General features: G+C 43.8%; 37 protein-coding genes, 1 other RNA gene, 1 riboswitch and 1 other annotated feature (1 of these 40 running past the window's edge). Of the genes, 4 read left to right on the plus strand and 34 right to left on the minus strand.

What is annotated here, in order from left to right; translation table 11 throughout:
* A protein-coding gene (gene pheA / locus PGZ10_RS01110; protein WP_270540509.1) for a prephenate dehydratase crosses the window boundary here: on the minus strand, window positions 1-662 show its 5' portion. It extends 469 nt beyond the left edge of the window; 662 of the gene's 1,131 nt are visible here — the first part of the coding sequence; it begins with the start codon at window positions 660-662; the stop codon falls past the left edge of the window.
* Between the two features lie 217 nt (window positions 663-879).
* Here pheA and pyrB point away from each other — a divergent pair, with 217 nt between their 5' ends.
* A complete protein-coding gene (gene pyrB / locus PGZ10_RS01115; protein ID WP_117823146.1) occupies window positions 880-1,800 on the plus strand; it encodes an aspartate carbamoyltransferase in 921 nt (306 codons plus the stop codon).
* A gap of 14 nt (window positions 1,801-1,814) precedes the next feature.
* Window positions 1,815-2,258 carry an aspartate carbamoyltransferase regulatory subunit gene (locus tag PGZ10_RS01120; protein WP_117556128.1) on the plus strand — a complete coding sequence of 148 codons (444 nt, stop codon included), beginning with the start codon at window positions 1,815-1,817 and terminating at the stop codon, window positions 2,256-2,258.
* 299 nt (window positions 2,259-2,557) lie between these two features.
* On the opposite strand, the gene PGZ10_RS01125 is transcribed toward PGZ10_RS01120, so the two are convergent.
* From PGZ10_RS01125 to spoIVA, 13 genes are all read right to left on the minus strand, one after another.
* Entirely contained in the window at window positions 2,558-3,148 is a 591-nt protein-coding gene (locus PGZ10_RS01125; protein WP_270246202.1) for a cytidylate kinase-like family protein, read from the minus strand.
* 13 nt (window positions 3,149-3,161) lie between these two features.
* On the minus strand, window positions 3,162-4,529 hold the full coding sequence (locus PGZ10_RS01130) for an MATE family efflux transporter (RefSeq protein WP_270246204.1): 1,368 nt from the start codon (window positions 4,527-4,529) through the stop codon (window positions 3,162-3,164).
* A gap of 331 nt (window positions 4,530-4,860) precedes the next feature.
* Window positions 4,861-6,039 (minus strand): cation:proton antiporter, encoded by a 1,179-nt coding sequence (locus PGZ10_RS01135; protein ID WP_270246205.1) that lies wholly within the window; start codon window positions 6,037-6,039, stop codon window positions 4,861-4,863.
* Window positions 6,040-6,091: 52 nt separating this feature from the next.
* Window positions 6,092-6,171, minus strand: a riboswitch (Fluoride riboswitch).
* A gap of 79 nt (window positions 6,172-6,250) precedes the next feature.
* On the minus strand, window positions 6,251-7,588 hold the full coding sequence (locus PGZ10_RS01140) for an MATE family efflux transporter (protein WP_117556136.1): 1,338 nt from the start codon (window positions 7,586-7,588) through the stop codon (window positions 6,251-6,253).
* Window positions 7,575-8,030, minus strand: coding sequence for a MarR family winged helix-turn-helix transcriptional regulator (locus PGZ10_RS01145; protein ID WP_117556138.1), 456 nt, complete (start codon window positions 8,028-8,030; stop codon window positions 7,575-7,577). The genes PGZ10_RS01140 and PGZ10_RS01145 overlap by 14 nt, the downstream gene beginning before the upstream one ends.
* Before the next feature lie 262 nt (window positions 8,031-8,292).
* The gene (locus PGZ10_RS01150) at window positions 8,293-8,436 is read right to left on the minus strand and encodes a hypothetical protein (protein WP_243002759.1); all 144 of its coding nucleotides are present in this window, start codon (window positions 8,434-8,436) and stop codon (window positions 8,293-8,295) included.
* A gap of 106 nt (window positions 8,437-8,542) precedes the next feature.
* The gene (locus tag PGZ10_RS01155) at window positions 8,543-9,433 is read right to left on the minus strand and encodes a hypothetical protein (protein ID WP_270246206.1); all 891 of its coding nucleotides are present in this window, start codon (window positions 9,431-9,433) and stop codon (window positions 8,543-8,545) included.
* A gap of 114 nt (window positions 9,434-9,547) precedes the next feature.
* Window positions 9,548-9,673 (minus strand): hypothetical protein, encoded by a 126-nt coding sequence (locus tag PGZ10_RS01160; protein WP_270246208.1) that lies wholly within the window; start codon window positions 9,671-9,673, stop codon window positions 9,548-9,550.
* 262 nt (window positions 9,674-9,935) lie between these two features.
* Window positions 9,936-10,283, minus strand: an RNA gene (gene rnpB / locus PGZ10_RS01165) — RNase P RNA component class A.
* A 46-nt stretch (window positions 10,284-10,329) separates the two neighbouring features.
* Window positions 10,330-10,803 (minus strand): ribonuclease HI, encoded by a 474-nt coding sequence (gene rnhA, locus PGZ10_RS01170; RefSeq protein ID WP_008374972.1) that lies wholly within the window; start codon window positions 10,801-10,803, stop codon window positions 10,330-10,332.
* Window positions 10,804-10,814: 11 nt separating this feature from the next.
* Window positions 10,815-11,504: an MBL fold metallo-hydrolase gene (locus PGZ10_RS01175; protein WP_118198387.1), complete on the minus strand. Its 690-nt coding sequence runs from the start codon at window positions 11,502-11,504 to the stop codon at window positions 10,815-10,817.
* Between the two features lie 8 nt (window positions 11,505-11,512).
* Window positions 11,513-11,998, minus strand: a complete 486-nt coding sequence (locus PGZ10_RS01180) for a MogA/MoaB family molybdenum cofactor biosynthesis protein (RefSeq protein ID WP_117834041.1) — start codon at window positions 11,996-11,998, stop codon at window positions 11,513-11,515.
* 164 nt (window positions 11,999-12,162) lie between these two features.
* The gene (gene spoIVA, locus PGZ10_RS01185; protein WP_270246209.1) at window positions 12,163-13,635 is read right to left on the minus strand and encodes a stage IV sporulation protein A; all 1,473 of its coding nucleotides are present in this window, start codon (window positions 13,633-13,635) and stop codon (window positions 12,163-12,165) included.
* A gap of 211 nt (window positions 13,636-13,846) precedes the next feature.
* Between spoIVA and PGZ10_RS01190 the strand changes: the two genes are divergently transcribed.
* Window positions 13,847-14,818, plus strand: coding sequence for a cation diffusion facilitator family transporter (locus PGZ10_RS01190; protein WP_182438567.1), 972 nt, complete (start codon window positions 13,847-13,849; stop codon window positions 14,816-14,818).
* A 63-nt stretch (window positions 14,819-14,881) separates the two neighbouring features.
* Here the strand turns inward: PGZ10_RS01190 and PGZ10_RS01195 are convergent, their stop codons facing one another.
* The 4 genes from PGZ10_RS01195 to der form a co-directional block, all read right to left on the minus strand.
* On the minus strand, window positions 14,882-17,332 hold the full coding sequence (locus tag PGZ10_RS01195) for a cation-translocating P-type ATPase (protein WP_270246212.1): 2,451 nt from the start codon (window positions 17,330-17,332) through the stop codon (window positions 14,882-14,884).
* A gap of 84 nt (window positions 17,333-17,416) precedes the next feature.
* Window positions 17,417-18,427 (minus strand): NAD(P)H-dependent glycerol-3-phosphate dehydrogenase, encoded by a 1,011-nt coding sequence (locus tag PGZ10_RS01200; RefSeq protein ID WP_270246213.1) that lies wholly within the window; start codon window positions 18,425-18,427, stop codon window positions 17,417-17,419.
* Between the two features lie 12 nt (window positions 18,428-18,439).
* Window positions 18,440-19,084 carry a glycerol-3-phosphate 1-O-acyltransferase PlsY gene (gene plsY / locus PGZ10_RS01205; protein ID WP_270246214.1) on the minus strand — a complete coding sequence of 215 codons (645 nt, stop codon included), beginning with the start codon at window positions 19,082-19,084 and terminating at the stop codon, window positions 18,440-18,442.
* Window position 19,085: 1 nt separating this feature from the next.
* Window positions 19,086-20,414, minus strand: coding sequence for a ribosome biogenesis GTPase Der (gene der / locus PGZ10_RS01210; protein ID WP_118198390.1), 1,329 nt, complete (start codon window positions 20,412-20,414; stop codon window positions 19,086-19,088).
* 172 nt (window positions 20,415-20,586) lie between these two features.
* Here der and PGZ10_RS01215 point away from each other — a divergent pair, with 172 nt between their 5' ends.
* On the plus strand, window positions 20,587-21,759 hold the full coding sequence (locus PGZ10_RS01215) for a ribose-phosphate pyrophosphokinase (protein ID WP_008374954.1): 1,173 nt from the start codon (window positions 20,587-20,589) through the stop codon (window positions 21,757-21,759).
* A 265-nt stretch (window positions 21,760-22,024) separates the two neighbouring features.
* Here PGZ10_RS01215 and aroB read toward each other — a convergent pair whose 3' ends face one another.
* The 16 genes from aroB to PGZ10_RS01295 form a co-directional block, all read right to left on the minus strand.
* Window positions 22,025-23,083, minus strand: a complete 1,059-nt coding sequence (aroB, locus tag PGZ10_RS01220; RefSeq protein ID WP_270540511.1) for a 3-dehydroquinate synthase — start codon at window positions 23,081-23,083, stop codon at window positions 22,025-22,027.
* A gap of 28 nt (window positions 23,084-23,111) precedes the next feature.
* Window positions 23,112-24,125: a 3-deoxy-7-phosphoheptulonate synthase gene (gene aroF / locus PGZ10_RS01225; RefSeq protein WP_008374949.1), complete on the minus strand. Its 1,014-nt coding sequence runs from the start codon at window positions 24,123-24,125 to the stop codon at window positions 23,112-23,114.
* A gap of 195 nt (window positions 24,126-24,320) precedes the next feature.
* Window positions 24,321-24,591, minus strand: a binding site (T-box leader).
* Between the two features lie 78 nt (window positions 24,592-24,669).
* Window positions 24,670-25,539 (minus strand): shikimate dehydrogenase, encoded by an 870-nt coding sequence (locus PGZ10_RS01230; RefSeq protein WP_270246217.1) that lies wholly within the window; start codon window positions 25,537-25,539, stop codon window positions 24,670-24,672.
* Window positions 25,540-25,818: 279 nt separating this feature from the next.
* On the minus strand, window positions 25,819-26,844 hold the full coding sequence (gene gap, locus PGZ10_RS01235; RefSeq protein ID WP_270246218.1) for a type I glyceraldehyde-3-phosphate dehydrogenase: 1,026 nt from the start codon (window positions 26,842-26,844) through the stop codon (window positions 25,819-25,821).
* Between the two features lie 220 nt (window positions 26,845-27,064).
* The gene (locus tag PGZ10_RS01240) at window positions 27,065-28,225 is read right to left on the minus strand and encodes a phosphoglycerate dehydrogenase (protein WP_008374946.1); all 1,161 of its coding nucleotides are present in this window, start codon (window positions 28,223-28,225) and stop codon (window positions 27,065-27,067) included.
* 1 nt (window position 28,226) lies between these two features.
* Entirely contained in the window at window positions 28,227-29,309 is a 1,083-nt protein-coding gene (gene serC, locus PGZ10_RS01245; RefSeq protein WP_117556164.1) for a 3-phosphoserine/phosphohydroxythreonine transaminase, read from the minus strand.
* Between the two features lie 48 nt (window positions 29,310-29,357).
* Window positions 29,358-31,049, minus strand: a complete 1,692-nt coding sequence (ilvB, locus tag PGZ10_RS01250) for a biosynthetic-type acetolactate synthase large subunit (RefSeq protein ID WP_117556166.1) — start codon at window positions 31,047-31,049, stop codon at window positions 29,358-29,360.
* Between the two features lie 28 nt (window positions 31,050-31,077).
* A complete protein-coding gene (gene ilvD, locus PGZ10_RS01255) occupies window positions 31,078-32,748 on the minus strand; it encodes a dihydroxy-acid dehydratase (RefSeq protein WP_008374941.1) in 1,671 nt (556 codons plus the stop codon).
* 103 nt (window positions 32,749-32,851) lie between these two features.
* Window positions 32,852-33,937 (minus strand): 3-isopropylmalate dehydrogenase, encoded by a 1,086-nt coding sequence (gene leuB / locus PGZ10_RS01260; protein ID WP_055297292.1) that lies wholly within the window; start codon window positions 33,935-33,937, stop codon window positions 32,852-32,854.
* A 141-nt stretch (window positions 33,938-34,078) separates the two neighbouring features.
* The gene (locus PGZ10_RS01265; RefSeq protein WP_270246221.1) at window positions 34,079-35,395 is read right to left on the minus strand and encodes a Na+/H+ antiporter NhaC family protein; all 1,317 of its coding nucleotides are present in this window, start codon (window positions 35,393-35,395) and stop codon (window positions 34,079-34,081) included.
* Window positions 35,396-35,627: 232 nt separating this feature from the next.
* On the minus strand, window positions 35,628-37,886 hold the full coding sequence (locus PGZ10_RS01270; protein WP_055155652.1) for a glycogen/starch/alpha-glucan phosphorylase: 2,259 nt from the start codon (window positions 37,884-37,886) through the stop codon (window positions 35,628-35,630).
* Window positions 37,871-38,917 carry a LacI family DNA-binding transcriptional regulator gene (locus tag PGZ10_RS01275; protein ID WP_118198398.1) on the minus strand — a complete coding sequence of 349 codons (1,047 nt, stop codon included), beginning with the start codon at window positions 38,915-38,917 and terminating at the stop codon, window positions 37,871-37,873. Before PGZ10_RS01275 ends, PGZ10_RS01270 begins: the two co-directional genes overlap by 16 nt.
* Before the next feature lies 1 nt (window position 38,918).
* A complete protein-coding gene (gene malQ, locus PGZ10_RS01280) occupies window positions 38,919-40,463 on the minus strand; it encodes a 4-alpha-glucanotransferase (protein ID WP_270246222.1) in 1,545 nt (514 codons plus the stop codon).
* A gap of 130 nt (window positions 40,464-40,593) precedes the next feature.
* Complete coding sequence (gene yajC / locus PGZ10_RS01285) at window positions 40,594-40,872, minus strand: preprotein translocase subunit YajC (RefSeq protein ID WP_008374927.1); 279 nt, start codon at window positions 40,870-40,872, stop codon at window positions 40,594-40,596.
* A gap of 86 nt (window positions 40,873-40,958) precedes the next feature.
* Window positions 40,959-42,092 (minus strand): tRNA guanosine(34) transglycosylase Tgt, encoded by a 1,134-nt coding sequence (gene tgt, locus PGZ10_RS01290; protein WP_270246224.1) that lies wholly within the window; start codon window positions 42,090-42,092, stop codon window positions 40,959-40,961.
* Between the two features lie 22 nt (window positions 42,093-42,114).
* Window positions 42,115-44,004 (minus strand): L,D-transpeptidase family protein, encoded by a 1,890-nt coding sequence (locus PGZ10_RS01295; RefSeq protein ID WP_270246225.1) that lies wholly within the window; start codon window positions 44,002-44,004, stop codon window positions 42,115-42,117.
* Window positions 44,005-44,205 lie beyond the last annotated feature (201 nt).

Consider the following 44,205-nt stretch of genomic DNA (forward strand, 5'->3'; position numbering starts at 1 on the left):
TGGGATGTCTGCATCAGTCCTTGTGGATGTGAATACACTCTTTCAATGCTGGAAAGTGTAGTTCCTTTCACTCCGGCAAGCATATGCTTAATCGGAAGGACCGTCTCTCCTACAATGTAATTTTCAAATTCCACCAGAAGGTCATACACCTGTGTCACCGGACCTGCGGAAGAATTTTCAATTGGAAGGACTGCATAATCTGCGCTTCCCTCTTCAATTGCTTCCATTGCATCACGGAATGACGGTACATGGAAGTTTTTCACATTTTTCCCAAAATATTTTAACATAGCTGCCTGGTTGTTGGCTCCTTCCACTCCCTGGAAAACCACACGTGCACCATCAAGATCCAGCTGATCCAGTCCGATAAAGGGAAGTCTTCCCAGAACTCCTTCCTCAGAAAGACGCTGATACTGCAGCTTTCTGCTCATGCTCATCAGCTGTTCAAAAAGCTCCCGGATCCCTTTTTTGTTAAAATCTGTGGACACCTTTTCCGCTACAGCTGCCAGTTTCTCATTCTCTCTTGTCTTATCAAATACTTTTCGTCCGTTCTTTATCTTATATTCTGCAACTCCTTCGCAGACCTTCATACGTCTCTCATAAAGCGTGGTGATCTGGTCATCGATCACATCCAGCTCTTTTCTCATCTCTTCCAGACTCTGCATCGTCCCACTCCTTATCGTTTTATCCTTATGTCTTCTTACGCTGACGTTACTAATTTTTCATTATAATATATTTTTTCTGTAAAATCTACATTTCTTCGCAAACCCGATCAGAAAAAACATGTAAAACTTTGTTGAAATAACCATGTTTTTGTTATATTATAGATAAAGAATATATGAACCCGCACATATTCTGCGGTTATTTTTAAGGAGGTTTCTTATGAGACATTTAATGAGTCCTTTAGATTTTTCTGTGGAAGAGCTCGATAAGCTTATGGATCTTGCAGGTGATATCGAAGCTCATCCGGAAAAATATGCACATGCTTGCGCAGGCAAAAAGCTTGCCACTTTATTCTATGAGCCAAGTACCCGTACCCGACTGAGTCATGAAGCAGCAATGATGAATCTCGGTGGTAATGTACTTGGCTTTTCTTCGGCAGCTTCCAGCTCTGCTACCAAAGGGGAAAGCGTAGCAGATACGATCCGTATGGTTTCCTGCTATGCAGATATCTGTGCGATCAGACATCCAAAAGAAGGTGCACCGATGGTTGCAGCGCAGCACTCTTCAATCCCGGTGATCAACGCAGGTGATGGCGGACATCAGCATCCTACACAGACACTGACTGACCTTTTAACCATCCGTTCTTTAAAAGGACGTCTGAATAATCTGAAGATCGGACTCTGTGGAGACCTCAAATTCGGTCGTACCGTACATTCTCTGATCAATGCCCTGGTGCGTTATGAGAACATCGAGTTTGTACTTATTTCACCGGAGGAACTCCGTCTGCCAGGTTATGTACGCAAAGACGTACTGGATAAGAAAAATATCCCATATACAGAAGTAGAACGCCTGGAGGATGCCCTTCCGGATCTCGATATCCTTTATATGACACGTGTTCAGAAAGAACGTTTCTTCAATGAGGAAGATTATGTCCGTATGAAAGATTTCTACATCCTGGACAAAGGGAAAATGGAACTTGCGCCAAAAGATATGCTGGTTCTCCATCCACTTCCGCGTGTCAACGAAATTTCTGTTGAAGTTGATGATGATCCAAGAGCTGTTTATTTCAAGCAGGTACAGTATGGTGTCTATATCCGTATGGCACTGATCTTGACACTTTTGGATATTCATGTAGATTAAGGGAGGCGAAAGACATGGTTGAAAATACACTGAACATTGGGAAAATTTCAGAGGGCTTCGTACTGGATCACATCCAGGCAGGAAAGAGCATGGATATCTACAAATATCTGAACCTGGACCAGCTCGACTGTTGCGTAGCCATTATTAAGAATGCAAAGAGTAACAAGATGGGAAAAAAGGATATTATCAAGATTGAGTGCCCGATCGATATTATTGATCTGGATATTCTTGGTTTTATCGATCACAATATTACGGTAAATATTATCGAGGATTCTAAGATCGTCGAGAAAAAAGATCTGAAGCTTCCGGCAGAGATCAAGAATGTGATCAAATGCCACAATCCGAGATGTATCACTTCGATCGAGCAGGGTCTGGATCATGTGTTTGTACTGACCGATCCGGAGAAAGAAGTGTATCGGTGCAAGTACTGTGAAGAGAAATATAATCGAAAGAAGTAGATTCAGCTTTTGAACCGTTAGGTAAAGGGACGCCGTGGGAAAATAAAATATCCTCTCCTGATTCTATATGCAAACCATTCCGATGAGCCTCTGGAAACGGAAATTATGTCAGCAATGGCTTCCATAATTTCTGAATATCATCTCCATTGCACATACATGAATCTGGAGAGGATATTTTATTTTTGATCTCCTTTGCACAGTAAGAAAGATAATTCCGGTATTTTTTTCTTCCTAAAAAACCATCATTTTGATTGTTTTCATTTTTAAATATAGTAAAAATATTTTACAGCTACAACAGCTTACGCCCTCGCGCAATCCATTATCATTTTCTCACACCTCTCATATCCAAGCTGTGAACTGTTGAGTGCCAGTGTATAATTAGCCGCCATCCCCCACTTCTGCTCTGTGTAATAATTGTAATTTGCTCTGCGGCGTTTATCCGTATCTTCCATCATTTTTACCGCTTCTGCTTCTGTAAGATCATACAGTCTGCAGATACGCTGTGCTTTTTCCGGCATATTTCCATGTATAAATACATTCAACACATCATCCCTCTCTTTCAGGATAAAATCTGCATTTCTGCCTATGATCACACAGCTTTCTTTTTCTGCAATTTCCAGAATTATTTTCTTCTGTGTTTCATAAACCATATCTTCTACCGATTTTCCTGTTATATCCCGTCCTGCAAACGCATACACAAATAAGCCCTTTTTCGGCGACAGTTCGGAAGTTTTCTGAATATATTCCTGGGAAAATCCAGACTGCTCGGCAATCTGAGTAATGATATTTTTATCATAATACGCAATTTTAAGCTTTTTTGCGACTTCCTCTCCTATAAAACGTCCACCACTTCCAAATTCTCTGCTGATTGTAATAATTTTTTTTGCCATTTTCGCTCCCTCCTTATTTCAGACTGTCTACTTTGTTCTTTTTCATTCTCTTTAAAAATACATATCCTACCAGACAAGCTACAAGCTCAGTAATTGGAAATGCCCACCAGATCAGTGAAACTCCCGCCTGACCGCTTCTGACAAAAATCGAAAAAAATCCCGCCAGCTGTAATATGATCACAAACTGTCTTAGCAGTGAAATCACAAGTGATTCAAAACCTCCATCCAATGCCTGATAGATTCCCTGATATGCCACATTGATTCCTGCAAAAAGAAAACTGATCGAGATAATTCTCATTGCTCCGAAAAAATATTCTCTTGACTGACCTGCGTTAAACAAGCTCGCAAATGCATCTGGGAAAATCTCTGTAATCACAATCCCTGCAATCATCAAAACTACCGTATAGATCAATCCATAACGGATTCCATCTCTGATTCGCTTTTTGCTTCCCATACCATAGGAAAAAGCGATGATCGGCGTAATCGCATCTCGTAGTCCAAATGCCAGGAAAAGTACAAACTGCTGGACTTTGTAGAACAAACCATATGCGGTCTGGGCTGCCGGGTTGAATTTTAAAATAAGATTCATGACATAGACCATGATCGACATCAGTGCCTGTGCAATAATTGCCGGAAGACCGATCGTATAGATTTCCTTTATAATTCCGGATTCTGGTTTCATATACTTTACACCGTGCTCAAATTCCTTATTTAATTTCATATGGAATACGAATAATAATATTGCAGATACAACCTGTCCGATAACGGTTGCATAAGCAGCACCACGCACTCCCATTTCCGGCACAGGTCCAATCCCGTAGATCATGATCGGATCAAGGATCATATTGACCACGGCTCCTACAACCTGACCGATCGTTGAATAAAGAGAACGTCCGGTTGCCTGTAACAACTTCTCAAATAATGAAAAGTAGATAATTCCAAAAGAAATCACGCAGCATATCCTCAGATAACTTGTTCCCATCGAAAGGACCTCCGGATCCACTGTCTGCGAGGAAATGTATGCTTTTACTCCAAAAATTCCGAACAACAGACATACTGCATAAATGATTGTTCCAAGGAACAGACTGTTTCCTGCAACCTTCGCTGCCTTTCTCGGATTTTGCTGCCCCAGCGTCCTTGCAAGAAGTGCATTGGTTCCCACACCGGTTCCGATTCCAACTGCTACCATCAGCATCTGAATCGGGAACACCAGTGTCAGCGCATTTAACGCCGCTTCACTTCCCACCTTCATGTTTCCGACAAAGGCACTGTCTACAATGTTATAGACCGCCTGTAATGCCATAGATAAGATCATCGGTATCCCCATCTGGATCATAAGCTTATTTACCGGCATCTCCCTCATCTTGTTACTTTCTGCCATTTTAACTTGCTCCTCCTTCTTCTAAAAAATAACTATGCCGCGGCACATAGTGCCTTTTATTTCATAAAAAATTCCGAAAGAACTTTTAATGAAATAAAAAAAGTATGTACTTATCTCATAAGTTGGACTTACGCTGATAAGCTACACACTTTTCCATGGCATTATTATAAAAAACAAAAAACGAGCAGCAAAACTGGATTTACGCTAGTTCGGCTACTCGTTCAATAATTTATTATATTGGGCGTTTTTCAAAAAGTCAAACAAAAATTTCAGAAAATTCTTTCTCCTATGAACCATTTTTATCATTTACAAAATTCGACATTTTTATCATTTACCTTTTATTCAACAACTTTTTATAAGAAAGATCAATGGCAAATGCCCCAAGCGGCGCTGTCAGTACGATCGCAAGTACTGCCACCGTAAGCACCATATCCCCGCAGGCAAATCCCAGCGAAAGCGGAATTCCTCCGATTGCCGCCTGCACCGTTGCTTTTGGTGTATATGCCATCATCACAAAGACTTTCTCTTTTCCACCAAGACTGGTTCCAAGCAGGCATACAAATACGCCAAGCATCCGGAACAGCAATGCGCCTGCAATCAAAAGCACTGCCTTAATTCCAACCTTTCCCAGATACCCGATATTGACCGTTGCTCCAACCAGTACAAACAGAAACACCTCTGCTCCAACCCACAATTTTCCGTATTTTATGGAGATTCTTTTTGCAACAGTCTCTCTTTTTCTCTGCAGTCCGATTCCGATAAACATAATTGCGATCAGCGCGGAAAATGTAATTGCAGTTGTCAGCCTGTCTTCGATCGTAACAAGCAAAAATGATATACTCAAAATAATCAGAACCTTTGAAGTATCCCGGATATGGACTCTTTTAAAGAAGTAGCCCAGCAAGGTTCCGGTAATCAGCCCTATTATGATTCCCAAAATGATCGATACCGGGATATTTACAAAACTGATAACGGAAGCTCCCTTTCCCTGCATCATCCCCACAAACGTAGAAAATAATACGATCACATAGACATCATCTACGGATGCCCCGGCAAGGATCAGTTGGGGGATTCCTTCCTTTACTCCGTATCCTTCCTCCATCATTTTTACCATTCTCGGCACTACAACCGCCGGTGAAACGGCTGCAAGAACTGCTCCCATAATTGCTGCTTCCAGCAAGCTGATTCCCATCAGTTTTGGTGCGAGTAAAAGCATTCCCAGAAGTTCAAAACTCGCAGGGACAAAACACATCATCACAGCAGACCTTCCAATCTTCTTCAAACCCGACAGATCCAGTCCAAGACCTGCCCTTGTTAAAATGATGATCAATGCAATTTTCCGAAGCTCGGATGAAATTCCAAGAATACTCCCGTCCAGCAGATTCAGGACATATGGTCCGAGAACCACACCGGTCGCTAACATTCCAAGCAAACCTGGCAATTTGATCTTCTGACAGATCCAACTCATACACATTCCAACAAGCAGGATCAGCGCAATACTTAATAACATAAAAAATACCTCCTATAGACGCAGAAAAAAGCTGAGACTTTCTGCGTGTCATGTAATCGCAGAAGTCATCAGCTTTTATAAGCGGTTTAAGCAATCTTGTTACTAAGGGAGAACCTCATTCCCTTTATTTTCTGTTGAAAGTGTAACATACCAGCTTCCATTTAGCAAGAAAATCTGGATTTTTGTTTTGCATTTTTCACCTGTAAGAAAATTACTGTTCCTTTTTCCTGTTCATATAGATAAAGAAAATCACATTCATAATTACCCCGACAGTCGTAGACACCGGTGCTGCCAGACCGATCTTTGTCAGGCTGGCGTTTGGCTGGATACTCATCACATAAGCGAACGGCAGACGTACCAGAAGTGTCTGGATCAGGCCCTGCGTCATAACCCATACCGTCTTATTATTTCCGTTAAAATATCCGATCATGCTGAAAAGGATTGCAGTCACAATGGTTTCTGCCCCAAATCCTCTCAGATACTCAAAAGCTCTCTGGATAACTGCTACATCCGTGGTAAAGAATCCTGCAAGCAGATCTCCCTTAAACATCACCAGTACAAATACAACACATCCTACAGTCAATCCGATTCCAATTCCTGTAAACAGCGCATGTTTCGCTCTTTTTATCTTTCCGGCTCCGATGTTCTGCGATACGAAAGAAGCCATGGACTGCATCAGGGCACTTGGTACCAGCATGACAAAATTTACGATCTTGCATGCAACACCATAACCGGAGGATGCTTCCAGGCCGAGCCGGTTGACAAATGCACATAGTGCCAGAAATGAAATCTGTGTCAGTCCTTCCTGAAGTGCGAGTGGCAGTCCGATCTTAAGGAATTTCCCACACTGCGGATTCCATCCGAAACTCTTTCTGGAAATCGTAAACGGAAGGTTCTTTTTCATCAGGATGATGACTGCAAAGACAACGCTGCATCCCTGTGCCATTACAGTCGCAATTGCCGCTCCCGCTGCATCCATATGAAGTCCTGCAACCAGAACAAGATCCCCCATGATATTGATGATACATGCGACCAGAACAAATAACAGCGGGGATTTGCTGTCTCCCATTCCTCTGAATATAGCGGCCAGCACATTATATGCCACGATAAAGAAAATTCCACATCCGCAAATACGCACATAGCTTGATGTAAGGGTAACTGCCTCTTTTGGTGCCTGCATCAGAACAGAAATCGGATGTGCAAACAACACCATTAAAATAAACAGCAGAACGGATATCCCAGCAAATACAACTGCGGATCCTCCGATTACAGAACCAATCTGTTCTGCCCGTTTTTCTCCCAGATACCGGGCGATCAGTACCGTCACGCCCATTGCAAGCTGTGTCACTACAAATGTCACCAGATTCAGTACCTGGCTTCCTGTAGAAACCGCAGAAAGTCCCGATGTCGAGCCATAACGCCCGACCACCAGAAGGTCTACTGCACCGTAAGCCGCCTGCAGGATCAATGCCCCCAGAATCGGTATCATAAAGGCAACCATTTTCTTCAAAATGCTTCCCTGTGTAAAATCTGTCTTATCTGCTGCCATCGTATTCTCTCCTCTCTCTCATAATCTGATAGAATTTTTCGATTGTCCGGATCATATTCTGAGCATCCTCTTCCGATATCTCGTCCATATAAGGTGCTAGCATGTCAAAATACTGTGCATCGAATTTCTGATGCAGTTCTTTTCCGGCCTCTGTGATCGTAATATAAGTCACTCTTCCGTCATCCGGCGATGCAATCTTCTGAAGAAATCCCTTCTCTTCCATTTCCTTTACGGTTCTGGTAACACCGGGTCTTGGAAGATTTAGTGCATCACTAATATCCGATATCTTCACGGAAACATCATCTTTTTCCAGCATCTGAATCGCATCCAGATACTGGATAAATGTTGACCGCACACCACTTGGCAGCGGCGGAAGCAGCTCCCGGATTCGCTTTGCCTGGTAGCATGCATCAAACATTCTCTTAATTGTTCTGTTTTCCATGTACCTGTTCCTCCTGTAATTATTTTTGTGAAACCATCATTCTCTGTTTTTTTTGATCTTATGATAATATTAAAATAATTATCACAGTTAATTACCATTGGTAATTATATGAATGATTTTTTTATTTGTCAATAGTAAATAAAAAGCCAATATCAGATGCGATTTTTTCATCGCAAAAGATATTGACCATTGTTTTATATATTTCTCTTAATCCAACGATGTAAGAAGCCATTCTCTGTGTTTTCCATCCAGCTCCATTCCACTACCGCTGGCTCTCATAATTACAGATCTGAATGGCTGCACCAGGTGTTGTAACAATGACTTTGGACGGTGTGATGACAAGTGCTCCCTTTGCAGTAGCAGCACCTTTAAACATGTCTTCAACCATAGCCTTGAATGTATCCACGATGGCTCCCTCTGTAATATATTCCGCAGTTCCTTTGATCTGGTATCCTTCCAGATTCTGTGCATCGTATACGGAAAGTCACTATGAAATTTCATAGTAAAAGCTTCTAAAATAAATCCAGCATATTATCCAGATACAGTTCTTCTCTCACATGCAGCTGATATTCCGGCTTTGTCATATAATACAGCAGAAATTCCAGAACCAGCGCACTTCCAAGTGCCCTGCCCTCGATTTTAAAATTCGTAAATCCCATCAGCAAATAAATATTTTTGATGTCATCTACGCTGATAAATCCGGGATTGGTCATTACTTTTGAAAAGCGGTAGCCTTCTTTCGCATTCGGCGCAGTGCACCGATGTTCTTCCCCGGCTTCTCCCAGATTTTTCCGGCTCACATCTTCGTAACAGATTTTTCTGTCCCTGCAGCCAAACCAGCAGCATTCATTGCACAGAAATTCGACTTTATCTTTCTGGGCTTCTGATAATGTATTCCATTTATCCAACACCTTATTCAGGCGAAAATCCGGCACAACATACTGAAACTCTTCTCGCTGTATTTCCCGCAGGCACTCCTGAAACTCCGTCAAAACCTTCGTGGTAGATGAGACAAAATATAATCCGGGATAATTCTTTTTCAAATAATCCAGCAGCAGATCCGAGTGTACGATCACACCGTTTTTCACACCTGTGCCTTCCTCAAACAACCGACAAAACGCATTGCATCTCTTATCCGCAAGATGCTCTTCTCTGAGCAGGGAATTGCTAAAGGTCAGGCGGGCAGAAATCCTGTACTCCTTCGTAAGTGCAAGCACTTCTTCCGGCTCTGCCTCTCCCATCCCCACACGTCCACCGCCCCACAGGCAGTCTTCCGGAGCGCCATAAATAGAGCCAATCTCACACCAGTCATAAAAATACTCCCTGTGTGTATAAAACAACGGCAGAAACAGCTTGTACAGTTCATAAAATTCAAACAAGCCCGGAAGGTGGTAATATGCCATGTCTCTTTTCCTCTGAATTTTGAAACAATCGTTCTTCATTTTTCTTTACATCCTCCACTCCTGCTATTTGCTTTCATTCTCTTTTTTTATTTAGAAAACAATTACTGTTCCGTTTTACTTTAACACAAACTGTTTGAAATCAACAACATTACTTCCTTCATAAATAAAATACAAAGGCTGTACTCCTCTTACTGTTACTCTGCACTCTGGATCTGACATTCTCCATTCTTCCGATGGCATAATTGGTATTTTCCCTACATTCCCTGTCTTCACCAGATTGTGTAAAATAAGGGTGCTATCCGTTCCGGTCTTCCATCTGAGACCGCCTATCAGATTTCGAAAAGCTTTTCAACTGACGCCGACTCAATACCGCAGGCATGTCAAAAAAATTCTAAACCAAACCTTGAAGAAAATAAAATAAATTCTATTTACGAAAAAAGAATCTGTATACTTCAAAAATATAAGTACAGATTCTTTTCAAAATTTCTCAATTAAAAATAAAAAAGCAAGCAAAACGATAAGCCGGGTTATGTCGTGGACGTTCATCTATCCAGTTCTGCTGTTGCCAGCAGACTCAAGCGACCAACCTGAAGCATGACGGGCCGCCATACCACTTCTTTTCGGTCTTGCTTCGGATGGGGTTTACATATGCCCTGTGTGTTACCACCCAGGCGGTAGTCTCTTACACTGCCCTTCCAACCTTACCTGCATCTACAGGCGGTATATTTCTGTTGCACTATCCTTAGAGTCACCTCTACCGGACGTTATCCGGCATCCTGCCCTGTGAAGCCCGGACTTTCCTCGTCTGCAGCCTTTCGGCACCTGCATCCGCGAACGTCTGTCTTACTTGCCTTAGATACTTTATCATATTTTTTTATCAGTGTAAAGGATTTCTTCTACACTCCCGGATCAACCTGCAGCTCATTTCCGTCTGCTGCCGTTGTCGCAAGAGTATCACAACGTTCATTCTGCGGGTGTCCATCATGCCCTTTTACCCAATTGAAGTTCACCTGGTGCGGCTTTTTCGCTTCCAGAAGACGCTTCCACAGGTCGGTATTCTTGACCGGCTCATTCTTCCCACGCTTCCAGCCCTTTTTTATCCATCCCTCAATCCAGTGCTGATTGAATGCATTGACCACATATTGGGAATCAGAATAAAGCTCTACCTCGCAAGGTCTGTTGAGCGCTTCCAGCCCCCGGATGACAGCCATCAGCTCCATCCGGTTATTGGTTGTCCGCACATAGCCGCCAGAAAGCTCTTTAACGTGAAGTTCTCCCTTCGGGTCTACATATTCCAGAACGACTCCATAACCGCCCGGTCCGTCCGGATTACCTCTTGCCGCTCCATCTGTATAAATACTGACTTTCATAAATTGTCTCCTTATAGTTCAAATACCTGTCCCTTTTCCCGGACCCGCATGATCTTCTCCCGGTATGGCTCTGATACTTCCATTCCGATAAGCCGGTCCTGCACCTCGTACTGCTTCCACATATGCATCGGAAATACAATCTTCGTATCCGTATGCCGCATATACCAGTCAAAGCCCCAGTAAAACTGCTCTTCCTGTCTCGGGTCAAGCACGACAAATGCAAGATCGATCTTCTCACCGACCAGCGTTTCAATCTCCTTTTGATAATCGCCGCGCATCATCCGGTTATACGCATCATCTTCCTCTTCCCAGTGCCACCAGTTCAGATCCCCTGCATGATAAATGATCCTGTCTTCGCATCTTACCAGAAAGGCAACCCCTTCATCGGTTGAGCGCAGGCTTTTTACCTTTGTATCCCCGACAGTAATCTCATCCCTTTTTCGCATGAAATGTTCCGATTCACGCTGCTCCTTTTTCGCAATTCTGATATCCTTCGGGAAAATATATTCCACATCCGGATACACATCCGCAAGCTTCAGGATCTCTCTGTTAAAATGATCCGGATGGGAATGGCTGGCAAACACCAACAGCTTCTTCGCTGGATCAAACTCCGGCATCGTTCCTTCATAATAGTCAAATAATAGAATATGGGATTCCAGTTCCACTGAAAATCCGCTGTGTCCGATATACGTCACCCTCATCTGTCTGCCTACTCCTCAACATCATCATGTTCACCGACTGCCGTCTCTGTCGCATAAACAATCTCCGGAAGAACATATTCCAGACACTCTTTAATGATCTTCGGACTTCCCGGAAGATTGACGATCAGGGATTTACCCCGGATACCTGCTGTTCCTCTCGTCAGCATTGCCCTTTTTCTGGTCCGTGTCATAAAAAGACGCATCGACTCTCCGATCCCCGGAATCTCCTTATCGACCACTGCCTTTGTCGCTTCCGGAACACAGTCCTCTTCTCTGCATCCGATCCCACCGATCGTAAGGATCAGATCTGCCATCTGTGCATCCGCGATCTTCGCAAGGATCTTGCGGATAACCTCCCTGTCATTTGGTACCGGCTGTACAAGCTCTGTCTTGAAGCTGACCTGATCGAGCACTCTTCGCACGATTGGCGAACACGTATCATCCTTCTGTTTTCTGTATATCATGGTGTCTGCTGATACAATTGCTACTTTCATAGATGTCCCTCTTTTCTTTTCTCCTCACGTATAGATTTCATGGTATCTTATATGACCATTCATTCCATGAAAATGTATCCCCTAACGTATAGACTTTAGTATAACATACTCTCGGATTGCCATGCAAGTTTCCTACCGCCAATCGAATTGATTTAAGAAAAATTTTAGATAATGATGCAAACCATACCTCCGTTGCTGTCATTGACGATCTTCTGCATGGTGTCCTGCAGTTTTGCCTGACTTTCATCTCCGATCATGGCGATCTTGTTTCGCACGCCATCCATCACCAGCTCTTCGATCGATTTTCCGAAAATATTGGTTCCCCAGACTCCATCCGGGCTCTTTGCCGCCTCGTTGATATAATTTACCAGATCCTTTGCCTGCTGCTCACTCCCCACGATCGGCGCGATCTCGGTCTCAATGTTAGCTCGGATCATATGGATAGAAGGTGCTTCCGAACGGATCTTTACTCCGTATTTATTGCCCTGCCGGATTACCACTGGATCGTCCAGCCGGATTTCTTCTCTTGTCGCGCTGACTACACCGTAGCCTTTCATTTTAACCGAAGCAAGTGCATCTTTGACACTTTCATATTCTTTCTGGAGCATGGCAAGATTACGCACTGTATGGATCAGATCATATTCCCCGCTGATCTGCGTTCCGGTCAGATCACTTAACATTTCATAATAACAGCCATCTTCTACCTTGATTTCAACCGAGATTTCACCGGTATCCATGGACACACCTGTTACATTTACTGCATTTATGTAGGTACTCTGCTCCGGCTTCCGGATCTCCATCGCATCCCGGATTTCTCCGATTCTGCCCATGACTTCTCTTGCATAAGATACCAGCTCTTCCCGGACCTTGTGATCTGCTGTAAGTATTTCCACCCATTTTGGAAGGAAAAAATTTACTTCTGTGACCGGAAATGCAAAGAGCACATTTTCCATGATCCGGTGGATATCTTCTTCCCGAAGCTGTTCACAGTTGACCGGAAGTGCCGTTACCTGATATTCTTTCTGGATTTCTTCTGCCACGTTTTTTGCCTCTGCGCTGTATGGTTTCCGGGTATTGACCAAGACCACGAACGGCTTGCCAATGCTTTTCAGCTCCTGGATCGTTTTCTTTTCTGCCGCCCGGTAGCTGTTTCTGGGAAGCTCTCCGATACTTCCGTCTGTCGTCACAACAATCCCGATCGTGGAGTGGTCATGGATTACCTTTTTCGTCCCGATTTCTGCCGCCTTTGTAAACGGAATTTCTTTTTCGTTCCACGGCGTTTTCACCAGACGTTCTGCTCCATTTTCCATGTGACCGGCGGCTCCCTCCACCATATAGCCCACACAATCGATCAGACGCACCAGCACACTCACATCCTTTGCGAGCTGGATTTCGGCAGCTTCTTTTGGCACAAATTTCGGCTCCGTTGTCATGATGCTCTTCCCTGACGCAGACTGCGGAAGCTCATCCACCGTCCGCTCTTTTGCATGCTCATCGGTCATTTTCGGCAGCACCAGCACATCCATAAAACGCTTGATAAAGGTTGATTTGCCACTCCGTACCGGTCCTACCACACCCAGATAGATCTCTCCATTCGTCCGGCACTGTATATCCTTGTATAAATCAAATGTATCCATACACTGTCCCCCTTTGATTGCTGATACAGTGTATGCGGGCTTTCCCCGGTTTAGAACAACTATACTGCCAGTTCACTTTTACTTTCTTGCCATCAATTTCAAAATCGGGTATGATAAATGGTAACAAAAAGCGTATTACAGGCACGTAATGCCTTTCATTTATCAGAAAATCCTATCGGGATTTTCTTACAGTCAAAAAAGGAGGTATCCTATGCACGTAGGAAGAAAAGCACAGAAAAGAGAAAAAAAAGCCATGTCTGTCTCCCTGTACGGGAATCTGTTTTTCGTTATCGTTGAGATCGTCATGGCAATCTACACCAGTTCCCAGGCAGTTCTTCTGGACGCAATCTATGACGGAGTCGAGTTCTGCATGCTCCTGCCGTCGCTTTTTCTGATTCCGCTACTTTACAAGCCATCCAATGAAAAGCACCCGTTCGGTTATATGCAGATTGAATCTATGTTTGTCGTTGTCAAGGGCATTACCATGACTGGCGTTACCGTCGGGCTGATCCTGAACAATATCGAAATCATGATTCATGGTGGCAGAAAAGTCGCTTTTGATACCATTGCCTGGTTTGAATTATTTGCATTTTTTCTGGGAATTACCGTATCCATTTATCTCAAATATAAGAATCGTCTGATGGATTCCCCACTGATCACAATGGAAATGGAAGGCTGGGAGATCGACAGTATTGCCTCTTTCGGTATGGCAATTGCCTTCTTTCTTCCGGTTCTGCTGCCTTTTCCATGGTTCAGACCCATAACACCTTATCTTGACCAGATCATTACCGTCACCCTGTCCATCTTTATGCTGCCGACGCCGATAAAGACGGTAATAACCGGACTTCGGGATCTGTTCCTGATCCCGCCGGAGGAAGAGACTGTTGATGAAATTAAAGAAACGATCGAACCTGTCCTAAATGCCTATGGTTACAAAAAACTCTACTATGACATTCTCCGTACCGGAAGAAAGCTCTGGATCAGTGTTTACATCACCTTTGACAAAGATCTGGTTTCCATTACCCGGTTTAAGATCGTACAGAATTTCTGTATCCAGGCTCTTGCGAAAAAATATACGGATTTTTATTTTGAACTTCTGCCGGATATTGTGTTTACCACGGATGATGAGGCATTGACCAATCATATCGTAAACCAGTCGGAAGAAGTGGATCCGAATGCATAATTTGCAGACTGAATTATCTGATCTTTATTCTTTAAAAATACTCATTTTCCAAGAAAAGCTGCCTTAATCGGCAGCTTTTCCTTTAAATTCTTTGATTGGATTCTTGATAAATTTTATGTACTGCTTTCTCAGCCATTCGATCAGCTTCGTCAGATACCGAAGTACCGGCTCGGTCGCGATAGAGAATACTACAAAAAGCATAATGCATTTTCTGGACATTCCCGTAATCGCAAATAACTGTGGCAGGAAGATACTGCATCCTAACAGTCCGATCACGCATCCGATCCAGACGATCATACGCAGTGCATTCATCGGCTGGCAGATCCGGTAAAGGATCATGAATCCGACAATTGCAAGCAGCATCGTCGCCGCCGTAGAAATATCTTTGGATGCAACTCCGAACGTCTGTCCAAATACAACCAGCGCACCAACCGCAAATACATCCGTAAGTCCTGCCGGAAGTGCCTTTAAGAACACATTGGTCAGGAAGTGTCCCTTAATGATATCCCGGTTCGGCTGCAGTGCCAGGAAGAATGCCGGAATACCGATCGTATACATGCTGATCAGCGATACCTGAGATGGCTCCAGCGGATAGGTAATCATAAAGACTGCCGAGAAAATTGCAAGCAGGAAGGAAAAAATATTCTTCACCAGGAACAGACTTGCTGAACGCTGAATGTTATTGACAACTCTTCTTCCTTCCAGAACAACCTCCGGCATCCTTGAAAAATCGGATTCCAGAAGTACCACCTGGGACGCCTGGACCGCCGCATCGCTTCCTGATGCCATCGCCACCGAACAGTCTGCATCCTTCAGGGCAAGTACATCATTAACACCATCACCGGTCATAGCGACCGTCATTCCCTGCTTTTTCAGTGCCTGCACAAACTGTCTTTTCTGTTCCGGGATTACCCTTCCGAAGACCGTATATTTGCTCACCGCAAGGGCAATATCTTCTTCGGTCTTTAATGTTCCCGCATCCACGTAATTCTCTGCGCCTTCAATTCCGGCCTGCTTCGCAGTCTCCGATACGGTGATCGGATTATCACCGGAAATAACTTTTATCGCAACACCCTGGTTCGCAAAATATTTGAAAGTCGCAGGCGCTTCTTCCCTGACTTTATTGAGAAGGAGGATATAACCAAGCGGCGTTACCGTTCCAGTCAACGGCTTACCATCCGGCTCTCCATCATAGCTTCCAAATACCAGTACACGGAACCCCTTGGACGTATACTGTTCTATTCTTCCCTGATACTTTGTATAATCCTCACGCAGGACAAATTCCGGTGCACCAAGCACATATGCCTGATCTTTGAAAATTACTCCGCTATATTTGACCGTGGAAGAAAAAGGAATCACTTTTTCCGGCACTTTATCTGAATGCTCTGTAAAATGTTCTTTCATCGCACACATCGTGCTGTTATCCGCGTCCATTCCTTTGACAAAATCGCCGATCATCCGGTTCAGATCCGGCATCTTTTCTTCGTCATAGGCCTTGGCTTTCGCCACTTCGCTGACACACATACTGTCTTCCGTGATCGTACCTGTCTTATCAACACAAAGCACATTCACCCGCGCCAGAGTCTCGATACTCTTCATATCATGGAGCAATACCTTCTTCGATGCAAGACGCATTGCGCTCACCGCAAGTGCCACGCTTGCAAGAAGATATAATCCTTCCGGGATCATGCCGATCACTGCAGCAACCATGGAGATAATGCTCTGCCGGAAGCTGTCGTGATTATAGAAATAACTCTGCACGAACAAAATGATTCCTATCGGGATCAGTGCGATTCCGACTATTTTTACCAGCTTGTCCAGGGAATGGATCATCTCCGACTGTTCCCCCTGCTGCATGGCTTTTGCTTCCAGAGTCAGCTGTGAAATATAGGAATCTGCTCCGACCTTGTCCAGACGTGCATGACAGCTTCCTGATACCACAAAACTACCTGACATCAGATGGTCTCCACGCTTTTTCGTGATCTCATCGGATTCACCGGTAAGTAAAGATTCATTGACCTGAACCTCACCAGCTTCAACGACCGCATCTGCACAGATCTGGTTCCCTGCACGAAATACAACAATGTCATCCACAACCAGCTGATCCGCCTCCAGATTCAGCGATACCCCTCCACGGATTACCTCTGCGTGCGGCGCATTCAGCATGGTCAGCCTATCCAGTACTTTCTTGGATCGGATCTCCTGAACGATCCCGATCAGTGTGTTGCAGATAATGACCGGCAGGAATGTCAGATTTCGAAAAGAACCTACCAGACACAGCAGAATCGCCAGAATCAGAAAGATTAGGTTGAAATAGGTAAATATATTATTATGAACGATCTCTTTTGTCGTAAGTCCCGGCGGGGTAACCTCATCATTGGTCCAGCCATTCTCTTCCCTTATCCGGATCTGCTCGGGATTAAGACCTACCCGGTAGTCCGGAACCACACGCTGGATCTCGCCGCGAACGACCTCTTCCTCTTGTGTTTCTTTTTCTTTTTTTCCGAATTTCATACAAAAAATCCTCCTGTATACACGTCATTATACGCCTATACGGAAGGATTTTCCATTAAGACTTTATGAAATTTCTTTGAAACTTTAATTCCACGGAAGGTTACTGTATTCGCTGCGTCCGTCACGCATCATCAGTTCGCTTACCGCATCCTTTGCAGGTTTGCCTTCAAAAAGTACCTGGTTGACCTTTTCCACGATCGGCATGGATACCTCATATTTTTCAGCCAACTCTCTTGCCGCTTTTGCTGAATACACGCCCTCGACTACCATCTTGACCTCAGCCATCGCTTCTTCCATCGTCATTCCCTCACCGATCAGAACACCTGCCTTACGGTTACGGCTGTGCTTACTTGCACAGGTGACGATCAGATCGCCGATTCCGGTAAGTCCGGTAAAGGATTCCAGCTTTCCACCCATCTTTATACCCAGCCTTGTAATCTCTGCAATTCCTCTGGTGATCAGAGCAGCTTTGGTGTTATCCCCATATCCGAGTCCATCTGCAACTCCGGCTGCAAGTGCAATGACATTTTTCAGGGAGCCACCAAGCTCAATTCCTTTGATATCCGGACTCGTATAAACGCGGAACACATCATTCATAAAAATTTTCTGCAGATAAATGGCGGTTTCTTCTGTCTCTGCTCCGACTACAACCGTTGTCGGAAGTTCGCGGCTTACTTCTTCCGCGTGACTTGGACCTGAAAGAACAGCTACATTTGCCTGCGGAATCTCTTCTTCAATCTGCTCGGAAAGTGTCTTTAAAGTACCCTCTTCAATTCCTTTTGCCACATTGACCAGAATCTGCTCTTCCTTTACATACGGGCACATTTTCTTCGCCGTAGCTCTGGTTGCCATAGACGGAACTGCAAGAACGACCACATCTTTTCCTTCCACGCTTCCCTGCAGATCTGTTGTGATCTCGATCTCCTCCGGGATATGAACGCCCGGAAGCTTACTTGGATTTTCCCGCTTCTCCCTAATCTCATCTGCTTCTTCTTTTAAATAAGACCAGATGGTTACATGATGTCCGTTTTTATTCAGTACCAGCGCCAGGGCCGTTCCCCAGCTTCCTGAACCGATAACTCCGATTTCTGCCATAATTATTACCTCTTATTTTTTCTTTTTTGAAAAACTGATCTTGCTCTCTGTACCATTTCTCAGACGTCCGATATTCGCATGGTGGCGGATAAATGCAGAGAGAACAAAAAGCGCTCCGATTCCATACATTTCAAACAGATACTTCTGCGCCATTCCAAACATTCCCATCTGTCCGTCAATGACAAGTCCGACAAGGAACAGTACGGAAATCACCAGCGATCCCAGTGATACATAACGTGTCACGGCAACAATTACGATAAACACAATCAGACATACTGCCGCAATCCGAATATCTGTAGATAAGATCATACCTGCCGTAACTGCAATTCCCTTTCCGCCCTTGAACTTCAGATAGAATGGAAAATTATGTCCAAGCACTGCCCCAAAACCTGTATACAGCGAAAGGAGCGGTAAAATATCTGCGTGAGACTGTCCGTAAATTCCGCGGACCACCAGAACTGCGATCACGCATTTGAAGCAGTCACCTAGCAGGGTGATCATTCCGGCTTTGATTCCCATGGTGCGAAGTGCATTGGTAGAACCTGCATTTCCGCTTCCCATCTTGCGGATATCTACCCCCTGAGTTTTTCCATAGAAATAGCCGGTCTGAAACAGACCAAATATATAGCCGATCAGCAAACATACAAGACGTTCCATCTTATTTGTCCTTCTCCTTTCTCTCCCTGATAAAGAATTTAAGAGACGTTCCACGGAAGCCAAACGCTTCACGGATCTTATTCTCCAGATATCTCGTATAAGAGAAATGCATCAGTTCTTTATCATTTACAAAGATGACAAATGTCGGCGGTTTGACCGCTACCTGGGTAATATAGTAAAGTTTCAGCCGTTTTCCCTTATCTGACGGCGGCTGCTGCATTGCAACAGCTTCGGTCATGATCTCGTTAAGGACACCCGTAGCCACACGGAGTGTCTGGTTCTCAATAACGGTGTCGATCATGTCAAAGAGCTTCGGAAGTCTCTGGCCTGTCAGTGCAGACACATACATGATCTCTGCGTAAGGCAGGAAAGACAGCACCATCCTGATCTGATGCTCATATTCCCTCGTGGTCTTATCGTTCTTTTCAATGGCATCCCATTTATTTACAACGATGATGACACCTTTTCCACGCTCATGTGCGATTCCTGCGATCTTGGCATCCTGCTCGGTTACTCCTTCTGCCGCATCGATCACAACCAGGACCACATCCGCTCTTTCTACTGCCGTAACTGTACGGATAATACTGTAGCGCTCCAGTTCCTCTTTGATCTTATTCTTACGGCGAAGTCCTGCTGTATCAATGAATACATACTCTTTTCCATTGTGCATTACTTCTGTGTCAATGGCATCTCTTGTAGTTCCGGCAATATCGGATACGATCACACGGTCTTTTCCGATCAGACGGTTGATGATCGAAGACTTCCCGACGTTCGGTTTCCCAACGATCGCAACTCTCGGACGGTCATCTTCCTCTTCCTGGCCTGCCCCTTCCGGAAAATATGCCAGAACCTTATCCAGCATATCTCCAATTCCAATTCGTTCCGATGCTGAGATCGGAACCGGATCTCCGATTCCCAGATTATAAAATTCATACACATCCGGCATCATCTTGTTAAAATTGTCCACTTTATTGACAACAAGGATGACTGGCTTGTGGGAGCGGCGGAGCATATCTGCCACTTTTGAATCGGAATCTACAAGTCCCTGCTTTACATCTGTCATAAACAGGATCACATCTGCAGTGTCAATGGCGATCTGTGCCTGCTCTCTCATCTGGGAGAGGATCACATCACGGCTGTCCGGCTCGATTCCACCGGTATCGATCAACGTAAATTCTTTATCGAGCCAATTCACTTCTGCATAAATTCTGTCGCGGGTAACACCCGGCGTATCTTTAACGATTGCTATCTTTTCTCCTGCCAGTGCATTAAAAAGCGTCGACTTTCCAACGTTCGGCCGCCCTACAATGGCAACAACTGGTTTACTCATATTTTCTTCCTCCTGATATTTATTCGGAATTCTGCTTCTATATCATACTAGATTTCTTCAAAAAATGCAATTTTTTAACGCCTCTTTCTTGTCATTGCTTTTAAATAATGGTATAAAGGATAGGTAAGATTAGATAAAAAGCGCGTAAAACGCTTATTATAAGGAGGCACTCATGACAAATATCGAACTTATGGAAAAAGCTCTTCCGACAGCACCACTTAAAATTGCTGCTCTGGAAAGTTGCAAGGATCTGGCAGAAAAAGTGGATCAGTACATCGTATCGTTCCGCAAAAATTCTCTGCATGACTTTCTGGATCCTGCAATCTATTCATCTTATGAAGCAGATTCTTATCTTGCAAAGAACAGTTGCCCACGTTTTGGTTCGGGGGAAGCAAAGGGAATGTTTGGCGAAAGTATCCGCGGAAAAGATCTCTTTATTATGGTGGATGTCTGCAACTACAGCCTGACATACACAGTAAACGGACATATCAATCACATGTCACCGGATGATCACTATCAGGATCTGAAGCGTATCATCTCCGCTTCTACAGGGAAGGCACACCGTGTAAATGTAATTATGCCATTCCTTTACGAAAGCCGCCAGCACAAGAGAACCAAACGTGAATCTCTGGACTGTGCAATGGCTCTGGAAGAATTAACCGCAATGGGTGTATCTAACATTCTGACATTTGACGCACATGATCCGCGTGTACAGAATGCGATCCCACTCAACGGTTTCGACAGCTTCAACCCTCTGTATCAGTTCATCAAAGCTCTGTTTAAAGCAGAACCGGATCTGAAAGCAGACAAAGACCATCTGATGATCATCAGCCCGGATGAAGGTGCAATGCAGAGAGCCGTATACTTCTCCAACGTACTCGGGGTTGATATGGGTATGTTCTACAAACGCCGTGATTATTCTACCATCGTAAATGGTAAAAATCCGATCGTTGCACATGAATTCTTAGGTGACGATGTACATGGAAAGACCGTTATCATCATTGATGATATGATTTCTTCCGGTGAAAGTATGCTGGATGTTACCAGACAGTTAAAAGACCGCGGAGCTGAGCGTGTATTTGTATGTACTACTTTTGGTCTCTTTACAGAAGGCCTTGACAAGTTCGATGAATATTATGAAAAGGGATATCTGGACAGACTGATCACAACCAATCTGACCTATCTGCCTCCACAGCTTCATGACAAACCGTATTTCATTGAAGCAGATATGAGTAAGTTCCTTGCACTGATCATTGATTCGATGAATCATTCTACATCTATTAGTGCGGTTATGAATCCGACGGATAAGATTCATGATTTGCTTGCGAAGAGAAATATGAGATAAATTTTGTTGGTGGGAAAGTAAGGATATATTAGCGAACAAACGCCGCAAAAGAACCATAAAACAGGACAGCTTCCTGCTTTTCTTCTCTTATCGCTTTTCTATTTTTGTTATATAATAACCATTGGTTATATACGATCTTCTGGTAGAAATCAATAAAAATGATGACATAACAAAAAGAATTATTGCATATGCGCAGAAATTAACTCAAATGCCGTAAAACCAATATCTTTCATGGTCTTACGGCATTCTTATTTATCGTATTTACTTATACCATCCTGTCCTCATCAAAGAATTCCTGTCCGGTCGAGTATGTATAGGAATCTCCGATTTCATGGAGAAGGACGACTTTTAATTTATTATTCAGTGTTTTTTTATCCAGCTTGATTGCTTCGGTAAGCTGTGGGAGTGGGACATCGGCTTTTACCGGAAGTTTATAAGCTTCCAGGACTTTTCGGATGTGCTCGGCTTCGCCTTTTTTGGTGAGTCCTTTCTCTTCAGCAATCTTTGTGATCTGGTACATTCCGATGGCTACGGCTTCACCGTGGCTTTCTCTTTCATAGTGGAAGTGCTGCTCAATGGTGTGGGCAAGGGTATGTCCGAAGTTCAGGAGAATCCTCTCTCCGGTATCAAACTCATCTTCTTCTACAACACGGCGTTTGATATCGACACAGGTTGCGATCACATCGGTTAAATGCTCTTTCAAATTCTCATAGGATCCGCATTTCTCCAGAAGATCAAAGAGCTTGCGATCCTTGATGCATCCGTATTTGATAACTTCCCCCATGCCGTCCGTCACGTAACGCTCCGGCAGGGTTTCCAGTACATCCGGATCGATCAGTACCATCTTCGGCTGGTAAAAGGCACCTACCAGGTTCTTCCCCTGCGGAAGATCGACTGCAACTTTTCCACCAACAGAAGAATCTACCTGTGCAAGAATGGAAGTTGGAATCTGTACGAACTTGATTCCTCTAAGAAAGGTCGCTGCCACAAATCCGGCAAGGTCTCCTACCACTCCACCGCCAAGTGCAACGATCAAGTCTGTTCTGGAAATCTTTGCTTCCAGAAGAGAGCTGTATACACCCGGAAGGGTTTCGAATGCTTTTGACGGTTCTCCATGTGGAATCACGGTTTCCGTACACTCATATTTTTCAGAAAGATTTTTCTTAAGCGCTTCTCCGTAATAAGAATAAACTCTGTCATCGGAAATGATCATGATCTTTGATCCCCGATATACTTCTGCTATTCTTTCTGCTGCTTCTTTCAAAATTCCTCTTTCAATATAAATCGGATAGCTGTGTTCCTTTAAATCTACCGTCATTTTCATCGTTTTGTTCCTCCCAGGCTGCTGTTTTTTACATTTCTTTACCGACTGCTTTTGCGATTCCGGTAATCTCTTTTAACAGTGTATCATATTTTTCCGGTTTCAGCGACTGTGCTCCGTCACAAAGTGCCGTTTCCGGACTGTTATGTACTTCGATGATCAGCCCGTCCGCTCCTGCTGCAACTGATGCTTTTGCCATCGGATCAACCAGCCACCATTTTCCTCCTGCGTGGCTCGGGTCCACAACTACCGGAAGATGGCTGAGTTTTCTTACTACCGGAATAGACTGAAGATCCAGTGTATTTCTGGTATAAGTCTCGAAGGTACGGATTCCTCTTTCGCAGAGGATAACATTTGGATTTCCGGATGCCATAATGTATTCTGCTGACATCATCCATTCTTCGTAAGTTGCATTAAGTCCTCTCTTCAAAAGGATCGGTCTCTTTGTCTGTCCGAGCTGTTTTAACAGGTCATAGTTTTGCATGTTACGTGCACCGATCTGGATCAGGTCTACCTTTTCATCGAAGATTTCCAGATATTCCGGTGACATCAGTTCTGTTACGATCGGAAGCCCTGTCTCTTCTCTTGCTGCACATAAGATTTCCAGACCTTCAAGGCCAAGTCCCTGGAATGAATATGGGCTTGTTCTCGGCTTGAATGCACCACCACGGAGCATATTTGCACCAGATGCCTTAACAGCCTTTGCGATCTCGATCACCTGCTCTTCTGACTCTACAGAACAAGGTCCGGCGATCAGTGCCAGATGTCCGCCACCAACTTTGACACCAGATACATCTACGATGGTATCGTCCGGATGGAATGCACGGTTTACAAGTTTATAAGGTTCCTGTACATGCATAACCTTCTCAACAGAAGAGTCTACTTCGAAAAGCTTTGGATCCACACGGACCGTATCGCCGATACAGCCGATAATTGTAAGATCCTCACCTTTTACAGTATGTACTTCCAGTCCCTTTGCACGGACCATATTCTCAACTCGTTTTACGTTTTCATCACTTGTTCTTGGTTTTAATACGATAATCATAATCTTTTTCCCTTTCTTTTCTCTCTACTAATCATCGAACATGTCTTTTAGAAGTTCCTTCGGAATTTCTGTTAAACTATGCGAAACACGCTCCGCAAGTTTCTCAAATTATCGCGGCAGTCGCCAAGTTTTCGTGCAAGCACGGACTTTGGCTCGTTGCTCGCGTAAATAAAAAAACCCCCGTCTTCTGCAAAAACAGAGGACGAGAGTATTATATACTTCGTGGTTCCACCTCATTTTACAATTGTCTCACGACAACTGCCTCGTCAGGTACGTCGTTCATAACGGTTATACCCTTGCAGATAACGGCTGCTACCGGAAATACCTATTAACAATTCTTCAAAAGAATGCATTCAGTATCCTACTCCAAGAGGAATTCAATATAATCTTCGGTATCCTTCTTCCACCGATAAAGGACTCTCTGTGACGTCTTATTATATTTACTACTTCTTTTCATTGTATTTTGATAGTAGAATATGTAATTTTTAAAATCTATAGCCTATGTTACACGAATCAATAGGCTTTGTCAATCATTTTTAGTAAATTAACGCGAGAAATATTTTTCTTTGATAATATCAACCGGCATTTCTTTTCCTGTCCAGAGCTCAAATGATGCAGCACCCTGATATAACAGCATGTTCAGACCATTCAGCGTCTGGCATCCTGCTGCTTTTGCTTTCTTCAGAAATAACGTCTCTTCCGGATTGTAGATTACATCAAATACAAACAGATCTTTTCTGAACACACTGTCATCTGTGATGATACATCTGTCTGTCTTCGGTGCCATACCGATAGACGTTCCGTTTACCAGAATGGCACTTTCTGTGATCTCCTTTTTGAGGACTTCCGGATCAGAGAAGTCATAGAGGTTGATCTTACAGTCTGTCTTCTCATGAAGTTTCTCGATTGTCTTCTCCGCGCGTGTGAAGAATTCATCACGGATGTTGAATACCGAAATCTCTGCCACTTTGTCAAGTGCTGCCTGGATCAGAATCGCTGCTGCTGCTCCACCCGCTCCAAGAAGTGTCATCTTCTTGCCAATGATATCAACGCCTGTCTCACTGACTGCACGCATGAATCCAATTCCGTCTGTCGTATAGCCTGTCAGGACACCGTTATCATTCACAACAGTGTTGACCGCCCCACCGATCTCAGATGCCGGTGAAAGTTTGTCAACCAGTGAACACATCAGATTCTTGTCAGGCATAGTCAGGTTGAATCCTCTGACTCCCATGACTTTCAGGCCATCTACCGCTGTCTTTAAGTTATCTGTTCCAACATCAAATGCCAAATATGCGTAATCCAGCTCCAGCTGGCGAAATGCCTCGTTATGCATCATTGGGGAAATGCTGTGTGCTACCGGACTCCCCAGTAATCCGGTAAGGACTGTATGTCCTGTAATCTCGTATGCCATTATCTTTTCCTCCTGCGTTACATTTTCACACTGTAAAGTGCTACTTTTGTCCTTTATCATACCATATTTTTCAAAATACGCAAGCATCGTTATAAAAAAGACGATATTTTCCTGCCTTTGAAAAAGCATTTTGAAAAATTTTGAATACCAAATAAGAATGAATGTTCCTATGTAACAAAAAGAGTATCACGTTTCTTCTTGTTCACGTGATACTCTTTCTTTCATGGCTTCTGACTGTTACTGCTGATATACGTTTTACTTTTTCATTTACAATCTGTTTTATTTTACACCATGGTCCACCTGGTACATATGCGAAATCAGGCGGAAGATCTGACTGGTATATCCCCATTCATTATCATAAAAACTGATCAGTTTGAAAAAATGACCGTTTACCTGGATTCCTTCCCTTGCATCAAAAGAGGATGCGTGATTATCTCCGATAAAATCGGAAGAAACAACTTCATCATCCACATAATCCAGAATCTCCTTAAGAGTTGTTTCGGAAGCTTCTTTCATTTTCTTGCAGATATCTTCATAAGTGGTTTCTGTCTTCAAAGCGACATTCAGATCCACAATGGATACATCTGAAGTCGGTACACGATAAGAAATTCCATTCATGCGGTCCTTTAACGCCGGAATAACAAGTGAGATTGCCTTTGCAGCTCCTGTTGAAGATGGAATCAGATTTCCGAATACAGCACGACCTGTACGCCAGTCTTTCAGCGAACGGCAGTCAACTACCTTCTGTTTTGCTGTAGCTGAATGGATAGTAGACATCAGACCATACTCTATTCCATAATTATCCTCCAATACCTTACAGATCGGTGCAAGACAGTTTGTTGTGCAAGATGCATTTGAAACGATCTGCATAGACGACTGATAAAGTTCATGATTCACTCCCATTACAAATGTCGGTGTGTCCTGATCTTTAGCCGGTGCAGAGATGATCACTTTCTTTGCTCCACTCTGGATATGCGCCATTGCTTTTTCTGTCGTACAGTAAGCACCTGTCGCATCTATAATGTATTCTGCTCCACACTCTCCCCACGGAATGTCAGCAGCATTATTTTCTGAATACACTCGGATCTTCTCACCATTTACAACAATTCCATCCTCATATTTTTCCAAATTTCCCTGGAAACGTCCAAAGATCGAATCGTAACGGATCATATAAATCATATAATCCAGATCTGCGTTTCTCACATTGATCCCACAAATTTTAAATTTTTCCGGCTGATTGATGGCAATGCGGAATGCAACTCTCCCAATACGTCCAAATCCGTTTATGCCGATTGTTATTGCCATATTAAATACCTCCCTGTATATGACATATTGATACTCTTTGTATCTTTTCCCTTGCAATAACAGTCCGCCACAATCTATTGCGAGTGTAACACACTTTTTTTTGAAATGCTACCGAAATGGCAGTAATTAATCATTTAACAGGATTCTTATTTTTTTAACAGGATTCCCATTTTTTTAACAAAAAAGGATGCGCTTTTTCAAACGCACCCTCTGTCACTTTTTATGCAATTACTCTGACTTTCAGAACACCCTCGATCATTTCCAGACCTTTTACCACGTCTTCTGCCACATCATTATCCACATCGATCATCGTATATGCATAGCTGCCACGGCTCTTATTCGTCATATCATCGATATTGACATTATCCTTTGCCAGAAGCGCAGTAAACTGACCGATCATATTCGGAATATTTCTGTGTAGAATCGTAATTCTTGTTTTATCCCTTACCCCCATATCGCATGCCGGGAAATTGACAGAATTACGGATATTTCCATTTTCCAGGAAATCTTTCAGCTCTTCTACTGCCATCTTTGCACAATTATCTTCTGATTCAGCAGTTGACGCTCCCAGATGCGGAATGACAATCGCATGCTTTACTCCTGCGATCTCCGGTGTCGGGAAGTCAGTTACATAGCGTCCGACTTTTCCTCCAACAAGTGCATCCACAATGTCTTCGCTGTTCACCAGTACATCTCTTGCAAAGTTCAGGATCACAACGCCCTCTTTCATCAGACTGATGGCATTCTTATTGATCATACCCTTGGTATCTTCCAGTGCCGGTACATGGATTGTGATATAATCGCACTCCTTGTAGATCTCATCTACATTCTTAGTGTGATGGATGCTTCTTGAAAGTCTCCATGCGGAATCTACAGAAACATATGGATCATAACCATACACTTCCATCCCGAGATGTGTAGCCGCATTGGCAACCAAGACACCGATTGCACCAAGGCCGATCACGCCAAGCTTCTTTCCCTGGATCTCACAGCCTGCAAATGCTTTTTTCGCTTTTTCTGCATCTTTGGCAATATTGCCATCCTCTTCGTTCTCCTGTACCCAGTTGATACCTCCAAGGATATCTCTGGATGCAAGCAGCATACCGGCGATCACCAGCTCTTTTACACCATTGGCATTTGCCCCTGGTGTATTAAATACAACGATTCCCTGCTCCGCACATTTGTCCAGTGGAATATTATTTACACCGGCTCCGGCACGGGCAATCGCTTTTAAATCTTTATCAAATTCCAGTTCATGCATTCCGGCACTTCTTACAAGTACCGCATCTGCTCCTGCCATCTCACCGGCAGGTACATAGTCATCACTGAATTTCTCTAGTCCAACAGGAGAAATCGGATTTAAGCAAAAATATTTATACATATTACAGATTCTCCTCCTCAAACTTCTTCATAAATGCAACCAGGGCTTCCACACCTTCGTATGGCATTGCGTTATAAATACTTGCACGCATACCACCAACAGTACGGTGTCCTTTCAGGTTCTCAAGACCTGCTTCTTTTGCCTCTTTTACAAATTTGGCATCCAGCTCGTCACTGCCTGTCACAAATGGTACATTCATAAGAGAACGGTCTTTCTTTTCTACCGTACCTTTGAACAGTTTGCTCTGATCCAGGTAGTCATAGAGCAGTTTGGCTTTCTTTTCGTTGCGTTCTTTCATAACTTCCAGTCCGCCCATCTTTTTCAGCCATTTAAATACCTTACCGCAGATATAAATTCCATATGCCGGCGGTGTATTGTAAAGAGAACCTGCGTCTGCATGTGTCTTGTATGTAAGCATGGTCGGTGTTCCCGGAAGTACATCCTCCGTAATCAGATCTTCGCGGATGATCGCGATAACAACACCCGCTGGTCCGACATTCTTCTGGACTCCACCATAGATGAGACCATATTTTGTCACATCTACAGGCTCGGACAGGAAACAGGATGATACATCCGCTACCAGTGTCTTGCCTTTCGTGTTCGGAAGTTCCTTGAATTTGGTTCCGTAAATTGTATTATTTTCGCAGATATATACATAATCTGCATCTTCATCAACCGGCAGATCCGAACAGTCAGGAATGTACGAAAAGGTTTTATCCTCGGACGATGCGATCTTATTCACCTTCCCATATTTGGATGCTTCAGCAGCTGCCTTTTTGGCCCACTGCCCGGTAACAATATAATCCGCTACTTTGTTCTTCATCAGATTCATTGGAATCATTGCAAACTGCTGGCTTGCGCCACCCTGAAGGAACAGTACTTTGTAATTATCCGGGATTCCCATCAAATCACGAAGATCCTGTTCAGCGGTTTCAATGATTTCAGCAAAAGCTTTCGAGCGATGACTCATCTCCATAACGGACATTCCACATCCTTTGTAATCCAGCATCTCATTTGCTGCTTCTCGTAAAACTTCTTCCGGCAGTACTGCCGGTCCTGCTGAAAAATTGTAAACTCGTTTCATATTACTCCTCCATTCCTGCTCTACGTATCTGTCGCTGCATATGTTTTTCTAGTTTGTCTGCTGTTTTTCCTGCAGATCCTTCTCGTCAAAAACTTCACTGATCGGAGCACCCGGAGCAACCATCGGCCATACCTTGTCATCGCTGTCAATCTGGCAGTCAATCACCACCGGACCGCCTGCATTTAAAGCAAACTTAAATGCATCTGCGAATTCTTCTCTGGTCGTAGCTCTTACCGCTTTCGCCCCCATCGCTTCTGCGAGTTTCACAAAATCTACTGCATCATTCAGAACAGTTGCTGAATAGCGCTGTCCGTAAAACAGATTCTGCCACTGTCTTACCATACCAAGCACATGGTTGTTCACTACAACCTGGATGATCGGAATGTTATAACGCGCCGCTGTTGCAACTTCATTCATATTCATACGGAAACATCCGTCTCCGGCGATATTGACTACCGTCTTCTCCGGTCTGCCCATCTTGGCTCCGATTGCGGCTCCAAGACCGTATCCCATGGTTCCAAGGCCACCTGACGTAAGCAGTGTTCTCGGTTTTGTGAATTTATAATACTGCGCTGCCCACATCTGATGCTGTCCAACCTCTGTGACGATGATCGCATCACCTTCTGTCTGTTTGTAAATCTCTTCGATCACATACGGACCAGTCAGACTTTCCGGATGATAGGTAAGCGGGTATTTCGCTTTATATTCCTGGATCTTTTTAATCCATTCGGTGTGTTCCTGCTGTGGCAGTTTTTCATTAACTGCCGCAAGCACTTCCTTGATATCTCCAACCACACCTTCATCGATGATGACATTCTTGTTCATCTCTGCCACATCAATATCAAACTGGAGAATCTTTGCATTACTTGCAAATTTATTTGGATTACCTGTGACACGGTCGGAGAATCTTGCACCGACTACGATCAGAAGATCACATTCACTGACTCCAAAGTTCGATGTCTTGGTACCATGCATACCAAGCATTCCTGTATAAAGTTCATCAGTTCCCGGAAATGCACCTTTTCCCATCAGGGAATCACATACCGGACACTGTACCTTGTCTACGAATGCACGGAGTTCTTCACTTGCATCAGATAATATAGCTCCACCTCCGACGAATACGAACGGACGCTTTGCTTCTTCGATCATCTCTACTGCCTTGTCAATATCTTCCATACAGATTTCTTTTTTGTATTTTACGATTGGCTGGATTTTGACAGGCTCATACTCTGCTTTATTGCCTGTCACATCTTTCGGGATATCGATCAGCACCGGTCCCGGTCTTCCGGACTGTGCGATCTCAAACGCCTTGCGGATCGTCCTTGCAAGATCATTGACATTCTTCACAATAAAATTATACTTTGTGATCGGCATCGTAATACCGGTAATGTCAATTTCCTGGAAACTGTCTTTTCCAAGAAGCGGTACCCCTACATTACAGGTGATCGCAACAATCGGAATAGAATCCATAAATGCGGTCGCGATTCCTGTTACGAGATTTGTTGCTCCAGGTCCACTGGTCGCAAAACACACCCCAACTTTACCAGTGGCACGCGCATATCCGTCCGCCGCATGAGAAGCTCCCTGCTCATGCGATGTAAGGATATGTCTGATTTCATTACTATGCTTATATAATTCATCATATACATTTAAAATTGCGCCACCCGGATATCCGAATACGGTATCCACGCCCTGCTCTTTTAAACACTCTATCAGTATCTCTGCACCATTTAATTGCATTGTACATTCCCCTTGTCCAGATTTTATTTTATTTGTGTGGAACTTCCAGAACTGCTCCACGGTTTCCTGAAGTTACCATTGCTGCATATCTTGCAAGATATCCTGTTGTAACTTCCGGTTCTCTTGGCTGCCATTTTTCTTTTCTTCTTGCAAGTTCTTCATCTGAAATTCTTGCATTTAATTTCAGGTTCGGGATATCGATCTCGATGATATCGCCTTCCTCGATCAGTGCTACCGGTCCGCCGACTGCTGCTTCCGGTGATACGTGTCCGATAGAAGCTCCACGGGATGCACCGCTGAAACGACCGTCTGTAATAAGTGCTACCGATGAACCAAGTCCCATACCTGCGATTGCAGAAGTCGGATTCAGCATCTCCGGCATACCAGGACCACCCTTTGGTCCGACGTAACGGATCACTACAACATCTCCCGGATGGATATCTCCGCCTTTAATTGCCTTGATCGCATCATCTTCACATTCAAATACTCTTGCAGGTCCTTCATGTACCAGCATTTCCGGTACAACTGCAGAACGTTTTACAACACTGCCATCCGGTGCGATATTACCTTTGAGGACTGCAAGTCCACCAGTCTGGCTGTATGGATTGTCGATCGGACGGATTACTTCCGGATTTTTATTTTCGCATCCTGCGATATTTTCTCCAACTGTCTTTCCGGTTACTGTCATGCAGTCTGTGTACAGAAGGCCTTTCTTATTCAGCTCGTTCATAACTGCATATACACCACCTGCTTCATTCAAGTCTTCCATATATGTAGGACCTGCCGGTGCAAGGTGACAGAGGTTCGGAGTCTTTTCGCTGATTCCGTTTGCAAAATCAATTTCAAAATCCATACCGATCTCATGTGCGATCGCCGGAAGGTGAAGCATACTGTTGGTTGAGCATCCAAGTGCCATATCAACAGTCAGAGCATTTAAGATGGCTTCTTTTGTCATAATGTCTCTCGGACGGATATTTCTTCTGTACATTTCCATTACCTGCATACCTGCATGTTTTGCAAGACGGATTCTTTCTGAATATACAGCCGGAATTGTTCCATTCCCCTGAAGTCCCATACCAAGTACTTCCGTCAGACAGTTCATACTGTTAGCTGTATACATTCCAGAGCAGGATCCACAGGTAGGACATACTTTATTTTCAAATTCACATACATCACATTCGTCCATTGTTCCTGCTGCGTAGGATCCAACTGCCTCGAACATGCTGGAAAGACTTCTCTTCTGTCCTTTTACATGTCCTGCAAGCATTGGTCCGCCACTGACGAACACTGTAGGTACATTGATACGGGCTGCTGCCATCAAAAGCCCAGGTACATTTTTATCACAGTTCGGGATCATAACAAGGGCGTCAAACTGATGCGCCATTGCCATTGCTTCTGTCGAATCTGCGATCAGATCTCTCGTTACCAGAGAATACTTCATACCGATGTGTCCCATTGCAATACCGTCACAGACTGCGATTGCCGGAAACATGATCGGTGTTCCACCTGCCATGGCAACCCCCATCTTTACTGCATTTGCAATTTTATCCAGGTTCATATGTCCCGGAACGATTTCGTTATAAGAACATACGATTCCGACAAGCGGTCTCTCCAGTTCTTCTTTTGTAAGACCAAGCGCATTGAACAATGATCTGTGCGGCGCCTGCTGCATACCTGTTTTTACATTATCACTTCTCATGATTTTATAATCCTCCTGTAACTTTTGGCTCCATTCTATTACAGTTCCGTCCTGCTTCTCTTTCCCCATAGCAGTACGGAACTGTATCTTTCCCAATCCTTGACTATCGAATTCTTTCGCAGATCAGATCTCCCATCCGGGCTGTTCCAACCTTTGTACATCCGTCTGACATAATATCCCCGGTTCTGTATCCATCTTTTAACACCTGGGAAACTGCTGCTTCAATCGCATCTGCTGCTTTATCCTGATCCAGGCTGAAACGAAGCATCATTGCTGCTGAAAGAATTGTTGCTATCGGGTTTGCAATTCCCTGTCCTGCTATATCCGGTGCCGAACCGCCACTTGGTTCATACAGTCCGAACCTGGTTTCATTCAGACTTGCACTTGCCAGCATTCCGATCGAACCGGTTACCATGCTTGCTTCATCAGAAAGGATGTCTCCAAACATATTCTCTGTAAGAATGACATCAAACTGCTTCGGATCTCTTACAAGCTGCATTGCACAGTTGTCAACCAGCATATGCTCCAGTGTAACTTCCGGATAATCTTTCGCAACTTCTTCTACTACTTTTCTCCAGAGTCTTGAAGAATCCAGTACATTCGCCTTATCGACGCTTGTCACTTTCTTTCTTCTCTTCATTGCAATGTCAAACGCGCGGATCGCAATCCTGCGGATCTCATCCTCATTATAGGTAAGTGAATCGAATGCAGTCATCACACCATCCACTTCTTCTGTCTTCCTCTCTCCAAAATAAAGACCGCCTGTCAGTTCACGCATGATCATCAGATCAAATCCGCCTTCTGTAATCTCTTCTTTCAGAGGACATGCACCCTTCAGTTCATTATACAAAACCGCCGGACGCAGATTTGCGAACAGGTTCAGTTCTTTTCTGATCTTCAGAAGACCGGCCTCCGGTCTCTTTGACGGTTCCAGCTTATACCACGGGGAAGTCTTTGCATCTCCTCCAATGGATCCCATCAGTACGGCATCACATGCTTTTGCTTTTGCTACCGTCTCATCTGTAAGCGGGACTCCATGTACATCAATGGATGCGCCCCCAAGAAGCAGCTGTTCATAAGAACAGTCAAATCCGTATACCTCTCCTGCTTTATCAAGAACTTTCATCGCTTCCGTTACAATCTCCGGACCGATTCCGTCACCTTTAATTACTCCGATTTTCAGGCTCATCTTTGTCATTCCCTTCTATGTATCTGTGATTTTTGTACCATTTTTCGTTCCAAAAATCTGTTAAACACTATAATACCGTATTTTTTGTCAGGTTTCAACCCTTTAATCTGTAAAAGTATAAAAATCAGAGCGAACTCTGTTTTATTTTTCCGTTTTCTGTGGAATCACAAAAATGAAGATCAGCGAACTGACAAACAGCATTCCCGGATAAAAAAGCTTCGGAATGATCTGAAATGCAGAAATCTCACTGCCAAGCTCATGCACTGCCGAAATTGCCACCAGCATCTGCGCGCCATACGGAATCACTCCCTGTGAAATACAGGAAAAAGTATCCAGAAGGGATGCCGTCTTTCTCGGTGTGATCTGATAATCGTCTGCCATTTCCTTTGCAATTGGATTGGCCATCACTATTGCTACGGTATTGTTCGCTGTTGCCACATCCAGGAGCGCTACCAAAATACCAACACCCAGCTGACCACTTTTCGGTCCCTTAAAAACACGGTGAATCACATCCAGCAATACATCAAAGCCACCATTTTCCCGGATCAGCGCACACATTGCAGCAACCAGCACTGCCACCATACAGGTTTCAAACATCCCGGACACACCAGATCCCATGGCAGCAAGCATTTCATACGGTGTTACCTGCCCCATTGCGAGCATGATCACCGCGCCGGACACAATTCCTGTCAGAAGTACCAGGAAGACATTGAACCCGGCGATCCCGCCGACCAGCACCAGCACATACGGAATGATCTGCGTCAGATTGTATTCGTGCGTAACTGCCGTTCCGATCTCTGCCCGGAAAGAGCTGATCAGGATCAGAACCAGCGATACGATCGCCGCCGGAAGTGCGATCCAGAAATTTTCCCGGAATTTATCTTTCATCTCACATCCCTGCCCGTTGCAGGCAGCAATTGTTGTATCTGATATGAAAGAAAGATTGTCCCCGAACATGGAGCCTCCCATCACCGATGCCACGCAAAGCGCCAGGGAAAAACCGGACGTCTGCGAAACTGCCGCCGCAATCGGAGTCAGAAGGGTGATCGTCCCAACCGAAGTTCCCATTGCTGTTGAAACAAAACATGCAACCACAAACAGAACGGCAACCGCAAACCGTGCCGGGATGATCGATAGCATAAAATACGCCACACTCTCTGCACTGCTTCTTCCAACCACTCCCACAAAAGTTCCCGCCGTCAGGAAAATCAGCAGCATTGTGATAATATTCTTATCTCCAATTCCCCGTCCCATAATCTCCAGCTTCTCATCAAAGCCAACCTTTCTGTTCTGCAGACACGCGACCAGGAGTGCCGCCAGAAACGCCACTACGATCGGTACATTATAAAACCCCATTGGAATTTTCATTATGTATTCAAATAAAATACCCAGTCCCAGATAAAATATCAGAAATACACCGACCGGCAAAAGTGCTGCACTTTTTCTTCTTTTTTCCATATATTCACCTCTCATCTGCTTCTATTGCTTCCCGGATCTTCCCAAAAACTTTTCCATATCCGGAAAACAGACAGCAATACTTCTCCTTATCATAGCATATCCTTCTCTTTTCCCGCAATAAGGGAAATACAGGAAGTTCCCGCAGAAACCGTATAAAAATACACTTTTGCACAAAAAACAGAAGTCTGTCTCTGTTTTTTCAGGACAGACTTCTGTTTTTTACATATACATTTTACAGATGCCAGATATCTCTGTTGTATTCAGCAATGGTTCTGTCAGATGAGAAATATCCTGCTTTTGCGATATTCACAACCATCTTCTTTGCCCATGCCATGCGGTCTTCATAATCTGCGTAAGCCTGTTCTTTCTTCTGGATATAATCTTTCACATCAAGAAGTGTCATGAACCAGTCTTTACGAATCAGTTCTGCATGCAGTTCAAGAAGCAGGTATTTATCTCCGATACGGAGAAGTTCCGGGCTGATGATAAAGTCTACCAGTCTGCGGATCTCTTCATCATTGATATAGTAATCAACTGCATTATAATCCATCTTGCGGTAATGCTCAATAACCTGTTCACTGGATTCTCCGAAGATGTAGATATTTTCATCCCCTACAAACTGATGGATTTCTACGTTGGCTCCATCTTCTGTTCCCATTGTCACAGCCCCGTTCAGCATGAATTTCATGTTACCTGTTCCACTTGCTTCTTTGGATGCAAGAGAAATCTGTTCAGAAATATCACAGGACGGGATCAGCTTTTCTGCCAGTGTCACGTTGTAGTTTTCTACCATAACCACTTTCAGATACGGTGCAACTTCCGGATCGTTATCAATCAGCTCCTGCAGGCAGAGGATCAGATGAATGATATCCTTTGCAATAATATAAGCCGGTGCAGCCTTGGCTCCAAAGATTACCGTGATCGGAGTCTCCGGTTTCTTTCCGCTCTTGATCTCCAGATATTTATAGATCACATATAACGCATTCATCTGCTGACGCTTGTATTCATGCAGACGTTTTACCTGAATATCAAAAATTGAATTTGGATTGATTTCCAGTCCCTGTGTTTCTTTTAAGTAAGCTGCCAGATCCTCTTTCTTTTTCTGTTTTACCACAAGAAGACTCTTTAAGGTTTCCTCATCATTTACATAATCAAGCAGTTTTTCAAGCTTTGTTGCATCTTTTCGGTAATCCGGTCCGATCTTCTCATCCAGCCATGCAGTCAGTTCATGGTTGCAGTGCAGCAGCCATCTTCTGAACGTAATACCATTAGTCTTGTTGTTGAATTTCTGTGGGTAAATGTCGTAGAACGGTTTCAGCTCTTCATTTTTCAGGATCTCTGTATGAAGATAAGCAACTCCGTTGACACTGTATCCATAATGGATGTCCATATGAGCCATGTGTACACGATTCTGGTCATCGATAATATGGACTCTCGGATCTTTATATCTTCCCTTAATTCTTGCATCCAGATCACGGATGATCGGAACGATCTGTGGTGCAACCTGCTCCAGATAATCAACCGGCCATTTTTCCAGTGCTTCTGCGAGGATGGTGTGATTGGTATATGCGCAGGTCTTCTGTACGATCTCAATCGCCTCATTGAAGTCGATCTGTTTCTGAACAAGAAGACGGATCAGCTCCGGAATAACCATAGAAGGATGTGTATCGTTGATCTGGATCGCCACATGCTCATGAAGCTTTCTGAGATCATATCCCTTTTCTTCACACTCGCGGATGATATACTGTGCTGCATTGGAAACCATAAAATACTGCTGATAAATACGGAGCAGATTTCCTGCCTTGTCGCTGTCATCCGGATAGAGGAACAGCGTCAGGTTCTCACGGATATCGTTCTTATCAAAATTGATTCCGTTTCCAACGATTGCATCATTTACCGTCTCTACATCAAAAAGATGAAGTTTGTTGCTTCCGCCTTCGTATCCGGTTACATCAATATCATACAGATGGGAACGAAGACTGAAATCCTTGAACGGGACTTCAAATGAAATACCGGTATCATTGAGCCAGCTGTCTTTTTCAATCCACGGATTCTTCTGTTCATCCTGTTTGTGGTCGGTAAATACCTGTTTGAACAGACCCATATGATAGTTCAGCCCGATTCCGTCTCCCGGAAGTCCGAGTGTTGCAATGGAATCCAGGAAGCAGGCTGCCAATCGTCCAAGTCCACCATTTCCAAGAGACGGTTCCGGTTCAACTTCTTCGATCTCTGCAAGATTTTTCCCATGCTTTTTCAGCACCTCTGCTGTCTCATCATAAATTCCAAGGTTGATCAGGTTGTTGGATAAAAGCTTTCCGATCAGGAATTCTGCGGAAATATAATAGAGTTTTCTCTTTCCTTCGTTCTTCGGTCCTTCTTTGATCCGTTCCTTTGTCAGTGTAAGCAGCGCATAATATACCTGTTCATTCGTTGCCTGTTCAAGTCCTGTCTGGAATTTCTCCTGTAAAATCTCTGTCAGTCTTGCTTCCATGTTCTTCTACCTCCTGTAGTTGATTCTCTTTCTTTCAGTGTTGCCGGAAGATATTTTCCTTCCTGGCTTTTCTTTGTTTCTATCATGTCAAACAGAATCCCGACAGACTGTCTCGCGATCTCTTCGACCGGCTGCGCCATCGTAGTGATCGCCGGCTGATAAAATCCGGTATAGTCAAGTCCGTCAAATCCTGCAACCGCCACATCTTCCGGAATCCTTTTTCCCTCTTCCAGAAGCGCCTTGCATGCACCAATCACCATCAGATCGGAAATTGCAAATACTGCGGTAAATTCTGTTTCTTTTTTCAACAGTTTTTTCATCATCCGATATCCGTTTTCCATCGAATAAGTGGTATCTTCTTCATCCAGATAACAGATTCTTTCCTCATCCGCTTCCAGGCCATGTGCCTTTAGTGCTTCCCTGTAACCTTCCAGTCTGAGTTTTCCGATGTTCTCATCTTTCTTATCCGAGGCAAGGATTGCAATCTTTTTATGTCCGGTCTCGCACAGATGATCTACGATCTTACGGCTTTCCGCACGGTCGTCAATTGATACATAGGATGCGATACATTTCTCCGGCAGTTTATCAAATGCTGCCGTACTTACAACAAACGGAACCTTTATCTTTGCAATCCGCTCTTTGTTCTTCCTGAAATCCCCACCCAGGAAAATAATCCCTCTGAGCTTTTTTTCTTTGATCAGCTCCAGTGCGGTATCGACCTCATCCTGATCCTTTCCCATATGCTGGATAAAAAAGGAATATTTCTGTCTGCGGATCTTTTTTTCCATTACCCGCATCATCGTCGCGAAAAATGGATTATCAATCTCCTTTACCAGAATCGCAATGGATTTCGAATCGGTCCGTTTCAGATTCCTCGCACTGTTATTCGGCACAAAATTTGATTCTTCAACCGTCTTTAAAATCATCTTTTTGGTCTCAGGATTGATATCCGGATGATTGTTCAGCGCACGGGACACGGTGCTGACTCCGACCCCGCACTTCTTCGCAATATCTTTAATCGTCATTCCCATTTTATTTCTTTTCTTCTCCTAAGTCCTCTGCATCTTCAGCCTTAAGGAGCATCTCTGTCTTCTCCGGAATCCTGCAATAAAGTTCTGTCATCCTGCGGATCTTTTTCACAAGTTTTTTTGAGATCTCATCCCTATGAAGTCTCCAGATCCAATTACCGCCAAGGGTTGACGGATGATTGATCCTCGCTTCATTACCGAGGCAGAGATAATCCTGAATCGGAATGATACAGGTATCCGCCACGCTCGACTGCGCAAGACGGATGATTTCCCATACTGCTTCATTGATACTGAGTTTCTTTCTTCCCATATAGCGAAGCGCAAACTTCTTATCTTCTTTTTTTAATTCTCTGTACCATCCTGCCAGTGTTTCATTGTCATGGGTTCCTGTGTATACTACGCAGTTCTTATCATAATTGTGCGGCAGATAATTGCTAGGCTCTCTGGAATCAAATGCAAACTCCAGAACTTTCATTCCCGGATATCCGGACTCTTCCACCATCCGGATCACACTGTCTGTCAGGAATCCAAGATCCTCTGCAATAATTTTCACATCACCCAGAGACTCTTTTACCGTCCGGAAAATATCCATTCCCGGTCCTTTTTCCCAATGTCCGAATTCCGCTGTCAGATCTCCGTATGGAATGGAATAATATTCATCGAATCCACGGAAATGATCAATTCGGATCACGTCATAAAGTTCTACACAATGACGGATTCTCTTCATCCACCATGCATATCCGGTCTCCTTATGATATTCCCACTTATAAAGCGGATTGCCCCAAAGCTGTCCGGTTGCACTAAATGCATCTGGCGGACACCCTGCAACACCAGTCGGAAGTCCGTTCTCATCAAACTGGAACAGTTCCGGATGCGACCAGCTGTCTGCGCTGTCAAATGCTACATAAATCGGGATATCACCAATGATCTCAATCCCTTTTTCATTCGCATATGCTTTCAGTGCACTCCACTGTGTTGCGAATTCATACTGCATAAACTTCTGGAACAGGATCCCTTCCTGATTCTCTTTGGCGAATTTTTCCAGCGCAAGCTCATCTCTCAGACGATATTCATCTTCCCATTCGCTCCAGCTTTTCCCACCATTCGCAGCTTTGATCTCCGTATAAAGCGCATAATCATCCAGCCATTCTTTATTCTTCTTACAGAACTTCTGAAAATCTGCATCATCTGCGATCCGGCTTCTTTCATATGCTTTTCTTAAGATCTCATACCTGCAGTTGTAAATCTTTTCATAATCCACATATCCCGCATTATCACCAAAGTCATATGCCTTACATTCATCTTTTGTAATCCAGCCCTTTTTTATCAGCTTTTCCAGGTCTATAAAATACGGATTTCCTGCAAAAGTTGAGAAAGACTGATACGGCGAATCTCCATACCCTGTCGGACCTAACGGAAGGATCTGCCAGTAGCTCTGACCTGCCTTCTCAAGTGTATCTACAAACTCGTATGCTTCTTTCGAAAAAGCACCTATTCCATATTTTGATGGCAGACTTGCCACCGGCAGTAATACACCGCTTGTTCTCATAATATGCACCTCACATCTTTCTACGGTAACGGTTTCGGTATCGGTATCGGTAACGTTTCCAATAATTGTATTATAAAAGCATTGCACATAAAATGCAATGCTTTTTTTCAACTTTTTTAAAAAAATTGATTTAGTTGTTCTCCGGCTTTTCAACCTGCATGATCGCAGACTTCTGCATCGGGATACGGCAGTTCTTGTTGCTTCCGAATTCAACGATTACGTCTTCATCTGTAATATCAATAACAACTCCATAAAAACCGCTTGTTGTAAGAACAGTATCTCCTACAGCCAGTTCAGATAACATAAGCTGTACTCTCTTCTGTTCCTTTTTCTGTGGTCTCATCAGTAACCACCAGAATCCTCCGATAATTACAACGTAAAATAAAATAAGTACGATTGGATTATTCATTTTTCTTTCCTCCTGCTAAAATAGACACTGTTACCATCATACACAATAATAGGACATTCATCAAGACATTTTAGAATTTTTTTATCCTAATCTTCTTTTTCTTCCATTTTTGCCAGTGTCTCTTTCTTAAACTGAGCATATCTTCCCTCTTCGATCGCTCCTCTGATATCTTCCATAAGATGATTATAATAATATAAATTGTGGAGAACGCAAAGCCGCATTCCAAGCATCTCTTTTGCTTTCAGCAGATGCCGGATATAAGCTCTTGAATAACGGCGGCAGGCCGGGCACTGACAGCCTTCTTCGATCGGGCGTTCATCCAGTTCGAATTTTGCATTGAACAGATTCAACTTACCATGCTTTGTATAAACATGACCATGTCTTCCGTTACGGCTTGGATATACGCAGTCAAAGAAATCCACACCTCTGTCTACCGCTTCCAGAATATTCGCCGGCGTTCCGACTCCCATCAGATAAGTCGGTTTGGCAACCGGAAGACAAGGAACTACTGCATCCAGGATCCGGTACATCTCTTCATGTGTCTCACCAACTGCGAGTCCGCCGACTGCGTATCCATCCAGATCCATCTCTGCAATCTGCTGTGCATGCTCAATACGGATATCTTCATAGACACCCCCCTGATTGATTCCGAAAAGCATCTGATGTTTGTTGATCGTATCATCAAGAGAATTGAGTCTTGCCATCTCTTCTTTACATCTTGCGAGCCATCTCGTTGTACGCTCTACCGATGCCTGCATATATTTCCTTTCCGCTACACTGGACGGACATTCATCAAATGCCATCGCGATCGTAGACGCCAGATTCGACTGAATCTGCATACTCTCTTCCGGTCCCATAAAAATCTTTCTTCCGTCAATATGGGAATTGAAGTATACACCCTCTTCCTTAATCTTTCTGAGTCCGGCAAGAGAAAACACCTGGAATCCACCGGAATCAGTAAGGATCGGCTTGTCCCAGGTCATAAATTTGTGCAATCCGCCAAGCTTTTTCACTACCTGATCTCCCGGACGCACATGCAAATGATAAGTATTAGACAGTTCCACCTGTGTTCCGATTTCTTCAAGATCTGCGGTAGAAACAGCCCCTTTGATCGCTGCAATTGTTCCTACATTCATAAATACAGGAGTCTCGATCACTCCGTGTACGGTATGGAAGCGGCCGCGCTTGGCGCGACCGTCCCTTTTTATCAGTTCATACATAAAAATAACCTCTCTCATAAATTTAGTAATGACATACAACCGGTGTTCCGGAATCTACATTGTTGAACACCGTCTCTGCAACAGCATACTGCAAGTTGACACATCCGCGTGACCCATGTTCCAGGTACCAGTCCCCACCAAAATTCGTCTGCCACGGTGCATCGTGCAGTCCGATTCCACCGTTAAACGGCATCCAGTAAGTAACCGGTGATTCCCATTCGTAACTTCCGTCTTCCTTCTTTGGTCCACGAAGGGTTGTATCTTTTTCTTTGTATTTCAGAATATACACTCCCTGCGGTGTAGCATCTCCTCTGCTTGGCTTACCGGTAACAATTGGTCCCTGTGTCACAATTGCACCATTTACAAAAAGATACAGATACTGGTTTGTCAGATCGACTTCAACATAAGTATTCCCCCAGTCTGCTCCGTCATGACTTGCTGCAGTCTGTGAATAATTTGCCTCTCTCGTCACAGTCTCTCCGTTGCGGATATTCGCTTCAAGGGCTGCAATCTCGGCAGCTTCATCAATGATCCATCCATAGTCTCCACCTTCAACCGTTGCACTGTTGCCGCCTCCGGTTGTAAATGTTCTCTTTGTCTGGCAAGTGTCATACTTACTCTCCAGCTGCTGTACATATTTCACGACTGCATCACTGTTAAAGGTAACTGCCATGTTATCATCTACCGTTACCCACTGGGAAATCAGATCTTTATCTACAACTTCTGTATTCGAACCAAAGGTATAAGTGATACTTGCCTTCAGATACTTATTCATATCGTCACATGCTTTCTTCACTTCTTCTGACTCGCTTGTGTATTTTGGTTCTACATAGCAGTCTTCAGCGGTCATGTCAATCTCGCTTTTGAAACCTTCGATTGATTCTTTCACTACCTTTTTGAAGTTCTCGGTATCAATCTTACTTCCTGTCTCCTCAGCTTTGACTACATACGAATTGCCGTCATACTCCGGATGTGCATTTACCGGTTCAACCTGCTGATCTGCCTGCATACACTCGAGACCGTTAATCAGGGTATCCAGCTGGTTTTCGTCATATGTAACACCGACTGATGCCGTAATTGTCTGTGTCTTTCCAAGGCAGACCGGCCACAGAAATGCATTCTGCTCTTTTACGAGCTTCTGCAGTTCATCTCCTGCTTTGTACGCAAGAGAAATATCTGTTCCGGCAATCTTCTCTTCTGTTCCGTCTGATTCCTTCATCGTGAGAACATATCCATCTACCTGACTCTTCATGTATGACTCTACTGCCGAAACTGATTTTCCGGAGAAGTTCACACCGTTGATCTTCGTATTAAAATAGAAATGATTCATGAAATATACGGAAAATCCAAGGTAAACAACCGCTGCCACTCCAACCACAGCGCCAACTACAATTTTAACCACTTTACCGGACTTTTTTGAGCCTTGCTTTTTCTCCCGTTTAGTTCTTCTATGCGGCTTTTCCTCTTCTTCATCAAAGAAAGAATCATCAAAAATTTCTTCCTCATCCGGATTGAATGCTTCTGCATCTCCACTGCTTAAAATATCTGCACTTTTAATAACCGGTGGTACTGCTGTCTCTTCTTCATCCCGCCATTCTTCTGCTCCTTCCAGATCCAGAAGCCCGGTCTCTTCACGAACTACTTTCTTTTTCCGGCGCGGAGCCTTTTTCTTAACCGGTCGATCTTTGTCTGAGGCTGCTTTATGATCCACACCATCACCAGATACGTGATGGCCTGAAGGACGTTTTGTTTTAGTGACTTTCTTTTTCCGCGGTCTTTCTTCGCTTTTCTGTTCTTTTTCATTGATGTCCTTCACCTCACTTACAGTCTGCTCTCTGATCTCTTCCATGATTTCATCTACTGTGCCGTCAAGATTTCTTTCGTTTTTTTCATTCATACTCTTTTCACTCATTTATACTATTGACTTCCTTTTTCACTCAATATGTAGTCATTATAATACGAAGGAGCGTGTAAATACAATACATAACTTTAACTTTCATATTTTTATCACTTGTTGGGATGGGAATCTTCTATTATAATAATGAGGTGATTTTGGGGAAATGAATGATTTGCGTTGTGATGACAAATAGCCTGCAAATAAAAAGTCAAGGCT

The sequence above is a fragment of the Coprococcus sp. AF102-57 genome, assembly GCF_027686195.1.
Classification (GTDB): Bacteria; Bacillota; Clostridia; order Lachnospirales; family Lachnospiraceae; genus Allocoprococcus; species Allocoprococcus comes.

Excerpts from the sequence above, each read along its gene's own strand:
- pyrB (WP_117823146.1), top strand. The coding sequence starts at position 880 with ATGAGACATTTAATGAGTCCTTTAGATTTTTCTGTGGAAGAGCTCGAT.
- PGZ10_RS01120 (WP_117556128.1), top strand. The coding sequence starts at position 1,815 with ATGGTTGAAAATACACTGAACATTGGGAAAATTTCAGAGGGCTTCGTA.
- PGZ10_RS01125 (WP_270246202.1), bottom strand. The coding sequence starts at position 3,148 with ATGGCAAAAAAAATTATTACAATCAGCAGAGAATTTGGAAGTGGTGGA.
- PGZ10_RS01130 (WP_270246204.1), bottom strand. The coding sequence starts at position 4,529 with ATGGCAGAAAGTAACAAGATGAGGGAGATGCCGGTAAATAAGCTTATG.
- PGZ10_RS01135 (WP_270246205.1), bottom strand. The coding sequence starts at position 6,039 with ATGTTATTAAGTATTGCGCTGATCCTGCTTGTTGGAATGTGTATGAGT.
- PGZ10_RS01140 (WP_117556136.1), bottom strand. The coding sequence starts at position 7,588 with ATGGCAGCAGATAAGACAGATTTTACACAGGGAAGCATTTTGAAGAAA.
- PGZ10_RS01145 (WP_117556138.1), bottom strand. The coding sequence starts at position 8,030 with ATGGAAAACAGAACAATTAAGAGAATGTTTGATGCATGCTACCAGGCA.
- PGZ10_RS01155 (WP_270246206.1), bottom strand. The coding sequence starts at position 9,433 with ATGGCATATTACCACCTTCCGGGCTTGTTTGAATTTTATGAACTGTAC.
- PGZ10_RS01160 (WP_270246208.1), bottom strand. The coding sequence starts at position 9,673 with ATGCCATCGGAAGAATGGAGAATGTCAGATCCAGAGTGCAGAGTAACA.
- rnhA (WP_008374972.1), bottom strand. The coding sequence starts at position 10,803 with ATGAAAGTCAGTATTTATACAGATGGAGCGGCAAGAGGTAATCCGGAC.
- PGZ10_RS01175 (WP_118198387.1), bottom strand. The coding sequence starts at position 11,504 with ATGAGGGTGACGTATATCGGACACAGCGGATTTTCAGTGGAACTGGAA.
- PGZ10_RS01180 (WP_117834041.1), bottom strand. The coding sequence starts at position 11,998 with ATGAAAGTAGCAATTGTATCAGCAGACACCATGATATACAGAAAACAG.
- spoIVA (WP_270246209.1), bottom strand. The coding sequence starts at position 13,635 with ATGGATACATTTGATTTATACAAGGATATACAGTGCCGGACGAATGGA.
- PGZ10_RS01190 (WP_182438567.1), top strand. The coding sequence starts at position 13,847 with ATGCACGTAGGAAGAAAAGCACAGAAAAGAGAAAAAAAAGCCATGTCT.
- PGZ10_RS01195 (WP_270246212.1), bottom strand. The coding sequence starts at position 17,332 with ATGAAATTCGGAAAAAAAGAAAAAGAAACACAAGAGGAAGAGGTCGTT.
- PGZ10_RS01200 (WP_270246213.1), bottom strand. The coding sequence starts at position 18,427 with ATGGCAGAAATCGGAGTTATCGGTTCAGGAAGCTGGGGAACGGCCCTG.
- plsY (WP_270246214.1), bottom strand. The coding sequence starts at position 19,084 with ATGGAACGTCTTGTATGTTTGCTGATCGGCTATATATTTGGTCTGTTT.
- der (WP_118198390.1), bottom strand. The coding sequence starts at position 20,414 with ATGAGTAAACCAGTTGTTGCCATTGTAGGGCGGCCGAACGTTGGAAAG.
- PGZ10_RS01215 (WP_008374954.1), top strand. The coding sequence starts at position 20,587 with ATGACAAATATCGAACTTATGGAAAAAGCTCTTCCGACAGCACCACTT.
- aroB (WP_270540511.1), bottom strand. The coding sequence starts at position 23,083 with ATGAAAATGACGGTAGATTTAAAGGAACACAGCTATCCGATTTATATT.
- aroF (WP_008374949.1), bottom strand. The coding sequence starts at position 24,125 with ATGATTATCGTATTAAAACCAAGAACAAGTGATGAAAACGTAAAACGA.
- PGZ10_RS01230 (WP_270246217.1), bottom strand. The coding sequence starts at position 25,539 with ATGGCATACGAGATTACAGGACATACAGTCCTTACCGGATTACTGGGG.
- gap (WP_270246218.1), bottom strand. The coding sequence starts at position 26,844 with ATGGCAATAACAATCGGCATAAACGGATTTGGACGTATTGGGAGAGTT.
- PGZ10_RS01240 (WP_008374946.1), bottom strand. The coding sequence starts at position 28,225 with ATGTATAAATATTTTTGCTTAAATCCGATTTCTCCTGTTGGACTAGAG.
- serC (WP_117556164.1), bottom strand. The coding sequence starts at position 29,309 with ATGAAACGAGTTTACAATTTTTCAGCAGGACCGGCAGTACTGCCGGAA.
- ilvB (WP_117556166.1), bottom strand. The coding sequence starts at position 31,049 with ATGCAATTAAATGGTGCAGAGATACTGATAGAGTGTTTAAAAGAGCAG.
- ilvD (WP_008374941.1), bottom strand. The coding sequence starts at position 32,748 with ATGAGAAGTGATAATGTAAAAACAGGTATGCAGCAGGCGCCGCACAGA.
- leuB (WP_055297292.1), bottom strand. The coding sequence starts at position 33,937 with ATGAGCCTGAAAATCGGAGTAATTAAAGGTGACGGAATCGGTCCGGAG.
- PGZ10_RS01265 (WP_270246221.1), bottom strand. The coding sequence starts at position 35,395 with ATGGAAAAAAGAAGAAAAAGTGCAGCACTTTTGCCGGTCGGTGTATTT.
- PGZ10_RS01270 (WP_055155652.1), bottom strand. The coding sequence starts at position 37,886 with ATGGAAGCAAGACTGACAGAGATTTTACAGGAGAAATTCCAGACAGGA.
- PGZ10_RS01275 (WP_118198398.1), bottom strand. The coding sequence starts at position 38,917 with ATGGGAATGACGATTAAAGATATTGCGAAGAAGTGCGGGGTCGGAGTC.
- malQ (WP_270246222.1), bottom strand. The coding sequence starts at position 40,463 with ATGAGAACAAGCGGTGTATTACTGCCGGTGGCAAGTCTGCCATCAAAA.
- yajC (WP_008374927.1), bottom strand. The coding sequence starts at position 40,872 with ATGAATAATCCAATCGTACTTATTTTATTTTACGTTGTAATTATCGGA.
- tgt (WP_270246224.1), bottom strand. The coding sequence starts at position 42,092 with ATGTATGAACTGATAAAAAGGGACGGTCGCGCCAAGCGCGGCCGCTTC.
- PGZ10_RS01295 (WP_270246225.1), bottom strand. The coding sequence starts at position 44,004 with ATGAGTGAAAAGAGTATGAATGAAAAAAACGAAAGAAATCTTGACGGC.